The sequence below is a fragment of the Bradyrhizobium sp. genome (genome assembly GCF_027451485.1).
Taxonomy (GTDB): Bacteria; Pseudomonadota; Alphaproteobacteria; order Rhizobiales; family Xanthobacteraceae; genus Bradyrhizobium.
On sequence record NZ_DAIDJE010000214.1, the window covers coordinates 1 to 56258 of the forward strand.

Consider the following 56258-nt stretch of genomic DNA (forward strand, 5'->3'; position numbering starts at 1 on the left):
CAGGTGATCGACGATGCGGCGCGCCAGCGCGGCAGCCTCGTCAGGCAACCTGATGTTCTGCTGGAATACGACGAATTCATCACCGCCAAACCGAGCCACGAAATCCTCAGGCCGCAACATCGCGCGCAGCCGATCGGCAACCGCGCACAACAATTGGTCGCCGCAGGGATGACCCAGCGTATCATTGACCTGCTTGAACTGGTCGAGGTCGATAAACAGGAGCGCCGACGTCTGATCGGTGCCGTGCGGGACGGCAAGCAGATGCTCGATCTCGTCGCGGAAATTGACCCGGTTCGGAAGCCCGGTCAGTTCGTCATAGCGCGCCAGATGCGCGATCCTGGCTTCGGCGTCGCGCCGCTCAGTGACGTCCTCGAGCAGGACCACAGCCCCACCATCTGCCATCGGCTGGAACGCCCAGGACAGCGAGCGGCCCCGCGCGACATTCGGGTCGGTGGTGATGATGCCCTTAGCTTGCGGATTTTCGATTTCGGTAAGGATCATGTCAGCGTTCGCCTGCGAGATCGACCCCGCATCGACGCAGGCCGCAAGGATATCAGAACCCCTCGGGCGCATATGCGCCAGATCGGCCGGCAGCCCCATCATCTCGCCAAAGCAACGGTTCATGACCGCCAGCCGCCCGTCGTTTGTAAACATGCACAGGCCGTGAGGCATGTTGTTAAGGGCGGTATCGAATTGAGTGGCGAGCGCCGCCTCGCGTTCACGGGCCACGACTGCCTGCATGAATATCCTATGCAGGTTGGCCGAAAGCTGCATGATCGCCAGCAGAAATGCAGCGCTTACGACTGACATCGCGACGTAATAGGGTGTGCCGTGCAACGCCAGCGCGATCACCGCCGGACCGAACTGAAGCACAGCTTGCAGATGGAATATCGATGGCCGTCCGTAGGCCCGGCCGGCGCCGCCCGCCACGATGCCGGTGGCCACGGACAGGCAAATCATGTGGGCGACTGCGTCGTCACTGAAGAACAGTGTGACGAAGGTCCACGCTCCAATCGCGCCGGCTTGGACTAGCGCGCCTATCCGATAACGTGTTTGCAGATGCGCTGCGTCATCGGAAATTAACATCGCTTTGCGCGACTGGTATCGCTGCAGGTCAAAAGCCCGCACAGCACCGGAGACGATGAGAAGCACGACGCATGCCCAGATGCGATCGTCGCCGGTCTTCAGCGCCGTCATCGCCGCCCCGATGGCCACGAAGATTATGCCCGTAAGCAGCGGTCCCGGGGCCTCGAACAGCGAATCGATTGACGCCGCCCGAACCGACGGTGACATCTTTCGGCCTGTTTCCATGGGACGCTTGGTCAACAGCATCTCGCGCATGCTTCCTTTGCGCGGAAAGTCTTACCCCCAGCCGGTGAAGTCTTTCTGAGGGAATATCGTTACCGGGATGTTGTCGTTCGTCCCAATCGCCCGGAATCTGCCCGCCAAATCAGCCGGCTAACCAGGCAAGCTTTGCCCGCTATCATCCCCGCGGCTTCGGCACCCTCAGGAGAGCAGCGGCGACCACGCCGGATCAGAGGCGTAGCCGGGAGTCGGCTGGCGCTGTTCGAAGCGGCCGGAAATATCCACGGTGAACAGGTTCGGGCCGGGGCCCAGATCGCGGAAGAACATCACGACCCGCCCGTTCGGCGCAAAGGTCGGCCCTTCATTGTGGAAGCCGGAGGTCAGGATCCGTTCGCCCGATCCGTCGGGCTTGATGATGCCGATCGAGAATTGCCCGCCGCCCTGCTTGGTAAACGCGATGTAGTCGCCGCGCGGCGACCACACCGGGGTCGAATAGGTGCCTTCGCCAAAGGAGATGCGCTGGGCCTGGCCGCCGGCCGCCGGCATCACATAGATCTGCGGCTTTCCGCCGCGGTCGGATTCGAACGTGATGTAGGAGCCATCAGGTGAATAGGAGGGCGAAGTGTCGATCGCCGGCGTGTCGGTCAGGCGCGTGGTCGATTTCGAGCGCAGATCCATCACAAACAGGTTCGAATTGCCGCCCTGTTGCAGACTCATGATCACACGCTGGCCGTCCGGCGAGAAACGCGGCGAAAAGGTCATGCCCGGGAAATTACCCACGATTTCGCGCTGCCCGGTTTCGACGTTGAGCAGATAGACGCGCGGCTCGCCCTGGCCGAACTCCATATAGGTGATTTCCTGGGTCGACGGCGAGAAGCGCGGCGTTATCACCAGATCGCTGCCGCGGGTCAGGTAGCGGACGTTGGCGCCGTCCTGATCCATCAGCGCCAACCTTTTGACGCGCCGCTCCTTGGAGCCGGTCTCGTCGACGAACACCACGCGGCTGTCGAAATAACCCTTCTCGCCGGTCAGACGCTCATAGATCTGGTCGGAGATGATATGGGCGATCCGGCGCCAGTTTTCGGGCTGGGTGAAATATTGCTGGCCGGCCAGCGGCTGGCCGGTCGCGACGTCCCAGAGGCGGAATTCGGCCTTCAGCCGTCCGTCGCCCTGCCTCGTCATCCGGCCGGTGACCAGAGCCTGCGCGTTAATGCTCTTCCAGTTATTGAACTGCGGTACGGCGTCGATGTTGACGACCTTGTCGATGTAGGCCGCCTGGTCGATCGGCGCGAACAATCCGCTGCGCTTGAGGTTGTTGGTGATGACCTGCGTCACACCGACCCCAACGTCTCCATCGGACGGCGCGCCACCAACAAAATTCGGGATCGCTATCGGTACTGGCTGGAATTCGTTCGGGTCGATGCGCAGACGCTGCGCCAGAGTTGCTCGCGACCCCAATATCGCAACGGCCGATCCTGTCGCCATCATGAAGCGGCGCCGGGTAAAGGACTTCATTTCGTTCATCGCACTGCTTTCAAGTTCGGGTCTCAGAGCATGTCTTTCAGGCTGAAAGTCATGCCAATATATTTCCAGGTCTCGTACTGCTCCTTCGGCAGGAAGGAATAGGCCTGGCATTGGACAACCGCACGCGCGGCGTTCTCGGCCATGGCTTTACCAATCGATTCCGAAGGCCCACGCACGGCGACGATGGTAGGCTGGGAAGCTAACGTGCCATCAGGCCGCAAATAGATATCGATGTCGGCCTCGAATTTGTCGGCATTCAAGCCGTTATACGGAAAATTGAAGCAGCGCCGGACGGCTGCCGCGAATGCGCCGCGCCAGGTGGCAACGATGGCCTCGGCCTTGCCCTTTGACGTCCCGAGCGCGGCATTGGAGTTCAGTGTATCACCCGTGACCGCCTGGTGCGCTGGATCGCGCTTGTCGAGGAGAGCAGCGATTTTGGCCTCGTCGAACACGCGTTCTTTCGGCTTCTGCGGTTTCGGCGGCGTCGCAGCTTGCGGCTTCGGCGGCGGCTTCTTCTCCTCTTTCTTCAGTGCCTCTGCGATCGGGTCGGTCATGTCGGGCTTTTTTTCGACCTGCTTCGGCTCGGGCTTCGGTTCACTCTTCGCGACCGGCTTCGGCGGATCAGGCTTTTTCTCAACCGGCTTTTCCACGGGCTTCGGCTGCGGCGGCGGCGCCGTTTCGGTCACAACCGGCGTCTTGTCGATCTTCCCCATGATATCGTCCTGGGGAGGCTTCGCTTCCGCGACCTTCTCCACCAACGGCTTGGGATTTTCCTTCTTGCCGGACCGCATACCGGCCGTGACCTTGGCGAGCTGGTCGGCGGAGATCACGTCGACAGGAACCGTATCCTCTTCCGGCATCACAAAGGCCTTGGTGGAAAACGTAAACAGTCCCCAGCCCAGCACGAGGACGTGCAGGACAATCGAGGCCACCACCGTCTTGTCGACTTTGACCTTCAAAGTCAGGCTTTCCGTTTCAATCCCAAAGGCGCTTCGCGCAGAACCATCATTCTCAGGAGCCCTGCTCGGGAATGATGACAATATTGGCCTTGTATCCGGCCGCCCGTATCTCGCCGAGCAGTTTCATCATCTCCGCATAGCAGACGTCCTTGTCGCCGCGCAGGTAAACCACGCTTTCGGATTCCGACCGCGTCTCGCGGATCGCCTTGATTTTAGGCAACAGGTCCGCGGGCGCTATCTGCGTATCGCCAAGGTAAAGGTCGACGTTCGAGTTGCAGCCGCCGCTCGTGCGCTTGACCGACAGCGTCAACGGAGGCTGGTTGGAGGAAGCCGATTTTCCGCCTGCGGCGACGGGCAGGTCGATGTCGATGTTCGACGTCATCAGCGGTGCGGCGACCATGAAGATGATCAGCAGCACCAGCATCACGTCCACCATCGGCGTGACGTTGATCTCCGCCATCACGGCGTTCCGCCGGCCGCGGCGCCGGCCGCCACCGCCCGGCGAACTCGCGATGTTCATCGCCATGATTCGGTGCTCACATCTCGCATCTCATGGGCGGGGCCCTTACGCACGCTCGTCGATCTGACGCGACAGGATGGCCGAGAACTCGTCCGCAAAGCCCTCCAGGCGCTGAGCCTGCCGATTCACCTCGGAAGTGAACTTGTTATAGAAAATGGTCGCCGGGATGGCGGCGATAAGGCCTATTGCCGTAGCAAAAAGCGCTTCCGCGATGCCCGGCGCAACCACCGACAGCGAGGTGTTTTTCGAGGCGGCGATCGACTGGAAGCTCGACATGATGCCCCAGACGGTTCCGAACAGGCCGACGAACGGACTCGCGGAGCCGACGGTTGCCAACACGAGAAGCCTTCGTTCAAGCCGTTCGATTTCACGCGCGATCGAGACATTCATTACCTTTTCGATTCGCATCTGAAGGCCTGCAAAGGACCTTGCGTGGCTTTCAAAAGAGCGTTTCCACTCGCGCATCGCCGCAACGAAACAGGCCGCCATCGACTGCGTCGGCTTGGCGGCAAGCGTGCGGTAAAGCTCCTCGATCGATTGACCGGACCAGAACGCCTGCTCGAACCGATCCATGGCGCGGCGGGTGCGTGAATAAAGGATCACCTTGTCAATGGCGATCGCCCAGACCCATACCGAGCAGGACAATAAGCCTAACATCACGCCTTTCACGATCCAGTGAGCGTGCCAGAACAGGGTGATCAGCGAGACGTCAGCGGATGGCAGCGGCAAGGCGGTTTGGGCCACGTCGGCCGGGTTCATAAGCGATGTCCTCTCAACGCTGGTGGAGCGGATCTGACATTGGCTGCCCCGACAGCCGCGGACTCATACATAGCGAACGTCAAATCCAGAACTCCACCAGAAATCTTTCTTTATATGCCAGCGCTCCCTTGGTTCTGACATTCGTAAGCGAACCCGCCGCGACTGGATATGGATGTCAAAACAGAGCACCAGTATCTCAATTCCCCGGTGGCCATGCGCGCGTGAATGCAAATGACCTCCGATCCTGCGGCTCCGCAAACACCGCGAGCGCGCACTCAACACCGGCACGCGAAAAGCCGTGACATATCGCAAGGGAGGCCGTCCAAAGCCGGCGCTGGCTTCCCCTGTCAACGTGTCAAAACGAGGGCTTTCCACGCGTCTTTTCGTCTCCCACCAGACGCCATTCGTGGTTAACAGCCGGTTACCATAGCGGATTTCGGCCGGCGGAAATACCGGCCGACTGAGGGCTTAAAAAGCGCCCGTAAGCGACCATTTTGCGGCTGAAATGAAAAACCGCCCGTCAGCTTTCGCAAACGGGCGGCTCAGTCGCCATCAGGTCGCAAGGGGCGTTACGCCTTCAGGCGGGCTCCAGATGTCAGCTTTGCGGGTGCTCGTCGGACGGCGAGGCCGGCCGCGAACGATGCTGCGCCATGAAGAGATCGAACTCCTCCTTGTCCTTGGCGTGACGCAAACGGTCGAGGAATTCGCGGAATTCCTTCTGCTCGTCCTCAAGCCGACGCAGCGTCTCCATGCGGTATTCGTCAAAAGCGCGGTTTCCGCTGGACGATGGGCCGAATGGGAAGCCATGCCGCTCCATGCGGCTGCGCATCCGCTCCATTTTGTATTGCATCCGCTCCATCTTGTTCGCCCAGCGATCCTGATGACTCCAGCAACCCATTTTTCTGCTCCCGAGTGTGAAAAAGAGAAGGGCAAGACCGATCGGCCACCAGATCAGGAAGCCGAGAATCGTCACGGCGATCCAGCCGGGATGCCAGGGCGAATGCAGCATGCGGGGGTGGTGATACTCGTCGGTCGGGCCGCGCCAACGATTGACATCTGCGGTGTAGGCCATCTGCCTCTCCATCGGCTTATGCCGTTGTGAATGTAAATAACATTTACATACTTAGATCGTTCGAACCTGTTGTCAAGCGCGGCCGGGCGAGCCCTGTTCACATTATCTTGGCCGGCCCCAGGGGCCGCCCGGTGGCGGACCGGCCGGGTTCTTCTCCGCTTCCTGAGCCGCCGGCCGCCGGTCGGTCAAAAAGCCGAGGCCGCGCAAGTAGATCAGCACCTCGGCTTCCAGAAGCTCTTCCGCAGACATTGGCAGCTTGCGCCGGGCCCCATCACCCCTCGCAAACAACGAGGCGATACCGTGCGACATCGACCAGATGTGCAGCGCCATCATCAGCGCCGGCGGCCGTGGCGTGCCCGAAGGCGCGAGCGCGGCGAGCCGCTCCGCCGCTGCGCGAATGACGGCAAAGGCGCGCTCGGCCGCGGCCTGCAAGCCCGCATTGACGTCGGTGGCAAGCCCGGATTCGAACATCGCGGAATAAAACGACGGCTGCTCGCGCGCAAAGGCGAGATACGCCTTTCCGACCCGCTCGAACGCCGTGACGGTGTCGGGACGTCCATCGTCCCAGGCCTGCGAGAGCGCCGATTCAAATTGCTCGAAACCACGCTGCGCGATGCTCGACAGAAGTTCGTCGCGGTCTCGGAAATGCCGGTAAGGCGCCGCTGGGCTGACACCGGCAATGCGCGCAGCGTCGGCAAAGGTGAAACCCGCCGCGCCCTTCTTCGCAATCAGGTCGAGCGCCGCCTGCAAAAGCGCCTCCTTGAGATTGCCGTGATGATAACCGCGTTCGCTGCGGCCCTGATCTTTCCAGCTCATGTAAGAGATATTTACATGAGCCCGGCAGCGATTTGAAGCCCACGAGCGGCGCTCGCGGTCTCCAAGCCAAACGCGGCTAGCGCTTCGCGTCGCCCGATACTTCCCTGGTGCCCACTTTCCGAAGTTCGTGTTACGCCTCAGCACCCACTTTCACGACCTTCGGAAAGTCATGGGCACTAGCTAACTTATTGATTCTAATACCGCCTCATCGACCTGAAGTCCCTGATCAAATTCGCCGCTTGTGCAGGGACTTCAGATCGGCGGTACTAGCCGCCGGGGATCGGCAGCACCGGCATCACCTCGACAGATTCGCCGGGGAAGATCGAGAAATGCGGATGGTCCTCGAACATTTTCGCGGCCGCCTCATGCGAGGCCGCACGAACCACCGTGAAGGCGCCCATTGCATTGGCGACATCGGCAATCCCCTGCGAATCGATCTTCTTTGTCTTGCCGAGCGGCCCGCCCATCTGGACGAGAGAGGCCTGGTGCTTCTCGACCCAGGCCTTCCATGCCGTTATCCCGCGCATCTCTCTTGCTTTGCGGTCCGTCTCCGACAGAGCGTTCCAGTCGGCCCACTTCGGACTGTTCTTGCTACCAAGGAAGACGGCGAGATAGGTGTCATTCGTGCTCATCCGATTTCTCCTGTTTTCAGTTTGCTTGGAAGCTCCGATCAGCGCACGGGCAGGCCGTGCTGCATTTCGGCGAAACCCGCCGCCGCTTTCTGAACGTCGGGTGGAAAGTCCGTCACTTCAAAGACCTGACGAATTTCGATGGTTTCGTTGTTGGCAGCAGGACAGCGCTTGGCCCAGGCGATCGCCTCCTCCCGGGAGGTCACGTCGATCATCCAGTAGCCGCCGATCACTTCTTTCGACTCGGTGAAAGGGCCATCGGTAACGACAGGCTTGCCGTTCTCGAACGAGACGCGAACGCCCATGGAGGGCGGATGCAAACCGTCCAGCGTGATCAGGACACCGGCTTCCTTGAGCGCCTCGTTATATTTCATCATCGCCGCGACGGCTTCGGGTGAGGGTGTCGCGCCCGGCGCCGCGGTCTCATACCCCCGCGGGATCATCAGCATCATAAATCGCATGGTCGTCTCCGTTCCTATTCCGTCTCGACAGATCCCGGACAAACCGGCGCTCTCAAGCAAGACGATTGGCCTGCCGCAGTCCCGACAGCGCCCGGAGAATTATTTTTAAGTCCCGTCAGCCGGCCGAGAGTTCGCCGAGCGTGGTCCAGAAATCGGTGAATATGGCTGGAGGCTTCGGCGAATCCATGACCCGCTGGGTGAGCAGGATGCCGGTGAGTTGCGCCTGCGGATCGGAATACCAGGACGTTCCATAGCCGCCATCCCAGCCGAACCGGCCTTGCGAGGCATTCGGATCATCCAGCGCGGCGAAAACCGACAGCCCAAATCCCCATCCGCGGGCGTTGCCGAGGAACAATTGGGACTCGCGCTTTTCGTCGGCTTTGATGTGGTTCGTTGTCATCAAGGCTACCGATTCCCGCGATAACACGCGGGCACTGCCGAGAGCGCCGCCTTCCAGCATCATCTGGGCGAAGGCGTTGAAATCGTCCGCCGTGGAAACAAGACCCGCAGCGCCATTCTCGAAAACGGGCGGATTTGAGAACCGGCCCGTCACCGGGGGATCGAAAACCTTCAGCTGCCTTGCCGCATTGTCCTGCATATAGGCGGTCGCGAACCGGTGCTGCTTCTCCTTAGGGCAATAGAACGCGGTATCCTTCATTCCGAGCGGCGCAAAAATGCGCTCGTTCAAGAACTCGCCGAGTGTGATGCCGGCAACCCGCGGGATCAGAACGCTGAGGATTTCGCTGCCGCCGTTGTAGAGCCAGCTTTCGCCCGGCTGATACGCCAGCGGCAGGCGGCTGTAGCGCTTGATCAATTCGTCGGGCGGATAGGAAGGAAACACCGGCCCCGGCGCGAGACCTGCTTCCGCATAGGCCCGCTGGATCGGAAAACGATCGGGAAATACTGGAATGATGCCGTAGCCGCAGCGGAAGGTCAGCAAATCACGCAAGGTGATGGAACGGCGCGCCGGCACTGTTTGATGGACCAGCGAATCCAGCCTGAGCAGCACCTTGCGGCCGGCCAGTTCGGGCAGCCATCGGTCGACGGCATCATCAAGGGCGATCTTGCCATCCTCGACCATGACCATCGCAGCAGCGGCCGTGATCGGCTTGGTCATCGAGGTGATCCGGAAAATCGAATCGCGCTTGATCGGCGAGCCTTCGAAGGCGAGCCGGCCAATCGCGTCGGCATGAACTCGCCCCCGATGGCTCACCAGCATCACGAGGCCCGGCAGATCGCCGCGCTCGACATAGCCGGCCATCACACCGTGCAGGCGATCCAGACCCGCCTTCGAGAACCCGCCGTCAATCGTCATCTTTATCGCTTTCCTTGTTTTGAGCTCGCCTGCTTACACCGGAACCCAGCGCCGCACCACGTCGGTCGCGCCTTTCGGCAAGCCTTCGAAAATTGGCGAGGCCAGCACTGCATGAAGGTGCAGCGTTACGGCGCCACGATTGCGGAATCCATGCAGCCGATGAGCCGGCACAATCAGCGACTGACCGGCCGTGACGATCATGTTCTCCCGATCGATCCACATTTCGGCCTCGCCGGCCTGCACCGTCAGTACCTCCTCGACTGGATGCGAATGGGTGGGCGCCCCGCAGCCCGGCGCGACCCATTGCTCGAATACACAAAGTTGCGTCGCGCCATTCAGAGCCGAGATTAGCATCCGGGTTTTGACGCCTGGGCGCCACTCTTCGAGCGGACGGTCATTTGGGTCATGGATCTTCATGGCAGTCGTTCTCCGCTCTTGCTCGTCCGAAACAAAGCAGAGGCCATGCTTCCGTGCTAGAGAAAGACATGCTCGTCGACGACAAGATGGATAAGGTATGACTGCTTCTTCGCAAAAAGTGGCTCTCGTGACCGGCGCTGCCCGCGGCATCGGACTTGCCGTGGCCAAACGTTTCCTTGCCGACGGCTTTGGCGTGGCCTTGCTCGATATCGAGGGCGACCTGCTCGAAAAGAGCGTGTCGGCACTGGACCGGCCCGAGGCTACGCTCGCGTTGAGTTGCGACGTTTCAAACGCCAGTTCCGTCGCTTCGGCCTTTGCCAGGATCGAGCGCCGCTTCGGAAGGCTCGACGCACTCGTCAACAATGCCGGGGTCGCAGTGTTCGCGCCGCTGATGGAAACATCCGATGCGGACTGGAGCCGCGTGCTCGCGGTCAACCTGACCGGGCCATTCCTCTGCACCAAAGCGGCGGTGCCATTGATGCGCCATCATGGCGGCGGGGCCATCGTCAACATCACCTCGATTTCAGGGCTGCGCGCCTCGACCCTGCGCTCGGCCTACGGCACCAGCAAGGCGGGACTGGCGCACCTGACCAAGCAACTCGCCGTCGAATTGTCCGAGTTCGGCATCCGCGTCAACGGCGTGGCCCCGGGACCGGTCGACACCGCGATGGCGAAAGCGGTTCACAGCCCGGCAATTCGCGCCGACTACCACGACGCCATCCCACTCAACCGTTACGGTCTCGAGGAAGAACTGGCCGAGGCGGTGTTCTTCCTGTGCAGCGACAGGGCGAGCTACATCACCGGTCAGGTTCTCGCCGTGGACGGCGGCTTCGATGCAGCCGGCATCGGACTGCCTACACTGCGCGGGGCGAGGCGCAACGGATAGCGTCCCTCCGACGAAGGTGCGAGGGAACCTTGCCGCAGGGCTTGCGATTGCTTGCATGCCCAAGAAGAAGGAAGCTCCCGACATGCGTACATTTCTCTCTGGAATTTGTGCCATCGCCGCGGTGCTGTGCACGCTTGCCGCTCCGCCGGCCCGGGCCGAGATCCGAATCCTGGAAAGCCCTGGCGGGCAGGTCGGCCCCTTTCTCGACCTGTTCGAACGCGTGCGCGACTCCGGTGAACGCGTCGTCATCGACGGCCCCTGCCTTTCCGCCTGTACGCTGGTGCTCAGCATGGTGCCGGCGAACCGCATCTGCGTGACGCGGCGCGCCGTGCTCGGCTTCCACGCCGCGCGCTCGATGGACAAGCGCGGCCGGATGTATGCCGAGCCGGAAGCCTCCGCCCTGGTGCTCCAGGCCTATCCGGCCGGCGTGCGCAATTGGATCGTTCGCCGCGGCGGATTGACTTCGCATCTTCTGTTATTGCGAGGACGCGAACTGGCGTCCCTCTACCCGAGGTGTCGCTGATCAACCCGACGGCCGCGCCCGTCTACATGCCTTCGAGCGGCGAGTTGACCATCCAAGGGATGCCGAACTTGTCGATGCACATGCCGAAGCCCTTGGAGAAAAACGTCCTGCCAAACGGCATGTTGAGACTGCCACCTTCGGCGAGCGCATTGAACTTGCGCTCGGCTTCGGTGGGATCATTGATCGTGATCGAAATCGCGAACCCTTGCGGCTTGTGAAAATGCTCGGGCGATGAATCCGACGCCATCAGCACCTGGCCGTCGATGGACATGCGCGCATGCATGATGAGTTTTTCCCGGCCGGGCCCCGGCTTCATATCCGCCGGCCCCTCGTCAGCGCGCAGCATCATCTCGATTTTGCCGCCCAGCACCTCTTCGTAGAACCTGAAGGCGGCCTCGCAATTGTCGTTGAAAAATAGATAGGGATTGATCTGCATCGCTTCCTCCTGGCTGGTAAATTTCGCCTATTCTCGGCGAGCTTCTTCAGATTGGCGAGGCCGGCTTCGAAGTCCCTGCCAATCATCGCGTCGAAATTCATGAACACCTGCATGACCTTCGACATGAACTGCGACGGGACCCGCACCGAGGCCCGTGATTGCGGAGACCGCCAGCCTGAGGCCGCGCACGGGGTTCTGGCGCGATCGATAGCCGATCCGGCCCAGCACCTCCATGACGACCCGCCACGGTGCGAGCTTGATGATGCCATCAAGCAGCAAGATCATGATCTGGATGGTCTGAATGTTCATCTTGCGTCCCCTGGAGAACAGGCGCTCTATCCTGTTGACGAACGGGGAGACTGCGGACCGACAGACTTGCCAATTATTTTTTGTTGACGGGGCTCAGGCCCTGCGGCTGGCAGTCGCGCATCAGCCGGTCGAGATGCATGCGGATGTGAGCGGCTTCCGCCGAGGTGTTGGCGAGCGCAATGGCACGGTCGAAGGCGACCCGAGCCTCATTGTTGCAGCCAAGTTGCATCAGGAAAGCGCCGCGGACGCCGAAATAGTGAAAGTAGTTGGAGAGCCGATCGCCCAGCGGCTCGATCATCGCCAGCGCAGCCTCAGGTCCGCGGACCTTCGATACGGCGACGGCACGGTTGAGTGTAACCACAGGCGACGGCTGCATCACCTCCAGCGCGCCGTAGAGCAGATCGATCTGCGCCCAGTCGGTATCTTCAGGCCGAGCCGCGCGCGAATGCAGCGCCGCAATCGCCGCCTGCACCTGGTAAGGCCCCGAGCGGCGATGCCGCATCGCCTTCTCGATCAACGCGACACCTTCCGTGATCAAGTTCTGATTCCATAGCGCCCGATCCTGATCTTCGAGCAGCACCACTTCTCCGTTTGCATCGAAGCGCGCGGGGGCGCGCGCGTGTTGCAACAACAACAGCGCGACCAGCCCCATGATCTCTGGTTCGCTTTGAAACAGCCGAAGCAACAAGCGGGCCAGGCGGATTGCCTCCTCGCAAAGCGGCATTCTGATCCCGGAGGTCTCGCCGCTCGCCGAATAGCCTTCGTTGAAGATCAGGTAGATCATCGCCGCCACCGCCGCGAGGCGTTCGCTGCGCTCCACCGCGCCCGGCGCCTCGAAGGGAACGCCGGCCTTGGCGACACGCGCCTTGGCTCGGGTAATGCGCTGCTCCATCGCAGGTTCGGAAACCAGAAAGGCGCGGGCGATCTGCTTCACCGAAAGGCCTGAGACGATGCGAAGCGCCAGCGCAATCTGCTGCGTCGCCGGCAGATCTGGATGGCAACAGATGAACAGAAGCCGCAGGATGTCGTCGCGATAGTGTGAGCCATCGAGCCGGTCGGCAATCTCCTCCTCGGCGTCATCGAGATCGGAAATTGCCGCCTCATCAGACAACGCCTCCTGCTTGTTCGAGCGGCGTACGTCGTCGATCGCCGCGTTGCGGCCGACCATGATCAGCCAGGCGGCCGCATCGCGCGGCGGGCCTTGTTGCGGCCAGCTTTTCAAGGCGCGCAGGCAGGCATTCTGGAAGGCTTCTTCGGCCGTATCGAGGTTGCGGAAATAGCGCAGCAGGGCGCCGACGGCCTGGGGTCGTGCCGAGGTCAGGGCAGCATCGATCCAGGCGACGTCCGTCACTTGGCGCGCGCTCCCGGTTCGAACATGCCGACAGGGCGAATTTCATAGGCACCACCGGGATTGGCCGCGCCGAGTTCGCGAGCGACGTCGACGGCGGCGTCGAGGTTCTCGCAGTCGATGATATAGAAGCCAAGAAGCTGCTCCTTGGTCTCGGCATAGGGACCATCCAGCACGACCGGCGGGTCGTCCTTGCGCAGCGTCGTGGCGGCGGTGGTCGGCAGCAGCCGGGCCACAGGGCCGAGCCGGCCCTCCTTCTTAAGTTTGTCCTGGACCACCGCAAGCTTCGACATGACGGCTGCGTCCTGCTCCTTGCTCCAGGAGCCGACGAAATCCTCGTCGTGATAGCAAAGTATGGCATAGAGCATGGGTAAGGACTCCTTTGTACCCAAGGACGTAGGGAAGGGTGACGATCCGACATTGCTTACGGAAAAATATTTGTGCTGAAAACATGTCCCGGTAAGGTCGGGGCCGAGTTCCGGAGAAAGACTGAATGACGACAAAAAGGGGCACGCTGGCCCTGCTGATCCATGGCGGCACCGAAAACTGGTCGCCGGCGCGCTGGAAGCAAAGATTCGATGAGGTGTGCGCCGACCGTCCGGTCTGGCTCGCGGCAGAAGGCGGCGGCGATCCGGCCAGCGTTCATTATGCCGCGGTATGGAAGCCTGTGCCCGGCGAATTGGCGGGATTCCCGAACCTCAAGGTCATTTTCAATCTGGGCGCCGGGGTGGACGCGCTGATGGCCGACAAGACCTTGCCGAAAGTGCCGCTGGTGCGCGTCTCGGTCGGCGATCTCACACATCGCATGAGCGAATATGTCGCGCTGCATGTCCTGATGCACCACCGGCAGGAGCTTTATTTGCGTGAGAGCCAGCGCGCGAAGCGGTGGGCGCCGAGATATCAATGGCCGGCCGGCGCGATCACGGTCGGAATCATGGGGCTCGGCACGCTAGGTGCCGATGCAGCGGAGGTTTTGGTCCGTCTCGGCTTTCGCGTCGTCGGCTGGAGCAACAGCCCCAAACGGATCGATCGCGTCGAATGCTTTCACGGCAAGGAGCAGCTCGATGTCTTCCTGCGCCGCACGGACATTCTGGTTTCGCTGCTGCCGCTGACGCCCGACACACGCCACATCCTCAACCGCGAGCTTTTCTTAAAGCTGAACCGGTCCGGGCCGATGGGTGCGCCGGTCGTGATCAATGCCGGCCGCGGCGGCTTGCAGAATGAGGTCGATATCCTGTCCTGTCTCGACGACGGAACGCTGGGCGCGGTTTCGCTCGACGTCTATGCAACCGAGCCGTTGCCGCCGGACAATCCGTTCTGGACCCACCCGAAGGTCGTGCTGACGCCGCATAACGCCGCCGACACCGATCCCGACGAAATCTCGAAATATGTCGCGCGCCAGATCGCGCGTTTCGAGGCCGGCCAGTCGCTGGAAAATCTCGTCGACCCGGCGCGGGGATATTAGCCTGCTATGCCGGGGCAGCGATAGCTCACGGCATTCCGCCCCCGCACATCACGGCAATGGCGCCGTTCGCGATGGCCTCGAGCTCGTTGCGGGGTACCCTTGCGCGTGAGCGGATCGCGAGAGTGTGAATGGTCGCGGACGCCAGTTGCGCCAGCACGCCCGGATCGGCCGACGGTGGTAATTCGCCTTTCTCCTTGGCGCGGCGGAAGCAGGACTCGAAGGCCTTGTCCAGTTCGGCAAACCCGTCCAGCACCATCGCGCGGATCTCCGGATCGGCCACCGCCTCCGAAGCCGCCGTCATCACGGTGAAGCAGCCTTGCGGCGCCGAGACGTCAGCCACGTAGATGTCGAGCGCCGCCGCATAGATACGCTTCAGCCTTTCGCGGATCGGCATGTCGCCCCGGAAAATCTCGATCATCGCCGCACGGGCATCAGCGCGGTAGCGGGTATAGCTCTTGATATAGAGCTCGCGCTTGTCGCCGAACGCGCCATAGAGGCTCGGCCGGTTCATGCCGGTCGCCGCGCTGAGATCGTCGAGCGAGGTCGCGGCGAAACCACCCTTTCGAAACAGATCGAGCGCCTTGCCGAGCGCAACGTCCGGCTCGTAGGCGCGCGGCCGTCCGCGGCGCCTGGGCCCTTGCTGCTTGATTTCCGGCAAATTCTTACCTTTTTGTACCATTTCGCAAAAAACTATTGACGCCGCTTATATTATGCGAAACAGTATGAAAATCAATCTTGCTCGAATTGCCCAGCGCGCCAAACCGCGAGGAACCCATGGATATCTATTTCTCACCGCTCGCTTGTTCGCTTGCCACCCGCATTGCGCTCTACGAAGCAGGTAAGGAGGCGACCTATTTCGAGGTCGATCCGAAGACCAAGGTGGTGCAGAGCGACGGATCGGATTTTCGCACAATCAATCCGCTTGGACTGGTGCCGACGCTGCGTACAGACGATGGACAGGTGCTGACCGAGAACGCCGCCATCCTGCAATATGTCGCCGACTGCTTCCCCGAAACGCGCCTCGGCACACCGTCAGGCCTGGAGCGAAGCCGGCTGCATCAATGGCTCTGCTTCATCGGCACCGAACTGCACAAGGGACTGTTTGTGCCGCTACTCGACAAGAAGGCTCCGCCGGAAGCCAAAGCCTATACGCTCGAAAAGGGCCTTTCCCGGCTCGATTATCTTGAAAACTATCTCAACGGGCGCGAATTCCTGCTCGATCATTTTACAGTCGCCGACGCCTACCTCGTCACCGTCATCAACTGGACGATGGCGACACCGCCGATTGAACTGGCGAAGTGGCCGGCGGTGAAGGCCTACTATGAACGGCTGCGCAATCGCCCCAGCATCGCCAAAGCGATCGCCGAGGAGTTCGAGATGTACAAGGCTGAAATCGCAAGGCACAAGGCCGCGGCGTAAGGGCGCGCATCTCGCGGTCGAGCTGCGGCACCTCAAAACGGATCGTCGCCTAACCCCGGTACATCAGCCGGCCGCGGTCCCGGCGCCAGCCAATGAAAGCGGCGGTGTTCTTCGGCGATCGTGATGTCGTTGATGCTGGCCTCGCGTCTGCGCATCAGGCCGTGCTCATCGAACTCCCATTGCTCGTTGCCATAGGAGCGGTACCACTGCCCGCTCGCATCGTGCCACTCATATTGAAAACGCACCGCGATGCGGTTGTTGTCGAACGCCCAGAGATTCTTGATCAGGCGATAATCGAGCTCTTTTTCCCATTTGCGCTTGAGAAAGGCGACGATCGCCGCGCGGCCCTGGAAGGTTTCCGAACGATTGCGCCAGCGGCTGTCCTCGGTATAGGCGAGCGCGACGCGTTCGGGATCGCGTGAATTCCAGGCATCTTCCGCCATGCGCGCCTTCTGCGCGGCGGTTTCGCGGGTGAACGGCGGCAATGGCGGACGCGACATGATGGCCTCCCGGCTCTTTGATGCAGCAAGACTATCGCTTCGATCGAGACAGTTCGATGGCCGAGTCCCTATCGGGTAATTGCAGGAACCAATCGATAAACTTCCGTAACGCCTATTCCAGATCGGCCTTCATCAGGGCGCGGATCGATTTCGGAATCGGCTGCGCCCTGCCCTCGCTGATGAAGGCGACGCGTACCTCGGCGGCGACCAGCACGTCCGCCCCGCGCCGCACCTCCTGCCCCAGCGTGATCGAGGCGCCCTTCACCGCGACCGGCCAGGTCACGATGTCCAGGACGTCGTCCATCCGCGCCGGCTTGAAGAAATCGAGCTTCATCGAACGCACCACAAAGGCAAAGCCGGGCGTCTCGCTCTGCGCCTCCGCAAACAGCGCGTGCTGCTCGGCGCCCATCAACCGCAGGTGATTGGTGCGGCCGCGCTCCATGAAACGCAGATAATTGGCGTGATAGACGATGCCGGAAAAATCCGTGTCCTCGTAATAGACGCGGATTTGCATATGATGGCGGCCGTCTCGGATTTCGCCGTCGAGATGCGCCGTCATTCGTCCTCACCATCGTTGCCGAACAATCCGAACTGGGCCGGATCACGCGTCGGTTCCGTCAGGCCGAGATGGCGGAAGGCGTGCGACGTCAACAGCCGCCCGCGCGGTGTGCGCTGCAGGTAGCCGCATTGGATCAGATAGGGCTCGATGATGTCTTCGATGGCGTCACGCGGCTCCGACAGAGCCGCAGCCATCGTCTCGACGCCCACCGGGCCGCCGCCATAGTTCATCGCGATCGTCGTGAGGTAACGCCGGTCCATCGCATCAAGTCCAGCGGCATCGACCTCCAGCGCGCTCAGCGCGGTGTCAGCGATTTTGCGATCGATGGAATCCGCATCCGCCGCCGAGGCAAAATCCCGCACCCGCCGCAACAGCCGACCGGCGATGCGCGGCGTGCCGCGGGCGCGACGGGCAATTTCGTTGGCGCCGTCGACGGTCATGCCGATCTGGAGCACGCGGGCGCCGCGCGTGACGATCTTTTCCAGCTCGTCCTCAGTATAGAAATTCAGCCGCACCGGGATGCCGAAGCGGTCGCGCAAGGGATTGGTCAGAAGCCCTGCGCGGGTCGTCGCACCGACCAGCGTGAACTTGGCAAGCTCGATCTTCACCGATCGCGCGGCCGGCCCTTCCCCGATGATCAGATCGAGCTGAAAATCCTCCATCGCCGGATAGAGCACCTCTTCGACCGCCGGGCTTAGGCGATGGATTTCGTCGATGAAGAGCACATCGCGCTCTTCGAGATTGCTCAGAAGGGCGGCGAGATCGCCGGCCTTGGCGATCACGGGACCTGAGGTAGCGCGAAAACCGACGCCGAGTTCGCGCGCGACGATCTGGGCGAGCGTGGTCTTGCCGAGGCCGGGCGGCCCCACGAACAGCACGTGGTCGAGCGCCTCGCCGCGCTTTCGCGCCGCTTCGATGAAGATCGAGAGGTTCTTGCGCGCTTGCGCCTGGCCAACGAATTCCGACAGAAGTTGCGGACGCATCGCGGTGTCACCAACGTCGTCGGCGCGACGCTCCGGCGTGACGATGCGCGAGGGCGGGTTCATTCGTTGCCCCGTCGATACTTGTTCGGCAACAACTCCCCGATCGTCACCACCTTGGGCGTGCGGCCGTTGTCGGGCACGATAACGCGCGCCTTGGCATCGTAGTCGTGGATCAGTTCACGGCAGATGCCGCAAGGCGACACCACCGCGATCTTGCCGGGTTCGTCCGGCTTCGGATGGCGCACGGCAACGATGGTCTCGATGCCGTGGTCGCCGCTTTCGGTGATGGCGCGGCCGATCGCAATCGCTTCGGCGCAGACCGCGATGCGGCCGATATAGGCATCGATGTTCACGCCGGTCACGATACGGCCATCGCGGGTGCGCAATGCCGAGCCGACTTCCTGCCAGTCGTTGCGGTACCGAGTGCTGATCGCTTTGGTGGCGGCGTCGATCAGTTCCTTGTCCTTCTTGGTCAGCATGGTCGACGACATATTCCTTCGATGCGGCCTGCGAGGTTAGCCTATTTCGCCAATTCCTTCAGGCCGAGCCGGATGAGCTGTGCGGTCTCGGCCTTTTCACCGGCGCTGCGCGCGGCCGCGGCGATTGCAGCCGCAGCCTGGGGCTGCCCGTAACCGAGATTGACCAGCGCGGAAATCGCATCCGTCACCGGGCGCGGTGCCCGGGAATCATCGATAGCGCCGGAAAGGCTGACGACCGCGGGATCGACGTTGGCGAACGCGGGCGCCTTGTCCTTCAGTTCGGTGACGATGCGCTCGGCAACCTTGGGACCAACGCCCGGCGTGCGCGTCACCGCTGCTTTGTCGCGCAGCGCAATCGCATTGGCAAGGTCCGACGGCGAGAGCGTCCCGAGCACGGCAAGCGCGACCTTCGCGCCGACGCCCTGTACGGTCTGCAACAGCCGAAACCACTCGCGTTCGACATCGCTCTTGAAGCCGAACAGCCTGATCTGGTCCTCGCGCACATGCGTCTCGATCGAGAGCACGGCGGCCTCTCCTGCGGCCGGCAAGGCCTGCAAAGTGCGCGAAGAACAATGCACCTGATAGCCGACACCGCCCACATCGAGGATGACAAAATCCTCGCCGAAGGAATCAATCAGGCCCTTGAGCTTGCCGATCATAGGCCGGCCACCTTCAGCCGCAGCGCGGCGCTGCCGCGGTGATGTGCATGCGTGACCGCAACCGCGAGCGCATCGGCCGCGTCAGCCGACTTCGGCTCGGCCTTCGGAAGAAGTATCTTCAGCATCACCATGATCTGGTTCTTGTCGGCATGGCCGGCGCCGACCACGGTCTTCTTCACCTGATTGGGCGCGTATTCGGCGACGGATATTCCAAACATCGCGGGCGCCAGCATTGCCACGCCGCGAGCCTGACCGAGCTTGAGGGTGGCAACGCCATCCTTGTTGACGAAGGTCTGCTCAACCGCGGCCTCGAGGGGACGAAAATCGCCGAGCACGGCGGCCAGCCCGTCATGGATGGCAAGCAGTCGGCTCGACAGCGGCAAATCATTGGGCGGCTCGACCGAACCGCAACCGACGTAAACTAGACGGTTGCCTTCGACTTCGATCACGCCCCAGCCGGTGCGGCGCAGGCCCGGGTCGATGCCGAGGATACGAACGGGTGAGCGAATCGGCTGGGAGGACATGGGCATTTATACCCAAGATTAGCGCCCGGTACCGCCAGTCTGAAGTCCCTGGGTGGTACTGGCGTTATGCGCCCATCTTGGCGACGAGGGCGTCGGAAACCTCGAAATTGGCATATACATTCTGAACGTCGTCGTGGTCATTGAGGACGTCCATCAGCTTCAACAGCTTCTCACCGGTTTCGTCGTCGACCGCCACCGTATTCTGCGGCTTCCAGATCACGGCCGCCTTGCGCGCCTCGCCGAACTTTGCCTCCAGCGCCTTGGCGACATCCCGGAAAGTCTCCTGCGAGGCGTAGATTTCGTGACCATTTTCGCTGGAGACCACGTCGTCGGCGCCGGCCTCGATGGCCGCTTCCAGCATGGCATCGTCGGAGGCCACCTTGGCGTCGTATTCGATGACGCCGGTGCGATCGAACATGAACGAAACGGAGCCGGTTTCACCGAGATTGCCGCCCGATTTGGTGAAATAGGAACGGATGTCAGAGGCGGCCCGGTTGCGGTTGTCAGTCAGCACCTCGACGATCACGGCGACGCCACCCGGACCGTACCCCTCATAACGGATCTCGTCGTAGTTCTCGCTTTCGCCGCCAATCGCCTTCTTGATCGCGCGCTCGATATTGTCCTTCGGCATGTTTTCCTGCCGCGCGGCGATCACCGCAGCGCGCAGCCGCGGGTTCATCGCGGGATCTGGCGTTCCTAATTTGGCCGCGACCGTAATTTCCCGCGCCAGCTTTCCGAACAACTTCGACTTCTGGGCGTCCTGACGGCCCTTGCGGTGCATGATGTTCTTGAACTGGGAATGTCCGGCCATGCCTGATCTCTGGAAGTCGAAAAAACGGGTGATTGGGTGAAAGGCGCGGCCTTATAGGCCCAAACTGGCCCAAATCAAAGATTCCGCACCCTTTGTACGAAGGTAGGATGTCTCTGCCCGAAAAACAGGCAATTGTTAACCATGATTTCATGGGGCCGTGAGAAGGTGTTCGTCATCCTGCCCGTCAGCCCGAGAGACATATGGCGATTGGACTGTTCCGGAAAGCGGCCCCGCCAACGACCCCGGCCGTCCTTGCGTCTCCGGCCGATCCGGCTTCCGTGGCCGAGGCAGTTGACCACCCGGAAACCGACTCGATCCGGCAAATCCTCGAACTGCTTGAGATCGAGCTTGGCGGCATGATTCGCCAGCTTGAACGCGCAGCCGGTTCCGTCTCAGGCGGCGCGGAAGCGACCGAGGCCACCCTTGCCGCCGTCCGCCAGCGCACCGATGCGCTGAGCCTGCATTCGAGCGAAGCCGAGAACACCGCCGCCATTTTCTCGCAAGCCGCTGGCAAGTTCGCCGAATCGGCCAAAGGCATCGGATCGCAGGTGCGCGACGCCGGCAAGCTCGCCGACGAGGCAGCCGCGGCCGCCCATGAAGCCAGCGCCAACGTCGACCGCCTGAAGGAATCCTCCGCCGCGATCGGCAATGTCGTCAACCTGATCGCACACATCGCCAGACAAACGACGCTGCTCGCGCTCAACTCGACCATCGAGGCGGCCCGGGCCGGCTCGGCCGGACGTGGCTTTGCCGTCGTCGCCTCCGAGGTCAAGGCGCTGGCGGTCCAGACCCAGGAGGCGACCGAGGAGATCAAGAAGAAGATCGACGCGCTGCAACGGGACGCCGCCGGATCGGTCGAGGCGGTGCACAGGATTTCCCAGGCGATCCAGGAGATCCGCCCTGTGTTCGAGAACGTCAACGGCGCGGTGGCCGAGCAGAACCAGATCACGCGGGAGATGACAGAGAACGTCGCAACCGCATCGAACTTCATCGCCTCGGTCGGATCCAGCGCCGCCGAAATTGATCATGCAGCGAAGCAGGCCGAGGCGCATCGCGAGCATGTCGCCAGTGCCGGCAAGGCCGTCACCATCTTTGCCCAGAAGCTGAAATCCCGTTGCGCGGTGCTGCTCGGCCAGGACATGCGGGCCGATCGCCGCAGGAGCGAGCGGCTGCCCTGCAATCTCCGAATCGAGATCAACACCGCGGAAGGCCGTATCGCGGCGCAGGTCTACGAGATTTCGCTCGAGAACATTCTGATCGGCGGAGGCGACGCCGCGAAGGTGCCGCTCAACCGGATGCTCAGCGCTACGCTTCAGGACATCGGCCCCTGCGAGATCCGCATCGGCGATCGCTCGAGCGCGGGCGTGCAGGCAAGCTTCGTGAGCAACGATGCGGCCTTCGCCGAGAAAATCGAGGACAAGCTCTGGTCGATCCATGACGAGAACACCGAGTTCGTCACCCGCGCCATGGAGGCAGGCAGCCAGCTCTGCCTGATGTTCGAGCAGGCCGTCGCCAGCGGCGCGGTTTCGATGGATGCCCTGTTCGACACCGACTATGTCGAGATTCCCGGCACCAATCCGGTCCAGCACCGCACCCGTATTCTCGACTGGGCCGATCGGGCGCTCCCCCCTTTCCAGGAAGCGTTGCTGACAAAAGACCCGCGCATGGTTTTCTGCGTCGCGATCGACCGCAACGGCTACCTGCCGGTGCACAACAAGATCTACTCCCACCCGCAGCGCGCAGGCGACATCGCCTGGAACACGGCCAACAGCCGCAATCGCCGCATCTTCAACGATACGGCGGGCCTTGCGGCGGGCCGCAACCAGCGGACCTACTTGATCCAGAGCTACGCCCGCGACATGGGCGGCGGCAATACGGTGATGATGCGCGAGATCGACGTGCCGATCCGGGTCAAAGGCAAGCATTGGGGCGGATTCCGCACCGCTTATAGACTTTAAGGCGCGTTGCCGGATTTGAGGGACGTTGCCTAAGATGAACGAGAGCCGAATCGTTGGAGCTTGACGATGTCCGCCGCAAAGCCTGCCGTGTCTGAAGGTCTCCCCGAGCGATCGGAGAGCGAACGTCTGGTCGATCAGCTCAGCAACCGCATCGGCGGGCTCGGAGTTGAGCTTGCCGACGTCGCCAGCAACGTCCAGGAGGTCGCCAACCGGGTTTCGGCCCAATCCGAACTCTTCATGCATCTGCAAGAGACCGCCGAGACGATGGTCTCGGCCAACCACAACATTGCCGATGCCTCGCGAGCGGTACAGTCGGCCTCGTCCGACGCGGTTGGAGACATCAACCAGTCCAGGGGCGCGGTCGAGGCCGCGATCAGGCACATTGCCGCGCTGGTCGAATCGGTCGACCGGATTGAGACCCGGCTCAGCGCCGTTTCTTCTGCGCTGGCGCAGGTAGCGAAAGTCTCGACCTCGATCGAGGCGATCGCCAAGCAGACCAATCTCCTGGCGCTGAATGCGACCATCGAAGCCGCGCGCGCCGGCTCGGCCGGCCGGGGCTTTGCCGTAGTCGCGAGCGAGGTGAAGAGTCTCGCCGAAGCGACCCGCCAGGCGACCCATCAGATCGGCGACACCATGCGCGACCTCGACGGTCAGCTCGGGAATTTGATCGGCGAAAGCGGCGAGGCGTCGTCGCGGGCCAAGACCGCGAGCGAAGGCGCAACCCAGATTCAAAACATCATTACGCGCGTCCAGGACGGCTTCACGAAGGTCGGCCAGGAGATCGATGGCGTCGCCAGGGCAGCGACGTCCAATCTCGGTCACTGCGACACCGTGATCGAGGAACTGCGCAACCTTGCCAAGGGCGTCGATCTCTCCTCCAGCGATCTCAAACATGCCGATGAGCGCGTCACCAAGCTGCTCGACCTCTCCGAAAGCCTGATCGCCGCGATAGCCGACAGCGGCGTGGAGACATCCGATGCGCCGTTGATCCGCGTCGTCATGGAGACCGCCAAGCGGATCTCGGAAATCTTCGAAGCGGCTGTCGCTCGCGGCGAGATCACCCTCGATCAGCTGATGGACGAGAACTACCGCGAGATACCGGGCACCGACCCCAGGCAGTACATGACCAACTATGTCGAGTTCACCGATCGCGTGCTGCCCGCCGTTCAGGACCCGATCCAGAAATCCGATCCACGCATCGTGTTCTGTGTAGCCTGGGCGAAAGGCGGCTATCTGCCGACCCATAATCCGAACTATCGCCTGCCGCAGGGAAAAGACCCGGTCTGGAACAATGCGAACTGCCGCAACCGGCGCCTGTTCAACGACCGCGCCGTGAAAAAGGTCGCGGCCAACACCAAGCCGTTCCTGTTGCAGACCTACCGCCGCGACATGGGCGGCGGCAATTTCGTGCTGATGAAGGATGCATCCGCGCCGATCTTCGTCCGCGGCCGCCACTGGGGCGCCTTCCGCCTGGGATTCCGGCAAGGTTGACGCGCTCCTCGACGGCCAAATCGCGATCGCCCCTTTTACCCATTTTCCCAGAATACCGGCAGCGCCGGCGAAAGCCGTCCGCCCAAGCGAACGGCTGCGACTTGCACCGCAAGTCCGGTGGCGTCGTCGGTTTCAACTGCAATCCCGCTCAAGGTCGCAACTCCCGTCGCCGGCTCGAAACGCGCCGCCGGGATGCCGGAGGTGAAACGCCGGATCGGCTCGTCCTTCTGCATGCCGATGATCGAATCGTAATCGCCGGTCATGCCGGCATCAGTCATGTAAGCGGTGCCGCCCCGCAGGATCTGATGATCGGCGGTGGGGACATGGGTGTGGGTGCCGACGACGAGACTGGCACGGCCGTCGCAGAAATGGCCGACCGCCTGTTTCTCGCTCGACGCCTCACCATGGAAATCGACGACGACGGCGTCGGCCGCCTCCCGCAACGGGCAGGCCGCGAGTTCGCGGGCCAAGCTCGCGAAGGGATCGTCGAACGGCGTCATGAAGACGCGTCCGATCACATTGACGACGAGCGCGCGTGCTCCGCTCTTGGTCTCGATCAAGGCCGCACCGCGCCCGGGCGTGCCGGGCAGGAAATTCGCCGGGCGAATGAGCCGCGGCGCGCGCTCGATGAAAACCAGCGCCTCGCGCTGATCCCAGGAGTGGTTGCCGAGCGTGATCGCATCCGCACCGGCATCAAGCAGTTCCTGGTAGATCGCCTCGGTGATACCAAAGCCGCCGGCCGCATTCTCGCCGTTGATGACGACAAGATCGAGCGACCAGTTGCGGATCATCCCGGGAAGATGCTCGGACACGGCAGCGCGTCCGGATCGGCCGACCACATCGCCGACGAAGAGGATTCTCAATTAGGCACTCCGAAAATCGAACGTTTTCTTTTCCGTTAGCACATAATCGAGCGCGACGTCGTGCGCGAGTGCGGGAACAGCCTTTATTTCCTGGGCGGCAAAGGCCAACCCAATGGCCGTGACCGGCTTCAGCTTCCGCAAATGGGCCAGCGTGAAATCGTAGTGACCGGCGCCGTAGCCGATGCGGTGGCCGAGGCGATCGAACGCGGCGAGCGGCACCAGCATGATGTCGGGAATGAGCTCGGCCATGGCCGGCGACGGCTCCATGATGCCGAGCGGCCCCATGGTGAGGCGATCGCCGACCGCCCAGGCGCGGAACACCAGCGACCTGCCGCGAGAAAGCACTGCGGGCAGCGCGAGCCTTGCGCCGTGCGCCGCAAGCTTCTGCATCAACGGCACCGGATCGAGTTCGCTTCGGATCGGCGAGTAGCCGGACACGATAACACCCGGCGCAATCTCGAACGGCAGCCCGCGCGCGGCGAGCTTTTCGCCGGCAGCCGCGCGTAACGCCGCTTCCATCGCGTCACGCGCATCGAGCGCAGCCTTGCGCAAGTCAGCCTTCGACGGAAGCGCGGTCATGCGCGGTCCCCATTCCGATTAAACGCAATCACGCCGGCGGGATAAAGGAGGAAGCGCGAAGCCGCGGTCGCCGTTGGAGCGCTCGATCCCGGAGTTCCCTACGAAAGTAGGTGGGCACCATATGTCCGGGTCCACGGACCCGGCCAGGGACAGTTCCCTAAAGGATCGATAAGGCCCCGGGGATATATGGCTCCTGACGCGCGACGCAGCCTCGCAAGACGCAATGTAACAACGATGCAGCGAAATCACCAGCGGCGTGAGTACCTGCACCACGCCGCCTGATGATTTAATTGTCAAGTCGCCTCCTCCGGTCGATCCGGAGGCGCAGGGCAGCAATCCATTTCCACCGCTCGCGTTTATCGATCAATGGATTGCGGCATCGCTCTCCGCGCGCGCCGGAAAGATCGGCAATTTCCGATTCAAATTACCAAACAACCAAACCGGCGAGCGCCCGCCTTCCCGCGGCTTGCACCGCCCGGGTTGTGCCAAACTTCGCGCCCGGAAATACGGAGGGCGCAGGGAATGCCGGATGCTGGCCGCACCCGCGGCCTTGCGTGCAGATAAAAAATCACGCAAGCAAGTCACCACAGGTCAGCCAAACGGTCCGGCATTCCCTGCGCAATGGTTTTAACGGCTGCTCCGCGCTCTTCCTGGTGATCGGGCGTTCTTGCCACCATCGCCAGTGCGATGCGCAAGCATCGTCACCGAGTTGATATCAGCGTCGAGATATCAGAACCACGCGGCTTCGCCGTCCGCGGCGATGTCACCCGTCTTGTGACGTCGCCTCGTCCATCGCATCCCGCGCTCCACGTTCGTGACGATGCGCAACGCCCCTCCTGATCCGAGCGCGAGACGCCCCAAGAGCTAGCGGTGATTTGCCCGACGGCACAAGGGGAATTCCAGACAATTTGTTCGCTAGCTGTGCCGCAACAAGCCAAACATAAAATCGGGGCATGACGTCTGCAATGGGCCAGACGCTGCTTATGGGGCGCAGCGATCGTCAGACGTGCTTTTTACAGCACACTGATCCTCTGATTGCTTGCTTAACTGCGAGTCAACGAACAGCGTATCGAAAGTGGGCAATTCACGTAGGTGGAGGCGGGATGCCCACCCGGTCGTTTCGCGGACTACGCGATTGCGGGGGTGCGGCCTTTATCCGCGTGCCCCCTTGCGCGGGTCATGCCCAAGAGCTCCGCGACGAGCGGGTTCGAAAAACGCCGATGCTGGGTGATTGCGAAGAACTGCTCGCGGATGTCTTTCAGCCGGTGTCTTTCAACGAGTGCACCGGATTTCAGCTCGTCGACGACCACGACCGCCGGCACCAGCGTCAACCCGTGGCTCTCGCGCGCCATCAAGCGCAGCATTGCCATGTCGTCGACCTCGGCCACGATGCTGGGCCGTACACCGGAGCGTCCGAGCAGCGCATCGAATGCCGAGCGCACGGCGCTGCCCCGGCCGGGCAACACGAGGGGCGCGCTTGCCAAATCGGCAGGAAATCGGAAGCGCCCTTTCAGCTTGGGCGGGCGAGCGACGAGGCTGACGGGCTGCTCGGCGACGAGCGTGCTGTCGAACGCCGTCTCGGCGTCGGGAGGAGCTGGATGATTGGCGAGGACGAGATCGAGCTTGTGCGCGTCGAGCTGCTCGAGGAGATCCGGGACAACTCCCGACCGCAAGACGAGCTCGATACCAGTGCGACCGACGAGTGGTCGCAGGAAGCCAATCTGGAAATTGCGCGACAGGGTGGCTGCCGCGCCGATCCTCAGCATCTGGCGTCCAGGTTGCAGACCCGACAGTGCCTCGATCAGCTCGTGACCCGATCGGAACACCGTACTCGCGTAATCGAGCGCGATGCGTCCGGCCTCGGTAAGCATCAGGCTCTTGCTGCGGCGCTCAAACAGCTGCTGACCGAGCTGCTCCTCGAGCGCCTTGAGCTGCACGGAGACCGACGACGGCGAGACGTTGAGGCGCTCGGCAGCCCGGCTCATGCTGCCTTCGCTGGCGATGACCCAGAAATAGCGCAGGTGATGGTAGTTGAGGTGAGGCATGTGCTTTATTCTATTTTATATAACCATATGCTTCAATAATTGAATTATTATAACGATACGGACTCCGATAGATCGTGCGGGCCATTTACCGCCATCGGAGACGACGATGATCATTGCGCTCGCCGGCTTGACGCCGCTGGTCCTCTGCCTCGCTGCTGCATCGGCCAGCCTTCTCGATCAGAGCGCCCGCTCCTTTGCGAAACGATCGATCGCGGCAGCGACCGCGAGCTTCACGTTGGCCGTTCTTGTTGCCGCAGGCGTCGCACTCGGGGGCCCGGCCCGCTCCCCTCTCGCGGGGTACGGCGGGATCGGTATGTCGATTCATGTCGATGCGCTGGCTGCCGTCATGCTGGCGCTGGTGAGCTTCGTCGGCATCGCAGTCGTCCGCTACAGCCGCAACTATCTCGACGGTGACCCGGCGCACCTGCGATTCACACAACTGCTGCTACTGACGCTGGCGTCGGTCGAGACGCTGATCATTGCCGGCAACCTGACGCTGCTGATCCTCGCCTTCGTCGCGACGAGCCTCGCACTCAACAAGCTCCTGTTGTTCTATGGTGATCGACCGGCGGCGCAGCGCGCGGCGGCGAAGAAGTTCGTGACGAGCCGAGTCGGCGATCTCTGCCTCGTCATCGCGTCGTGCCTTCTCTATGCGCGGTTCGGCACGCTCGAGATCGCCGACGTCCTGTCGGCCGCCAAGGCAAACGGGGGCGCATATGCATCATGGTCTCTCACGACCGCCGCTCTGTTGATCGTGACGACGGCGATTCTCAAGTCGGCACAGTTGCCGCTGCACGGCTGGCTTCTGGAGGTGATGGAGACACCGACACCGGTATCCGCCCTCCTTCACGCCGGCATCATCAACGCTGGTGGCTTTCTGGTGCTACGGCTCGCCGACGTGATGCTGCTGGCAAGGCCCGCGCTCGAAGTCCTGGCCGTCATCGGCGGCGCCACGGCGCTGATCGCCTCCCTGGTCATGCTGACGCAAACCGCAGTCAAGGTGCAGCTCGCCTGGTCGACCATCGCCCAGATGGGCTTCATGCTGCTGCAGTGCGGGCTTGGGGCCTTCTCGTCGGCGCTGCTGCACATCCTGGCGCACTCGCTCTACAAGGCGCACGCGTTCCTGTCGTCTGGCAGCATCATGGATCTTGCCCGTGCGTCGTGGACGCCGAGCCCGGGTGGACAGCCGCATCCGGCGCGCCTCGTGCTGTCGATCGCAGCCGTGATCGGCCTGACACTCACGGTGGCTTGGTTGTTCGGCGTCACGCCGCGCACCCATCCCGCCCGGATCGCGCTCGGCTGCGTGCTCCTGATGGGCCTTGTCCATCTCGTCGCCAACGCCATCGACGAGCGTCCGAACGCCTTCGTCATCTCGCGCGCGGCGCTGCTCGCCTGCGGCGTTGCAGCTGTCTACTTCGCCCTTCAGGCGGTCATGGAAGCGATCCTGGCGAAGAGCGTGCCTGTCGGAAGCATGGTCGATGGAACGGTGGAGATCGCGATCGCCGTGCTGGTCGTCATCTCGTTCGGCGCCGTGACGGTGTTCCAGAACCAGATAATGCGCAAGGCAGATACGCGATTCTGGGTAGCGGCCTACGTGCATCTCAAGAACGGCCTTTATCTCAACACGCTCTCGAACCGCCTCGTGCTCGCCCTGTGGCCCAAGCCCGCGTCGCACGCCACGACCGTTCATGCCTGAGCTTCAGACGAGAGATCGCCGCATGTCCTCAACCGCCCTTGCCTATGACCTGACGACGAAAGAGCCTGGATTGCTCGATACGGACGCAAAACTCCGAGAAGAAATCGCGGCTGCCTGCAAACGCATCGCGCCACTATGGCCGCTCAAGCATTTCGTAGCCGTCAATCCTTTTCTCGGTTTTACCGGCCAGACGTTCGCCGAGACCTGCGCCACGTTCAATCGCGTCGCGCGCACGCACATGCTGATGCCGCGCGGGTTTTATGCGAGGGCGATCGCCGAGGGTTTCATCGACGATGAGGATCTGGCTGCCGCTCTGCGGCTCCAGCCGTTCGCTGGGGGCGACCTCGCAGCCCTGAAAGAGGCTGCAAGATCAGCGCCTGGAGGCAGGGAGAAGCCGCCGGCCGTGGTTGCGACGGTCGCCGAAACGCTCGATCGCTGCGCTGGAGGCGATCGTTACGTCTCCCTGGTTTCGTTCATGATCGAGGAGATATCGAACTTCTGTGCGGTCTATTTCGACGAAGGGCAGGCGAGCTGGCCGCTGCCTGTTCGCAACTTGGCCCCGTACGCGGCCTGGCGGGCGTTGGCCGTCCATGATCGCAACGCGGAAGCGATGGGCATCGCAGGGTTCAGGGCCTGCGTTCGTAATCTGCCGGCGGAGCCGGTCGCCGCCATTGCCGCCATTCTGAAAGGCCTCGGGATTCCGCCGCGTGCCTACGAAGACTATCTGTTCCGGGCACTCTTCGACATCAACGGATGGGCGGCCTACGCGCGCTACATCGGCTGGAATGCCGAGCTCGACGACCGGACCGACGACACCCTTGTCGAGCTCCTCGCCATTCGCCTCGCCTGGGGCTGGGCGCTTTTCAATGCCCGTCGCGACGATGAGTTTCGTTCAGCCTGGTCCAAGGCAATGGCCGACGCGGCGCACGAACCAGAGGATCATCGCATCGACCACACACGCGAGCTTGCGATCGATCTTGTGCTGCAGGAGGCCTACGATATCGCCTATCGCAGGCGGCTTATCACGCGGCTCAAGGGGCATGCAGACCGAACGGCACGCAAGCGGCTTCCGGTCCGTCCTCTGGTGCAGGCCGCCTTCTGCATCGACGTGCGCTCGGAAATCTTCCGGCGTGCGCTTGAGACCGCTTATCCCGAGGCCGAAACCATCGGCTTCGCCGGCTTCTTCGGTTTTCCGATCGAATACGTGCCGATCGGGCACACGCATGGCGGCGCACAGTGCCCGGTCCTGCTCAAGCCGAGCTTCGTCGTGTGCGAGGCGGTCAAAGCCGCCGAGGAGACGGAAGAGGCGGAAGTGCTGGGCCTGCGCCTGCTGCGCCGCCGCGCGGCGAAGGCCTGGAAGTCATTCAAGGTGTCGGCCGTCTCCTCGTTCGCGTATGTCGAGACGGCCGGGCTCAGCTACGCCCCGAAGATCGTAACCGACAGCCTGGGCGCTACGCGGCCGGTGCCTCAGCCGAGCGTCGATGGCCTCGATGAGGACGTGGCGCGACGCGTCGGGCCGCGTCTCGAGGCGCGCGTGATTGCCGGCCGGTCAACCGGTTTCTCTCCAGATCAGAAGCTTGCGATGGCGGAAGCCGTTCTCAAGGCCATGTCCATGACGGAGCCGTTCGCGCGGCTGGTCCTGCTTGCCGGCCATGGCAGCACGACCGTCAACAACCCGCATGCCTCAGGGCTTGATTGCGGCGCTTGCGGCGGACACACCGGCGAGGCCAATGCGCGGGTGGCGGCAGCCATCCTCAACGACAAGCACATCCGCAGCGGGCTCGCTGGAAAGGGCATTGTGATTCCGGAGGATTGCTGGTTTGTCGGCGCGCTTCACGACACGACCACCGACGAGGTCAAGATCTTCGACGAGGAGATGGTGCCGCCCGATCTTTCCTCCGATCTCGCGCGTCTGAAGGAACGATTGACGAGAGCGGCATCGCTCGCACGCTTGGAACGCAGCGCGCTGCTTGGGCTCCAGGAGAGCGTGGATAAAAACGCGGATGTGGTCGCCCGCAGCCGCGACTGGTCGCAGGTCCGTCCCGAGTGGGGGCTTGCCGGCAACGCCGCCTTCATCGCAGCGCCGCGTTCATTGACGCGGGGCCTCGATCTCGGGGGGCGCGCGTTCCTTCACAGCTACGACCACAACAAGGATGAGAGCAAATCTGTACTCGAGCTCATCATGACCGCGCCGATGGTGGTGGCGAGCTGGATCAACCTGCAATACTACGGGTCGACCGTGAACAATGCCGCGTTCGGCAGCGGCAACAAACTCCTGCACAACGTCGTCGGACAGCTCGGTGTGCTCGAAGGCAACGCCGGCGACCTGCGTGTGGGACTGCCCTGGCAGTCGGTGCACGATGGAACACGCTTCGTGCACGAGCCGATTCGGCTCAACGTGTTCATCGCCGCGCCCGAGGCCGCCATCGACGCGGTGCTCGCCAAGCATGCGAGTGTTCGGGACCTCGTGACTAACGGCTGGGTGTTCCTGCACGCGATCGACGACGACGGGCGCAGCATCCGCCGCTGCCTTGGCCCGGGAGCCTGGCAGGCTTGCTGACATGCGTTCATCACGCCTCGCCGCTCATCCCCATCGTGGCCTGTGGGCAGCGATCGCCACCATGCACGGCAAGGAGAACGCCATTGCCCCGGCGCTCTGCGGCTGGTTCGAGATGACGGTGACGAGCGCGCCGGGCATCGACACGGACACGCTCGGGACCTTCACGGGCGAGATCGCGCGAGCGGGCACGATGGTTGATGCCGCACGTGCCAAGGCGAAGCTTGCGATCGAACGCACGGGAGCACATCTCGGCGTTGGCAGTGAGGGTGCATTCGGGCCGCACCCATATATTCCGTTTCTGGCCTCCGGCCAGGAAGTGCTGGTGCTGCTTGACGCGAAAACAGGGCACGAGATCATCGTGCATCGTCGAACCCCGACGAACTTCGATCACGAGGTGCTCTCGCCGGCGGAGGATCCGGCGCCCTTCTTGAACAGGGTTGGGTTCCCGGGGCACGCGGTCGTTGTCCGCCCGGAAGACACCGCTGATACGTCGTTGGTGGTGGCCAAGGGCATCACTGACCTCCAAACACTCCGCCGCGCCATCCGCGAGATCGGTGCCCGCTCGGCTTCGGGCCGCGTAATGATCCAGACCGACATGCGCGCCCATCTCAATCCGACCCGCATGGCCGGGATTGCCCGGACCGCGAAATGGCTGGCTGTCAGAGCTGCGCGATGCTGCCCACACTGCGGTCGGCCCGGGTTCGGAGCGTTGGAAGTCGAGCGTGGTCTTCCCTGCGGCGATTGCGGTGCGCCGACAAGGCTCGTCCGCGCCGAAATCCACGGCTGCAAGGCCTGCGATCACAGGATACGCCGGTTCGAGCGTTCCAAGCGGAGTCGGGCCGAGGCCAGGTGGTGCGAACTGTGCAATCCCTAATGGTGGCTGCCGCGCGTTCCAACGAGCATGAGGAAACCATGACAGCAAAAGTCGATCGGGCAGCTATCACGCGGCAAAGATCATGGATGGGACGCAACGGCTTGCCAGGATGGCCGCGACAAGAAGCGCGCGATGGAAAAAAGGTGGGCCATTCAAGACGGCTCGCGGCTGACCGTCGCCCGTAGCGAGGTTTACTGCGCCCGACTTCTGTTCCGAAGCTCATCGACAAGCCTTGATAGTTGCGGCTGATCGGGGACAAGTTGCACGAGGCGCTCGGCGTACTCCAGAGCCAACGCGGAATTTCCCTGCTGGCGGGCGAAGGCAATTGCCGCCGAAAGCGAGTCGCGATCGTTCGGATGCCTGCGCAAGGTGTCCTGGATAACCGCAAGCGCCTCCTTGACACGGCCTGCGGAATTCAGGCCGACGGCATAGACGTAGGCGTACCGTGCCTGCCCCGGCTCGAGCTCCGCCGCACGACGCAACTCGGCGAGCGCCATATCCGATTTCCTCTCGCGTACGAGTGCGAGCCCAAGGGCATGATGGAGAGAGGCATCGCGCTCGGAGATGGTCATTGCAGCGCGAAGAACCCGTACGCTGTCCTCATCGCGGCCAAGCTGACGATAAAGGTCTGACAGATTGACGGCGGCTGCCGAGAATGACGGATCGAGCTGGATCGCGGCCCGATATTCCATCTCCGCCGCCGTGGTATCGCCCTGACGGGCGTAGAAGCTGCCCAGCGCGGTGCGTGCCTCGGGTCTGTCTGCATTCAATCGCTGGGCGGCGACGAATTCGGCGGCAGCACGCGCGAAAATCTCCGCATCAGCTCCAGACCGCCGCTCCTTCGGTACCGACGCCAGCAATTCGGCCGCCCGGATGCGTACGCCTGCAACCGGATCGGACAGGCGCGAAGCCGCAAGCGGCCACAGCTGTTCAGCGGGTAACGCTTCCAGCATGTCCAGCGCGCCAATCCTGACCATCGGATCAGGATCAGCGAATGCCCGCCGGGCAAGATCGGCATCTGGCGCCGCAAGCTCGACAAGGGCGCTCGCGCGTGCTGGCGCAGGAGCGTTCGAGGCCAAAGCAAGGGTCCTCAGCAACGATTCGGCATCCGTCTGTTCTGTCCATGCCTCGTGAAATGTGCCTGCGTAGGTTGTTTGGTAGCCAGACCTGCTCGGTCCGAACCAGGTTTCGATTTGCTTGGCCGCCCATTGGCTGGATTTGTCGCGGTGACAGTCGTTGCACGCGTTCGGCGCTCCAATCTGGACCGAGAGGTCGGGCCTGGGAACGCGGAAGGCATGGTCATGTCGCCGGTCGACCACCATGTAGGTCCGCGCCGGCATGTGGCAGGCTGGACATCCAAGCACGGGCGTCGCGTCGAGATGGTGACTGTGTGTGTCTGCCGCGTATCTCTCCGCGGTGTGGCACTGGAGACAGACGCCGTCGCCCGGCATCCGCAGCTTTGCACTATGCGGCTCATGGCAGTCGCTACAGGTCACGCCAGCCGCGAACATCCTGCCGAGCTTGAAAGGCAAATAGTTGTAGGTCTCCTCCTCGTCGCGAATCTGGCCATCCGCCTCGAAAAAGCGCCGATCAAGCAAACTTACCGCGTGCGTATCGGACAGCGGGCTTCCGGGCACCCAGCCTTCGGAAAGTTCGGCGCGGCGGCTGTGACACAGGCCGCAGGTCTCGACCTCCTTGCGGAGCGCTGCAGGAGCGGCGCTGCGTTTCGGGGGAAGCGCCGCCGGATCGGCCGGCCAGGATACACCCGCTCGTTCGTCAAAAGAGACGACCAACCCTTTGCCGTATACGTTGTCCTTTCCTCCGCCTTTGGCCCATTCGACATGACGCGAGCCCGCGCCATGGCAGGCCTCGCAGCCGACGCTGATCTCCGCAAAGCTGGTCGCGAAACGATCCTGCGCGGCGTTGTAATTCTTTTTCACGCCGGTCGAGTGGCACTCGGCGCACATGTGATTCCAGTTTTGATTGAGCTTCGTCCAATGCAGGGGATCATCGTGCGTGATGGCGCTGTTGGGATAAAGATGGAACCAGCGTTGGCCGCCTTGGTTCTTTGGTCGCGTGTCCCACGCAATTGACAGCGCCTGTATGCGGCCGTTCGGAAACTCGATCAGATATTGCTGAAGCGGCTCGATGCCGAACGTGTATTTCGCCTCGAACGTCGCCAACTTGCCGTCGGGCCCATCCGTTTCGACGAAGAACTTGCCGTCCTTGCGAAAGAACCGCGAGCGCGTTCCTGCATAGTCGAAAACTGCATCATTGAAATCGCCACGCACCGACGCATCCGTCGCATGATCCATGGCATGCGCATGCTGCGAGGCTTGCCAAAGCTTTGCTTCGGCCTGATGGCAGCCGGCGCAGGTGTTGCTGCCGACAAAGCCGGCTGCCTCCGTTCGCTTGGCGTTGCCTGGCGGCGGGGTGCGCGAGGTGAGCCAGGACAGTGCAGCCAAAATCAAAACAACCGCGACGCCGGATCCGAGCGCCAGAATTGCGCCCCTGCTCCGATCAAACCCTGCTTGCGCTGTCTGCGGCGGAGCGGATTGGGGAAGCGCCGCGGCCGCTCCAGCGACCCTTCGATTGCGTCTCTTTCCGGACCCCTTTGCCACCGCTTACGACCAAAAGCTTCTGCCCGTCGGTTGCTTACACACGGAGATCGTTGTCGTGCAGCGAAATTCTCGCCTCGCGGGCGAGATCAACCAGAGAGGCGCAAAATGTCAGCAACGCAGCCATGAACAACATCGCGACACCATATTCATGCGCCATGTGCAGGAGAGCGCTCACAAAGGCGACGATGATGATGAGTGCCGTGAGGATCGCGGCGACAACAGCCCATAACAATGATCTGTTCAAGATCTTGGCGCGAAGTCGGAGACGAGGCAAGTCGGCCTTGAGGAATGATCTCCTGACATCGTCCTCGGGAATGCCGTGGATGAACTGCGATCGATCGATGACGCGATTGATTCTGGAGATCAACACGGAGATGAACGCAGCCACCGCGCCAAGCAGGAATGCCGGCGCAGCGACATCGGAGATGATGCGGCCGAGTTGATCGACCGAGGGGGCGAGCGCCAGAAGATCGTTGACGGTCTGCATGGTCTCAACCATCGCCCCGCGGCTTGCGCGCCAATATCACCGAAGCTGTTTTATCTGTGCCGCCATATCGGGTGCGCGGGTAAACCGGTACATCGCATTGCTGCATTTGAGAACCCAAACCGAACGGTCAGGCCTGGAGCGCTTCGAATCTCTGGTCGCCTTTAGCGCTTTGTCACAGGCAAAGCCCTGCAGCCGGATCTGCGCTGCGAGCACCTCCTGGATGGCTTCGCCGTTCGATTGTTGAGCCTTGAGCCCAGAAATGGACCACGCAAGGATAAAACCTGAAAACAGGATGACAAACAGTTTACGCATCCAAATAACCCGTTTGCTTCTGCGGTGTTCACCGCGATGAGGGACCCCCAACACGGAACCGCGTCCGACGTTGAGGCACGTTACACTTCTTTTGGCGCCTGCTCACTTCACGCACGCACGCACAAAGCTGATCCGTTCGACAAGACCAAGCTTCTTGGCGATCGCCTCCTTGCGGCAGGTTTCGAGCTTGTCCATGTGCAGTTCGACCTTTTGCTTGAGACCGATGCCAATGCCGCTGGACACCTCCGGCGGAGCCGCCTCCGCCACGGCCTGTCCTGCATCGCCCGACGGTCCGTCACCGGCGGCCCGCGCCGTTTCCTGAAGACGTTTGATGTCTTCGGGGCTCAATTTCGGCCGATCGATATCCAGCGTGATCTTGTTGAGCTTGCCGGTGAAGGGAAACGGTGTGCTGTAGTCGTCGTCATTGACGGGCGTACCGGTGTCCGACCCGATATCGAGCGACTCGTCCCATTGCAGGATGAGCGGAAGCGTACGCTCCATTTTTTCGGTTGCGACAGCAGCGCCGTCGACCTTCAGCACCCCGGTCCCGCTGGCGCCAATGCCGCTGAAGTTGCCGAAGGCAATGGTCGCCGGTCCCAGGCCGTCGTACTTGAAGTCGAATTCAAGCTGATGCCTGCCTGGTGCAAGTTCCGGCCCTTCCCAGCGGACGCGTTTCAGATCAACCAGGTTCCAGGTGAAGACGGGCTTGCTCTTGACCAGATAGAAACCGTATCCGCCGAAGCGTCCGCCTTGCGTGATCAGCATGCCTTCAGCCCCGCCTGGCGGAATCTCGACATCCACCTTGAAAGTATAGGATGTGTTGAGAAGGTTCGGCGCATCGCCGTTCGGTGTGCCGGTCATCGGCCGGGTCCAGGTGAAGGATGTTCGGCCGGCGCTCAGGCTTGGCCGCGGCGTAATGATCCGGGTCGCCACCGACGAATCGAGCGGGAGGACCTGGTACTTTTCCGCTTCCTTCATGAACAGCGCCTGCATCTCCTTGAGCTTGTCCGGATACTTCGCTGCAACGTCCTCCGACTGGGTCCAGTCATTGCGGAGATCGTAAAGCTCCCACGGGTAGTCAGCCGGACGGGGCAGCTTGGCAATCGTCACCCATGGCGGCCGCAAGACCTTGGTGCTGGCGATCCAGCCATCGTGATAGATGGCGCGATCGGCGAACATCTCGAAATACTGCGTCGTGTGGGTGGAGGGCGCATCGGCGTTCTTCGCATCGAAGGTATACATCATGCTGACGCCTTCGATCGGGCTTTGCGGAATGCCATCGACGATTTTTGGCTGCTGGATGCGGGCGGCTTCCAGGATCGTCGGCACGATATCGATCACATGATGGAACTGGCTGCGGATCCCGCCCTTGTCCTTGATGACGGCAGGCCAGGAGATCGCCATCCCCTGCCGCGTGCCGCCGAAATGCGAGACGATCTGCTTCGTCCAGGAGAACGGGGTGTCGAACGCCCACGCCCAGCCGATCGACATGTGGTTGTAGGTTTGGTCTGTGCCCCACACGTCGTAGAAATATTTGAGCTGCTCTTCGACGCTCGGATTGGCCTGATTGAACATCGCCACTTCGTTCGGCGTTCCGTTCGGCTGGCCCTCGGCACTCGTCCCGTTGTCGCCCTCGATGTAGAAGATCAGCGTGTTGTCGAGTTTACCCATATCGTCTATCGCCTGGATCACGCGACCGATCTCGTTGTCGGCATAGGCCGCAAAGGCCGCAAAGACTTCGGCCTGACGAATGAAGAGCTTCTTCTCGTCATCGCTCAGCTTGTCCCAGCTCTTGATCAGATCGTCCGGCCAGGGCGTCAGCTTTGCATTCTGAGGAATGACGCCAAGCCGCTTCTGGTTGGCGAAAATCTGGTCGCGGAGCTTATTCCAGCCCTGATCGAACAGATGCATGTCGCTGATCTTCTTGACCCATTCAGGCGTCGGATGATGCGGCGCATGCGTCGCTCCGGGAGCGAACTTGATCATGAACGGCGTATCGGGAGACAGGGCGTTGATGCGGTTCATGTAATCGATGGCTTCATCCGCCATCGCCGTCATGAGGTTCCAGCCGGGCTTGCCCAGATAGGGATAGATTGGCGTGGTGTTGCGGACGAGGTTGCCGGGCTCCCACTGGTTGGTATCCCCGCCCATGAACCCGTAGAAGTATTCGAAGCCCATACCGGTCGGCCATTGATCGAATGGACCCGCCTGACTCTCCTGGTATTCAGGCGTGTTGTGATTCTTGCCAAACCACGCCGTATGATAGCCATTGTCGGTCAGAATGCGTCCGATCGTGGCCTTATCCTTGGTGATGATGCTGTCGTAGCCGGGATAACCGGTGGCTTGCTCGGCAACGACGCCATAGCCGACCGAGTGATGATTTCGCCCCGTGATCAATGCCGCACGCGTCGGCGAGCAGAGCGCGGTGGAGTGAAAGTTGGTGTAGCGCAGGCCGTTCTGCGCAATGCGGTCGAGTGCAGGCGTCGGAATCACCCCGCCAAACGTACTCGCGACGCCATAACCGGCATCGTCGATGATGATCAGCAGCACGTTTGGCGCGCCCTTCGGCGGCACAACGCGGGCGGGCCAGTAAGGCTTGGAATCCGTCGCGTCGTTTTCGATCTTGCCGCCGAACTTCTGGGGCGGCGGCGGTAGCTGATCGCCGGGAATGGTGATCGTCGCCGCAGGTGATCCGGGCGGCGCGACTGTGGTTTGTGCCAGCGCAAGTGGCGAAGCGAAGGCGGCGGAGCCCAAAAGCAATGCTGCAATACCCGTGCGAATATTCATGTCTCAATCCTCTTGCGAGGTGCGCAAAACGCGCGAGATGGGCATTTGGCACGAAGTTCGCCAAGCGAGGTGTTGATTCAAATCAATCGCTTCGCACTTCGGTATCGGAAGAGGGGTGAGGTCTGTTCTGAGGCGCGAAAGGCGCCGGCGTCGTAATCCAATCGCCGACGCTCGATCTGGGACGAAGTAATTGGATCTGCGCGGGCCGCAGCCTATCCTGTACGGTTAGGCGTTCAGATCTCAGGGAGCGAGGGTTGCAATCAAGGTGCGGGGCGGCCGGTGCAGCTGCGATTTCCCGCGCCAGAAATCACGACAAACGTAATGGTTGCCGGCGCGAACTTGAGCGAACCGGCGTTCGCCGGCACGCCGGCGAGTTGCGGCAATCGATCCACGTCATTTGCCGCCAATACCGCCCCGTTCAGGCGCACGGCAGTGTCCTGCAAGCTTGCGGCATCAAGCGTGAACCGCACGGAAGCAACCGACAGAACCAGTTGGTGCTCGTTCTGCGGGTCGTTATTGATGACGAGCAGCACCACGCCGCCGGGCACGTGCCGCTGGCAATGCGCATAGACGTGCAGGCCTCGCCGGATTCGCACCCCCGCATCAAGCACCACGGGTCCCATCCATTGCCGCCACAACAGCGCTGCCCAGTAGTCTGGCCTTGGCCTGAACGTGCCCTCTTCGAGAAGGCCGTAGTCGCTTCCGACCAGCGTGTTGTGCATCACGATCTGCACGCCGGCTTTGGCCAGCCGCCCGAGCTGGTCAAGGTATCTGAAGGTGTCGAGAAACGTCGAACTCCATCGATCCCCGCCGCAGGCGGCTTCCGCCGTCTCGGTCAGCCAGATCGGCTTGCCCGGCGCGGCACGATCGCGAAGCGCGCGATAGAACGCGAATGTCCGGCCAGTGCGGGAAAGCCAGCCTTCCGACAAGGCGGCATCGGCCGTCTGCCCGCCCGCGCAGCGCTCGGAGAGCGCGCCGTAATAATGATATGACACGGCATCGATACGGGGAGCAGCAGCAAGAAACAGGCGGGCGTCCTCGGACGAGCGGCCTATGGTTCCGGGCCCGAGGATCACCACGTTCGGCGCCGCCTGTTTCATGAAAGCATGAAACACCGAAAAATCCGCCGCGAAAGCATCCACGCCATAGCCCGCCGGCGCTCCGCCGATTGCGGGCAGATCCGGCTCGTTCATGAATTCGACCGCTGCAATGTGGCCGACGGCCTCGCGGGTTGCGGAAATCATCTCCCGCGCTTGATCAGGCTTCCACAGTCCCGTCGCATCGCGTGTGCCGGGACTGATGGCAAAGGACGTCACGATCGGCGCATCGATCGCGTTCGAAAAGTCGATCACATCTCGCCAGCGGCGGCTCGTCAGCACGCCCTTGTATCCCGCCGGCACATGCGACGGTGCGCCGTTTGGCCCCGCGAAGAATATCGAATTGGCAAAGGTGCCGCTGACGCGCAAATATGCTGGCGCCAGCGCCGAGGCGAATTTTCGCAGCAGCGGGTTTTCGAGATCGATCGGAGATCGCGTCGAAACCAGATCGGCTTTCGTGTCGGTTTTCTCGTCGGCGCTTCCGGACGCGGGGGACTGCGCCGTTCCGGCGCGCGAGGCCACGCTATCTGCGGCGTAGGGTTTCCAGAACGGTCCGCCGGTAACCTCGACCATTTCAACGTTGAAGGACTGAAAGCGCTCGTCGATCCTGCCGACCGCCGGCAGATCGGCCGGGACGATCGTTGCCTCGCCTGCTGCAGCGCAATGACAGTGCAAGGCGAACATCGCGACGCCGAGCGCCCGACAGTGCGGGCGGATCCGCAACAAGAAGCGACGCATCAGCCAATTCCCCGCTGCTCGCCCGGCGGCGCCGCTGCCCGTTCCTGTAGCGTACGACGCCCACCAGGAACTGGCAGTGCGTGGCCCGACGCGGCCGGTGGGACGGTTGCCGAACAAAACAGCCTGCCGGCCTTCACCCTCATGTGTTCTCGCACCGCGTCCTTAGTTGGACCATGATCTCATCCAAGGTTATGGTTTTCATTCTGCCACAAGAAAACATCCCCGGGGAGAAACGAAAACCATGAAGACCATCCTGACTGCCGCAACGCTGTGCTCGCTTCTGACCGCCTCGACCCTTGCCTTTGCCCAGAAGGCCGATGCGCCGCCGCCGCCGAGCAGCGCCGACAACATGGACAAGCTCCAGGACTTCAAGTCCACCGGCAAGATGAACAGCATTCCGACCATTCCGCAGGATCCGCAGAAGGCGGCCGACATCGAAAAGACGCTGTCCCATATCAAACTGCCGGCAGGCTTTCACATCAGCCTCTATGCACAGGTGCCCGACGCCCGCATGATTGCCGTCGGCCCGCAGGGCGTGGTGACCTTCGTCTCAACGCGCAAGAACAAGGTCTACGCACTGACAGACCGCAGCCGGTCCGGACACGCGACGGAGGTGAAGGAATTCGCGCCGACCGTCGAATTCAAGAACCCGAACGGCATCTGCTTCTCGAAGGACGGCTTCCTTTATGTGGTCGAGCAGAACCGCGTGTTGCAGTTCGCGGCCGCGGAATTCTTCTACGAGAGCCCCGACGTCGCGGTGAACCCGATCGTCAAGCAGGGAGAACTCATTCCGCCCTCGGAGGAGAGCTTCAATCACTCAGCCCGCGCCTGCGCGATCGGCCCGGACAACAAGCTCTACATGACGATTGGCCAGCCCTATAACGTCTACCCGCCCTCCAAGTACGACATGTACTACAAGGATGGTCTCGGCAGCATTACCCGGATGAACCAGGACGGCTCGGACCGCGAGATCTATGCGCACGGCCTGCGCAATTCGGTCGGCCTCGACTTCGCCAAGGACAAGAGCCTGTGGTTCACCGACAACCAGGTGGACGGCATGGGCGACGATATTCCGCCCGGAGAACTCAACCACGCCACCAAGGCCGGCGAGAACTTCGGCTTCCCCTGGTATGGCGGCGGCCACGTTCGTACCAACGAATACAAATCGCAGACCCCGCCCGCCGATGTCGTGTTTCCCGTGGTCGAAGAAACGGCGCACGCTGCCGACCTCGGCGTGCACATCTACACCGGCAAGATGTTCCCGAAGGAATATCAGGGCGCGATCTTCTCGGCGCAGCATGGCTCCTGGAACCGCACGGTGCCGGTCGGCGCGCGCGTGATGGTCACCAAGGTCAAGGAGGACGGCACGGCGCCCGAAGGCTCAAAACCCTTTGCCGAAGGTTGGCTGAACAGCAACGGCGAATATGACGGCCGCCCGGTCGCAGTGGCCGAATTGCGCGACGGTTCGCTGCTCGTCTCCGATGACTTTACCGGCGCGGTCTATCGGATCACCTACAGCAAGTGATTTGCTTCTTGCGAATGCCAAAAACCCTTCGCGCCCGGCGTGAAGGGTTTTTCTCCAGGAGACGATTCATGCTTCGCCTGCTCTGTCTGGGCTTGTTCTGTTTGATTTGCGTGCTCGGCCTGTCGGGCGGGGCAGCCCGGGCCGACGGCGACGTCAAGGCCGGCGCCCAGAAGATCAGGACGCTGCAATGCCAGACCTGTCACGGCCAGAACGGGATTGCCAAACTGCCTGGCGCGCCCAATCTGGCCGGGCAGCCGCAGGATTACATGATCGCGGCGATCGGCGCCTATAAGAGCGGCGAGCGCAAGAACGACATCATGAATACGATCGCGCAGCCGCTGAAGGATGCCGACATCGCCGACGTCACCGCCTACTACGCCTCGATCGCCGTTACAGTGAAGGTGCCGACACCTTAAGCCTCCCGTCCCTCTCGGCCAAGGAGACGCGCGCGTGACCACGAAGTTTTCAATCTGTGTGATCGCCGTCATTGTCCTTTCCGCGGGCCCCGCCTGGGCCGGGAAGGACGAAGTCGACTTCGTGACGCGGGCTTCGATCGGCAATCTCTTTGCGATCACGGAATCGCAACTCGCGATCGAGCACGCCAGTGACCCGAAACTGAAGGCTTTCGCCAGACAGCTCGTCGCTGCTCACGAGAAGGCAGCGGCCGAGCTGCAATCGGCTGCCGAGGGCTCGGGCGCCACGGTCTCATCCTCGCTCGATGCCGATCACCAGAGGCGCGTCGCGGAGTTACAAGGCAAGTCCGGCGCGGATTTCGACAAGTCCTATGCCGCCGATCAGGGCGAGAACCACTCCAACCTGCTCACCCTCTATGCCGACTACATGCTGCTCGGCGACAACCCGAAGCTGAAGCCGCTGGCGATCCGGATGATCCCCCTCACCGAACAGGAGCTCAAGGGCGCGCAGGCGCTCTCGGGTAACTGAGGGGCGAGGACGCGCGAGGGCCGCTGCAACAGCCACGCAATGAAAATGTTGCGCTGCGCAGTCGAGGCACGAAGAAATCCGCTTGTGTGGAAAACGCTGCCGGGATTGCCTGCCGCCGATTTTCCCTGCATTCTTGCATGGAATTTTCTCGAAGCGAGCCTCTCGCTCAAGCACGAGTTCCCGCCCATGCGCAGCATCCGCTGGCTTGCCATCGTTCCGTTTCTGGCTCTCCTCGTCGGCCCATTCTTCGTCAACAAGGCGGAGCCGATGGTTCTCGGCCTGCCGTTCCTGCTGGCCTGGATCGTGGCATGGATCCTGCTCACTTCTCTCATCATGGCCGTGATCTACGCGGCCGATCCGGTCAACCGGGAGCACGAACCATGAGCGCCGCCCTTCCCTTCATTGCCGGCGCAGCGCTGCTGGCGCTGGTGCTGGGTTTCCTGGCCCGCCGCGGCAAGGACATGAATCTCGAGCAGTGGACGGTCGGCGGGCGCGGCTTCGGCGCAATCTTCGTTTTTCTCCTGCTCGCCGGGGAGATCTACACCACCTTTACTTTCCTGGGCGGCAGCGGCTTCGCCTACGGCAAGGGCGCGCCGGCCTATTACATCCTCTGCTACGGCACGCTCGCTTACGTGCTGTCCTATTTCATGCTGCCGCCGATCTGGCGCTACGCCAAGGAGAACCGGCTCTACTCCCAGTCGGACTTCTTCGTCCGCAAATACGACAGTTCCACGCTCGGCGTCATCGTCGCGCTCGTCGACATCGTGGCGCTAATTCCCTATCTCGTGCTCCAGTTCAAGGGGCTCGGCATCATCGTCGAAATCGCCGCCTATGGCGCGATCTCCTCGACGCTTGCGATCTGGATCGGCGCCGCCATTGTCGCCGCTTACGTCATGGTATCGGGCGTGCACGGCTCGGCCTGGACCTCGGTCGCCAAGGACATCATGATTCTGGCCGTGGTGATCTTCCTCGGCCTTTACCTGCCCGCCCATTATTACGGCGGGCTCGAGCCGATGTTCGCCGCGATCGAGAAGGCCAGGCCCGGCTTCACCGTGTTCGCTCCGCACGGCCAGAGCCTGTGGTGGTTCTCATCGACCGTGCTGCTCACTGCGCTCGGCTTCTTCATGTGGCCGCACACTTTCGCCTCGATCTATACCGCCAAGAGCGCCAGGGTGATCCGCAAGAACGCGATCTTTCTGCCGCTCTATCAGCTGATCCTGCTGTTCGTGTTTTTTGTCGGCTTCGCCGCAACCTTGCAGGTGCCCGGCCTTTCCGGCTCCGACATCGACCTTGCGCTGTTCAAGCTGTCGGCGAAAACCTTCGATCCCTGGTTCGTCGGCGTGATCGGCGCGACCGGCGTGCTGACTGCGCTGGTACCGGGCTCGATGATTCTGATGACGGCAGCGACCTTGATCGCCAACAACCTTTATCGTGCCGTCAACCCGTCGGCCGATGACGGTCAGGTATCTCAGCTCGCAAAGGTCCTGGTTCCGGTCGTGGCGCTGGTCGCCGTCATCTTCACCCTGAAAGGCGGGACGACCATCGTGGCCCTCCTGCTGATGGGCTACAGCTTCGTGACCCAGCTGTTTCCCTCGCTCGTGCTCAGTCTCGCAGCGCGCAATTTCGCCACGCGCGAGGGCGCCGGCGCGGGCATTATCGCCGGCGTCGCGACCGTTGCCGTCATCAGCCTGACGGGCGCGAACTTCCACACGCTGTCATGGCTGCCGCCCGAGATCCAGGACCTCAACATCGGCATCGTCGCACTGGCAGTGAACGTCGTGGTGCTGATCGTGGTTAGCCTGGCGACACGGAGCGCCGCGGCTCCGGCCCGTGCGGCCACTGAAAAGGTCTGAGCCAACCGGCTGGCGGAGCCGCGATGGTTCGATCCGTGTCGAACAGCCCGCATTTAGCCCGCAAGCAGCTGGGCTGCCACGCTGGGTGAGGCCAGGAACTGGCTTTCAAATTCCGGCACCGGTAGCGGACGGGCAAAGAAATAACCCTGGCCTTCTTCGCAGCCCATGAGCGCGAGAAGATCCGCGGTGGCTCGGTTCTCGATACCTTCGGCAATGACCGACAGTCCGAGCTCCTTGCTGAGCGCGACCGTCGAGTTCACGATCGCCGCGTCGTCGGGGTCGGTGAGCAGGTCCAATACGAAGGAGCGGTCGATCTTCAGGCCGTCGAGCGGGAATTTCTTCAGATAGCTGAGGCTCGCATAACCGGTTCCGAAATCGTCGAATACGATTCTTACCCCGAGCTTCTGGATTCGCTGGAACGTCGCGAGCACCCGCCCTTCGTCCACGAGCAGGATATCTTCGGTGACCTCGAGTTCGAGCAGCGAAGGTGACAGGCCGGTCGCTGCGAGCACATCGGCGACCGATCGCGCGAGGTCGCCGGAATGCAGTTGTGACGGCGACAGGTTGACCCCGACGCGCAGCGGACGGCCCGAAACTTCCCAGGCGCGTGCCTGTCGGCAGGCCGTCTCCAGCACCCAGGTCGCGATGCGCTCCGAAATCGGCGACGTGTTGACGACCGGCATGAATACGCCCGGCGATATCAAGCCGCGCTCCGGATGTCGCCAGCGAATAAGGGCTTCGGCACCGATCAATTCAAGGCTGCCGAGGCCGACTTGCGGCTGATAGAACAGCTCGAACTCGCCGCGCTCCGCGGCGCGCACGAGCTCCGTCTCAAGCATCAGGCGGCTTTCGATCTCCTCGCGAATCGAGGCCTCGAACAACACGCAGCCGCCGCGCCGCGCGACCTTGGCGCGACGAAGCGCCAGATGCGCATTGGACAAGAGCTCGCTCGCAGAACTGCCGCTGGCGGGAAAAACGGCGGCGCCGGTCGAGAGGCTGACGCGATGCGAGCGGCTGCCCGCCATCACCGGATTGCCGAAGGCCGCCGCAATGCGCCTTGCCAGATCTTCGATGCCTTCCGACGGACCGAGGCCTGATGCGGCGATGGCGAATTCATCGCCGCTCAATCGGGCGACCACGCCTGCACTGCCGACCTCGCCCACCAGGCGATCGGATACCGCGCGCAAGATAAGGTCGCCATTGGAATGGCCGAGCAGGTCATTGATCTGCTGAAAGCCGTCGAGGCCTATGATCAGCAGCGCCACTTCGCTGGTGGACGCTTCGGTAGCTGCGATCATCGAAGCAAGCCTTGCTTCGAGCGTATAACGGTTGGGAAGGCCCGTCAGCGTGTCGTATTCGGCAAGGTAACGGATCTTCTCGGCCTCGCGCTTGCGCACCGAGACGTCGCGCAGGATCGCGCCGTATTGGATGCCGTCCGCACCCTGCCAGCGCGAAAAGCTGGCTTCGACGGGCAACACGTTGCCGTTGCGATGCCGGGCATCGAATTCGATCACCGTGCCGGCAGGCTGCGCGTGCGCCTGATGGATCGAGAACGGGGCCTCTGCATTTCCCGCGCAAAGCGTATCGAACGGCCGGCCGATCATCTCGTCGGGACTGTAACCGAAAATGGCCGTCGCGCCCGGATTCCAGACCGTGATCAGATAGTTCGAATCTGTGCAGACCAGACCGTCGCCGAGCGACATCGCGATGCGCTGAAAACGATTCTCGGCGACACGGCCGAGCAGATCGCGGATGTCGATCTCATCGAGGCCAATGGCGGCGATATAGACCGCGATGGCGACGTGCAACAATGCCGTGTCGATGACCAGGGGAAACCACATCTGGATGAGATAGGCCGACACTTCGATGGCAACCGCCGCCAGCACCAGCACGCCAACCCGCCGTGCGGCGGATACGCGCCGCCACAGCAACATCATGAAGAGCACGAGCGTACCAAGTGCCAACACGGTCGTGGTTGCCGAGGTCCAATGCAGGATACGGCCGTGAATCATCGATTCCGCGGCCAGCGCCTGCAACGCAGGTCCGGAAACGATGCCGCCGTTGGGAATGCTGAAGCGGTCGCCAAGCTCGAGCGCGGTGCCGCCGATGATGACCTTCTTGCCCTTGATCCGCTCCAGCGCCGCCTTGTTGCCTTTCAGAACGTCGACAAAGGAAACCCTCGGAATGGTTTCATGCTGGAGTGCGAAATCGATCAGGAATGGCGCGCGGTGCTCGTCATAATGTCCGGCGAGGACCGCGGCCATCGAGGGCAGGAATTCGCCGTCGAGCTTTTGACCGAAACTATACCGACGCACCAGCCCGTCCGGCTCGATTGCGACATTGACAACCGCCGACCAGGAATGCGCGCCGAACGCAGCCAGTGGACGGTTGAAGAAGGTCGAGCCTTGGGCCCCGGGCTGCTTGAACGAGGGAAGCACCACCGATCCCCCGGCATGCTCCAGGGCTTCGAGGAACATCCGGTCGGACTCGGGGTCCGAGGGCGTGCTGAAGTCGACATCGAATGCGATGTCGCTGGCGCCGGCAAGATCAAGCTGCCGCAGCAACTGGGCGTGCAGCCGGCGCGGCCACGGCCAGACACCGATTTGTTCGATCGAAGGGGCATCGATGGCGACGATCACGATCTCGCCGCCGGCTGGCTTCGACAGCCAGGCAAAGCGCAGGTCGGCGAGCACGTTGCGCAGGCCGTTGTGCCAGCCCAGAACCGCCGCGATGATCACGATGGCCGCGACCAGAAGATGTGGCCGGATATGTTTCAATTCCCCCGTCCCCCGGCGGGCGTTCGAGCCCGCCCTCGCTTTCTAGTGCTTCAGGTTTCCCCTACCGTTGCCGTTTCCGACCCCGCCGTTGCCATTGCCGTTTCCGACCCCGCCGTTCCCGTTCCCGAGGCCGAATGCGTTGCCGTTTCCATTGGCGCCATTGCCGTTGCCATTGCCTCCGATGCTTCCGGCGTTGGCGGCGGCGGCCACCGCAGCTGCCACCGAGGAGGCGCCGTTAGCTGCGACAGAGGAGGCGCCGCTCGACGCCGGGCTGGCTCCGACCGCTGCGGCTGAGACCGCATTCGCGCCGCTGGTCGAGGATGCGTTCCAGACCGTATTGCTCTGGGTGTTTCGGTTCGCGGTGCTGATCGACGCCGAGGAGCCGCGCGCGAGGCCATGCGTCACCTTGTGAAAGTCGACCTTCACTTCGCCGAGCGCCGATGAAATCCTCACGCCGGTCTGCCCAGCGGTCGCATGGATCGCCCCTCGGTTAGCGGCGCTGCGCGGGGAGGCGAGCCCTCCTCTCGGCACCGGAATGCGATTGATCGATGAAGCACGCGGTTTGCCTCGCTCGATCGGATTGAACGGGCCTGAGCCGCTGAGCACCAGACCAGGCTTGCCATGCTCAAACGCGGTCGCCTTCTGACCCGGCATCACCTGGGCGATCTGGCCCGACTTGAAGTCGGTAACTTCCACCTGCCCGCGCAAGACATCGACGCTGGTGCTGGCGGCATTCACGGCGACGCGAAAATGCGTGCCCTTGACCACGGCGGCGAGATAGGGGGTCTCGACCTCGAAATGCTTGACGTTGCGCTTCTCCACCTCGAGCAGGATCGAGCCGGCCTGCTGGGTGATCGTCGTCGAAAGTCCGTCCTTCGCCGCAGCGGGCAGACCTATGACCGAATTCGGCGCGATCAGGATGCTTTCTTCGCCGCGCACCAGGAGCACACGGCCATTCCGCCCGGTGCGGATGGTATCGCCGGGCTTGAGTTGCTCGTCGGCCTTGAGTGACGCCTGCTGAACGTCGCCGCTTGAGATCCAGACCTCGCCCGAGGATTTGCGGACTGACCATATGCCGCCTTCGGCAGCGAACGCGTGAGATCCCGTCAAAAGTGCAAGTCCAGCCATCAACCCGGCCAGATAGTTGCGCGCCCGTTTCATAGCTTTGCCCTCAGCCTTCGATCGCCCGAGGCTAAGCCGAAAAACTCAATATTGAGTGTGCAGGCCGGCCGGTTTTGGCGGCGCCCGTTAACGATTCATTGACCATGAAATCTTATGAATTTTCATGCATCTAAGAGCAGTGCGGTGGAACCCGCAAACCAACGAAGGGGATGTCGTCAACGGGCCGGCCCACCGCCAGGCGGGACTCGCTGCGCTAGGGCTTGCAACCTTCTTCGTGCTCATGGCTTCGTTCCCTGCGCAGGCACAGCAGGCCGCGCCGCCGGCATACGATCCAAGGCAATTTGACCAGCGCTTCAATGGTTCACAGTCCGGATGGACCCCCTCCACGCGACCGCCCCGCCTGCGGATGCCAGCCCTGGCACAGCCGGCGACGCCGCCGGCAGATACAAGACCGTTGTTCGTGCTTCGCCACGTCTCGATCGCCGGCGCCACGGCGATTCCACCCGACCACCTGGCGAGCGTCTACCAACCTTACGTCGGCAAGAAGGTCTCGCAGGCCGACCTCGCCGCGATCGCGGCGGGCATCGGCGATATCTACCGCGCCGCAGGATTCAACCTGAGCCGGGCGATCATTCCCCCGCAGGACATCAAAAACGGATCAATCCGCGTTCAGGTGATCGAAGGCAGTATCACCGCTCTCGATGTCAGGGGCGAGGGCGCCGAGGAGTTCGGCGTGCGGCAGATGCTCGCGCCGGTGCTTGCCGAACACCCCTCGCGGCTCGGGACGCTGGAACGGAAACTACTCCTGATCAACAACCGTCCGGGCGTGCGCATCGCGGACACCACGCTTGAGGAGATCGGCACCGCCAGCGGTCATTTCCGCCTGACCGTTTTCGTCAAGACCTGGCATGTCTTTGCTTCGCTCGGCGTTGACAACCTTGGCGCCGCCGCCGTCGGCCCATGGGAAAGCTACGCGACGGCGGCATACAATTCCCTGCTCAGGCCCGGAGATACACTGGCGGTCAATCTTTCGACCACCCCCAACGACCCGCGTGAGCTCGGCTTCGGCCGATTGTCCTATGACACCCCGATCGGCGATGACGGCGTGCGCGTCGGCGTCTCCGGCATGTACAGCGACGTGTGGCCCGGCGACTACCGCCGCGCCCTCGGCGACAACACGACGATGGAAGGCTTCGAGCTTCGCGCCAGCGTGGTGCCGATACAGTCGCAGCGCTCGACGCTGACGATCACGAGCGCCTTCGACCTCAGCAACGTCTCCGAAAGCGACCTGTTCGGGACAATCTATGAAGATCGCATCCGCACCTTCGGTCTGACGGGAGACTACCGCCTCCAGGACAATTTCGGCGGCAGCAACTTTCTGACCCTGACGTGGCGGCAGGGTCTCAACGTGCTCGGCGCCTCACAAGCCGACGACGACTTCGTGTCGCACATCGGTGCTTCCCCGAGCTTCTCGGCGCTCGACGTCTGGTTCACCCGCTATCAGTCCTTGACGGATGCGTGGTCGCTCAAGATTGCGGCTGCCGCCCAGGCCGCATCCGGGCCGTTATACCTGTCGCAACAATTCTATCTTGGCGGCGCGGCGTTCGGCCGAGCATATGCCGCCGCCGAAACCAGCGGGGATAACGGCATGGCCGGCACGCTGGAGCTCCGTTTCGACCAGAAACTAAATTCCCAGTTTTTGACAGGCTATCAGCTCTACAGCTTCGTCGACAGCGGCGTCGCGTGGAACGCCGGCTACAACTATACCGACGGCATCTCGCTCACCTCGGTCGGCGGCGGCGTTCGCTTTTTCCTCGCCAACAATACGCAAGCCGATCTCGCGATCGCGGTCCCGTTGACCTACCGCTCCCCTGATAATCCCGGCCGCGACGTGCGCGTGCTGTTCTCGCTCACCAGCGCGCTCGAACTGTGCCCGTCGAGGGCGTCGAACCACTGCATGTAAATAAATTTCGGCGGCTCCGGCCGATCAGCCGATCGCAACCCCGCCACCGATCGTGCGGTTGAGAACTTGCGTGGTTTTCTCGATCCGGTCGGCGGCGGCGTTCAGCGCGTTGGCGACCGCGATCTGCGTTGCCCTGGCGCGATCGGCCGCAACCTCCCGGACGTCCGCAAGCGCGACCAGTTCCTGTTCGAGGCTGTGGATGCGATTGTCCGCATCCTGCAACTCGTCACAGACGGTCAGCGCCGCCATCACGGTGAGCCTTGCGTCGCCGATCTCGCCGAACTTGCCGCGCAGGCTCTGGATGCGAGACTCGAGGCTCTCGGCGAGCCGAAGCAGCCGCGTCTCCTGCCCCGCCTCGCAGGCCATGCGATATTGCCGCCCGTTGATGGTGACGTTGACATGGCTCATGGCATCTCTCCGGCTTCGAGCACCTCGCGGATCGCGCCGATCGCGGCATCGAGCCGTTCGGCAATCTCGCGATTGGAGCGCTCGAGCCGCTTGGTCTTGACCAGCGATCCGTCGAGTTCGTCGGCGAGACGGGCGCGATCGGCGCCGAGCGCCTGGATCCGGGCCGCAAGTTCGTCTTCGTCGCGATCAGCGTCACGCCGGCGCTCGACCGCCCGCTCAAGCCCATCCAGCGCCGCCATCAGACGCCGCGTGGCGGCCTCGATATCGGCGAACGACTGTTCGCTGTGGTGCGAACCGTTGGCGGTTTGGTCGTCCATGGATCGCTCAGCATACCCCCGGGGGCGCCGGGACGCCTCTTGCAAAATCAAGCGGTTGGAAATCAAGCATTTGGGGGAAGAAACTTACGTAACGAACAAGGCCAGCGCAACGCCGGTTCGGAACTATGCACCGCAAAGCAGGTTTTACCGTCGCAAATCGTGCCACTTCCTTTGACTTTGACAGGTGAGGTGCTATCCAGCCCTCGACTTCCGGTTCCACGCTGAGGTTTTTGGCCTCGGCGGCCCACCCAAGCACCTCATTATCTGGCGGAATTTCATCATGACGCAGGTCGATCACGTCCGTATGGCCAATGCGATCCGGGGCCTGGCGATGGACGCGGTCGAAAAAGCCAAGTCGGGCCATCCCGGCTTGCCGATGGGTGCCGCCGACATCGCCACCGTGCTGTTCACGCAATTCCTGAAATACGATGCCGCCAATCCGGCCTGGCCCGATCGCGACCGTTTCGTGCTCTCTGCCGGGCACGGGTCGATGCTGCTCTACGCGCTGCTTTATCTCACCGGCAACAAGGACATGACGCTGGACGAGATCAAGCGTTTTCGCCAGGTCGATTCGCTCACGCCCGGTCACCCGGAGAATTTCCGCACCCACGGCGTGGAGACCACCACCGGTCCGCTCGGCCAGGGCATCGCGACCTCGGTCGGCATGGCGCTCGCGGAAAAGATGCTCGCGGCCGAGTTTGGCAAGAAGATCGTCGACCATCACACCTACGTGCTCGCCTCCGACGGCGACCTGATGGAAGGCGTGTCACAGGAGGCGATCGGGCTCGCCGGCCACTGGCGGCTCAACAAGCTGATCGTGCTCTACGACGACAACGGCATCTCGATCGACGGGCCCACTTCCATCTCCGACTCCGTCGATCAGGTGAAGCGCTTCAAGTCCGCCGGCTGGGCCGCCGAATTGATCGACGGCCACGACCAGTCGGCCATCGCGGCCGCCATCGCCCGCGCGCAAAAGTCCAACAAGCCGTCGCTGATCGCCTGCAAGACCACCATCGGCTACGGCGCGCCGAACAAAGCCGGCACGGCCAAAGCCCATGGCGAGGCACTCGGCGCCGACGAACTGAAGGGCGCGAAGGAAAAGCTCGGCATTTCGCTCGAGCCGTTCTCGGTTCCTGACGACGTGCTGAAAGCCTGGCGCGAAGCGGGCAGCCGCGGCGCGGCCGCGCGGAGCGAATGGGAGGCGCGCTTTGGTGAATTGGGGCCGCGCAAGCGCGCCGAGTTCGAGCGCCGGCTGCGGCATGAGCGGCCGGCCTCGCTCGCAAAAGCCTTGCGCGATCACAAGAAGAAGCTGCTCGAGAGCCCGCTCAACATCGCCACGCGCAAGTCATCCGAAGCTGCGATCGATGCCATCGCCGCCGCCATGCCGATGGAATTTGTCGGCGGCTCGGCCGACCTCACCGGCTCCAACAACAACAAGCCGAAAGACGCGGTGGCCTTCTCCGCCAAGACGCCGAAAGGCCGCTTCATTCATTACGGCATCCGAGAGCACGGCATGGCGGCTGCCATGAACGGCATCTTCCTGCATGGCGGCTTTGCGCCCAATGGTGCGACCTTCCTCGTCTTCACCGACTATGCGCGCCCGGCCATGCGCCTCGCTGCGCTGATGGGCGCGGGCGTGGTCTATGTGATGACCCACGATTCGATCGGGCTTGGGGAAGACGGCCCGACGCACCAGCCGATCGAGCATCTCTCCAGCCTGCGCGCGATGCCCAACATGCGCGTGTTCCGGCCCTGCGACGCGATCGAGGTCGCCGAGTGCTGGGAGCTGGCGCTCAATCGCACCGACGGCCCGACCGTGCTCGCGCTCACACGCCAGAACGTGCCGCAACTTCGCAACAACGCGCCTTCGGACAATCCGTGCAGCCATGGCGGCTATGAACTGGTCCCCTCGCAAGGGGATGCGAAGGTGTCGCTCTTTGCCTCGGGCTCCGAAGTCGAGATCGCCGTTGCGGCCCAGAAGGAACTCGCCGGGCGCGGCATTGCGACGCGGGTGGTCTCGGTCCCCTCGCTCGAATTGCTGCTGTCCCAGCCGGAGGATCGGCAGAAGGCGATTGTCGGCAACGCGCCGGTGAAGGTAGCGATCGAGGCCGCGGTCCGCTGGGGCTGGGATGCCGTGATCGGGCACGACGGCGTTTTTATCGGCATGCACGGCTTCGGCGAGAGCGGCCCGGCCAAGGAGCTTTACAAGCACTTCGGAATTACCGCCGAGGCGACGGTTAACGCAGTCCTGAAGCGGGTCTAACGCCCGTTTCCGAAGTCCGTACGATATCGCGGCCCGCGGGTTACGAACTTCGGAAACAATAGGGCGCTAGCCAGATTAAGATTTGGGAGAACCCTTTTCGATTTTGAAACGCCTGTGAGAATTCGCGGCAATCATGCAGGAATTTCAAATCGGCGGTACTCCTGATGAGGTTGAGCTGGGCCCCGAAAAGGTCTACCTAACCTGTCATCTTTTCCGTTCCTCGCCCGGCCGAACCGGGCGAACTGCCGTCAACCTCCTTGCGGGACCCGCCCGTGAGGACGGCAAGGGCTATTAGAGGAGAAACACACCATGGCAATCCGGGTCGCTATCAACGGGTTTGGCCGCATCGGCCGCAACGTGCTACGTGCCATCGCCGAGTCCGGCCGCAAGGATATCGAGGTGGTCGGCATCAACGATCTCGGCCCGGTCGAGACCAACGCCCATCTGTTGCGCTACGACTCCGTCCACGGTCGCTTTCCCGGCACGGTGACGGTAGAGGGTGACTCGATCAGTCTCGGCGACGGCAAGATCAAGGTTTCGGCGGAACGCGACCCTTCGAAACTGCCCTGGAAGGCGCTCGGCGTCGACATCGCTCTGGAATGCACCGGCATTTTCACCGCCAGGGAGAAGGCGTCTGCGCACCTCGCCGCGGGCGCCAAGCGCGTGCTGGTCTCCGCGCCCGCCGAGAACGCCGATGCAACGGTCGTCTACGGCGTCAACCATGACAAGCTGACCAAGGACCATCTCGTCGTCTCCAACGGCTCCTGCACGACGAACTGCCTCGCGCCGGTCGCCAAGGTGCTCAACGACACCGTGGGCATCGAAACCGGCTTCATGACCACGATCCACGCCTATACCGGCGACCAGCCGACCCTCGACACCTTGCACAAGGATCTCTATCGCGGCCGCGCGGCGGCGATGTCGATGATCCCGACCTCGACCGGCGCGGCGAAAGCGATCGGCCTCGTGCTGCCGGAACTGAACGGCAAGCTCGATGGCGTCGCGATCCGCGTGCCGACGCCGAACGTCTCGGTGGTCGACTTGAAGATCGTGGCCTCCCGCAAGACGACGAAGGAAGAGATTAACGAGGCGATGAAGCGGGCCGCCGAGCAGCAGCTCAAGGGCATCCTCGGCTACACTACCCACCCGAACGTCTCGATCGACTTCAACCACGATCCGCATTCCTCGACCTTCCACATGGACCAGACCAAGGTGCAGAACGGCACGCTGGTGCGCGTGATGTCCTGGTATGACAACGAGTGGGGCTTCTCCAACCGCATGGCCGACACCGCCGTCGCGATGGGCAAGCTGCTTTAATAAGTCTCATGTCCCGGATGCGATGCCGCGCGCTCGCGGTGCATCGCTGATCCGGGACCCAAGTATCGGGACCACTCCAGTATAGGCCCCGGTTCTGCACGGCGGCACCTTGCGCCGCTAGTACCACCGATCTGAGTCCCTGCACGGCAAGCGGCGAGCCCGATCAGGGACTTCAGATCGATAGCGCGGTACTCAATCAATAAGTCTGCCAGGGCCCATGGCTTTCCGAAGTTCGCGAAGGTGGGCGCTGCGATGGAGCACGAACTTCGGAAGTGGGCACTCGGTGTACCCGGGACAAGGAAGCGCCTATGACAAAACCATTCCGCACCCTCGACGACGTCGATGTGAAGGGCAAACGTGTGCTGCTCCGCGTCGACCTCAACGTTCCCATGGAGCAGGGCCGCGTTACCGACGCTACCCGCCTCGAACGCGTGGCCCCGACCATCAGCGAAATCGCCAGCAAGGGCGGCAAGGTCATCCTGCTCGCGCATTTCGGCCGGCCCAAGGGACGCGACCCCAAGGAATCGCTGAAGCCCGTGGCCACGGCACTGTCGCATGTGATCGACAAGCCGGTCGCGTTTGCCGAGGACTGCATCGGCGAGACGGCCGCGAAAGCTGTCGCGGCCATGAAGGACGGCGACATCCTCTGTCTGGAAAACACCCGCTTCCATAAAGAGGAAGAAAAGAACGACGGCAGCTTCGTCGCGGAACTGGCCAAACTCGGCGACATCTGGGTGAACGACGCCTTCTCCGCCGCCCACCGCGCCCATGCCTCGACCGAAGGCCTCGGTCACAAGCTCCCCGCCTACGCCGGGCGCACCATGCAGGCCGAACTCGATGCGTTAAGCAAGGCGCTGGAAGCGCCGACGCGGCCGGTGATCGCGATCATCGGCGGCGCGAAAGTATCGACCAAGATCGACCTGTTGGAAAACCTTGTCAGCAAGGTCGATGCGCTCGTCATCGGCGGCGGCATGGCCAACACCTT

The 56258-nt window shown here is 62.5% G+C and carries 53 protein-coding genes, 1 other RNA gene and 1 pseudogene (1 of these 55 running past the window's edge); 19 read left to right on the plus strand and 36 right to left on the minus strand.

Annotated elements, in window-relative coordinates:
- From NEZ08_RS25140 to NEZ08_RS25190, 11 genes are all read right to left on the minus strand, one after another.
- Positions 1 to 1293 (minus strand): sensor domain-containing diguanylate cyclase (locus NEZ08_RS25140; protein WP_298113351.1); only part of this gene is annotated, 1293 nt, incomplete at its 3' end.
- Between the two features lie 213 nt (positions 1294 to 1506).
- Complete coding sequence (gene tolB, locus NEZ08_RS25145; RefSeq protein WP_298113353.1) at positions 1507 to 2829, minus strand: Tol-Pal system beta propeller repeat protein TolB; 1323 nt, start codon at positions 2827 to 2829, stop codon at positions 1507 to 1509.
- Between the two features lie 23 nt (positions 2830 to 2852).
- Complete coding sequence (locus tag NEZ08_RS25150; RefSeq protein WP_298113355.1) at positions 2853 to 3788, minus strand: protein TolA; 936 nt, start codon at positions 3786 to 3788, stop codon at positions 2853 to 2855.
- A 52-nt stretch (positions 3789 to 3840) separates the two neighbouring features.
- Positions 3841 to 4314, minus strand: coding sequence for a biopolymer transporter ExbD (locus NEZ08_RS25155; RefSeq protein ID WP_298113357.1), 474 nt, complete (start codon positions 4312 to 4314; stop codon positions 3841 to 3843).
- Positions 4315 to 4353: 39 nt separating this feature from the next.
- Positions 4354 to 5067, minus strand: a complete 714-nt coding sequence (tolQ, locus tag NEZ08_RS25160; RefSeq protein ID WP_298113358.1) for a protein TolQ — start codon at positions 5065 to 5067, stop codon at positions 4354 to 4356.
- Positions 5068 to 5662: 595 nt separating this feature from the next.
- Entirely contained in the window at positions 5663 to 6139 is a 477-nt protein-coding gene (locus tag NEZ08_RS25165; RefSeq protein ID WP_298113360.1) for a DUF2852 domain-containing protein, read from the minus strand.
- 102 nt (positions 6140 to 6241) lie between these two features.
- Positions 6242 to 6955 (minus strand): TetR/AcrR family transcriptional regulator, encoded by a 714-nt coding sequence (locus NEZ08_RS25170; protein WP_298113362.1) that lies wholly within the window; start codon positions 6953 to 6955, stop codon positions 6242 to 6244.
- Positions 6956 to 7221: 266 nt separating this feature from the next.
- Entirely contained in the window at positions 7222 to 7587 is a 366-nt protein-coding gene (locus NEZ08_RS25175) for a hypothetical protein (RefSeq protein WP_298113363.1), read from the minus strand.
- A 38-nt stretch (positions 7588 to 7625) separates the two neighbouring features.
- Complete coding sequence (locus tag NEZ08_RS25180; protein WP_298113366.1) at positions 7626 to 8045, minus strand: YciI family protein; 420 nt, start codon at positions 8043 to 8045, stop codon at positions 7626 to 7628.
- 115 nt (positions 8046 to 8160) lie between these two features.
- Positions 8161 to 9360, minus strand: coding sequence for a serine hydrolase (locus tag NEZ08_RS25185; RefSeq protein ID WP_298113369.1), 1200 nt, complete (start codon positions 9358 to 9360; stop codon positions 8161 to 8163).
- Positions 9361 to 9393: 33 nt separating this feature from the next.
- Positions 9394 to 9777, minus strand: a complete 384-nt coding sequence (locus NEZ08_RS25190) for a cupin domain-containing protein (protein ID WP_298113372.1) — start codon at positions 9775 to 9777, stop codon at positions 9394 to 9396.
- 97 nt (positions 9778 to 9874) lie between these two features.
- Here NEZ08_RS25190 and NEZ08_RS25195 point away from each other — a divergent pair, with 97 nt between their 5' ends.
- A complete protein-coding gene (locus NEZ08_RS25195; protein WP_298113377.1) occupies positions 9875 to 10663 on the plus strand; it encodes an SDR family NAD(P)-dependent oxidoreductase in 789 nt (262 codons plus the stop codon).
- Positions 10664 to 10745: 82 nt separating this feature from the next.
- Positions 10746 to 11186, plus strand: coding sequence for a hypothetical protein (locus NEZ08_RS25200; protein ID WP_298113380.1), 441 nt, complete (start codon positions 10746 to 10748; stop codon positions 11184 to 11186).
- A 22-nt stretch (positions 11187 to 11208) separates the two neighbouring features.
- Here the strand turns inward: NEZ08_RS25200 and NEZ08_RS25205 are convergent, their stop codons facing one another.
- From NEZ08_RS25205 to NEZ08_RS25220, 4 genes and pseudogenes are all read right to left on the minus strand, one after another.
- A complete protein-coding gene (locus tag NEZ08_RS25205) occupies positions 11209 to 11622 on the minus strand; it encodes a VOC family protein (protein ID WP_298113383.1) in 414 nt (137 codons plus the stop codon).
- A 32-nt stretch (positions 11623 to 11654) separates the two neighbouring features.
- Positions 11655 to 11759, minus strand: a pseudogene (locus NEZ08_RS25210) (polyketide cyclase); the annotation flags it as partial.
- Between the two features lie 245 nt (positions 11760 to 12004).
- Entirely contained in the window at positions 12005 to 13282 is a 1278-nt protein-coding gene (locus NEZ08_RS25215; RefSeq protein WP_298113386.1) for an RNA polymerase sigma factor, read from the minus strand.
- Complete coding sequence (locus NEZ08_RS25220) at positions 13279 to 13647, minus strand: YciI family protein (RefSeq protein WP_298113389.1); 369 nt, start codon at positions 13645 to 13647, stop codon at positions 13279 to 13281. The genes NEZ08_RS25215 and NEZ08_RS25220 overlap by 4 nt, the downstream gene beginning before the upstream one ends.
- 125 nt (positions 13648 to 13772) lie before the next feature.
- Between NEZ08_RS25220 and NEZ08_RS25225 the strand changes: the two genes are divergently transcribed.
- On the plus strand, positions 13773 to 14744 hold the full coding sequence (locus NEZ08_RS25225; protein WP_298113394.1) for a glyoxylate/hydroxypyruvate reductase A: 972 nt from the start codon (positions 13773 to 13775) through the stop codon (positions 14742 to 14744).
- 25 nt (positions 14745 to 14769) lie between these two features.
- On the opposite strand, the gene NEZ08_RS25230 is transcribed toward NEZ08_RS25225, so the two are convergent.
- Positions 14770 to 15423 (minus strand): TetR/AcrR family transcriptional regulator, encoded by a 654-nt coding sequence (locus tag NEZ08_RS25230; protein ID WP_298113397.1) that lies wholly within the window; start codon positions 15421 to 15423, stop codon positions 14770 to 14772.
- A 95-nt stretch (positions 15424 to 15518) separates the two neighbouring features.
- On the opposite strand from NEZ08_RS25230, the gene NEZ08_RS25235 reads away from it, so the two are divergent.
- A complete protein-coding gene (locus NEZ08_RS25235) occupies positions 15519 to 16163 on the plus strand; it encodes a glutathione binding-like protein (protein ID WP_298113400.1) in 645 nt (214 codons plus the stop codon).
- Between the two features lie 32 nt (positions 16164 to 16195).
- On the opposite strand, the gene NEZ08_RS25240 is transcribed toward NEZ08_RS25235, so the two are convergent.
- The 7 genes from NEZ08_RS25240 to NEZ08_RS25270 all read right to left on the minus strand — a co-directional run bounded on the left by NEZ08_RS25240 (position 16196) and on the right by NEZ08_RS25270 (position 20678).
- A complete protein-coding gene (locus NEZ08_RS25240; protein WP_298113403.1) occupies positions 16196 to 16663 on the minus strand; it encodes a nuclear transport factor 2 family protein in 468 nt (155 codons plus the stop codon).
- Positions 16664 to 16775: 112 nt separating this feature from the next.
- The gene (ybgC, locus tag NEZ08_RS25245; protein ID WP_298113406.1) at positions 16776 to 17222 is read right to left on the minus strand and encodes a tol-pal system-associated acyl-CoA thioesterase; all 447 of its coding nucleotides are present in this window, start codon (positions 17220 to 17222) and stop codon (positions 16776 to 16778) included.
- Entirely contained in the window at positions 17219 to 18268 is a 1050-nt protein-coding gene (gene ruvB, locus NEZ08_RS25250) for a Holliday junction branch migration DNA helicase RuvB (RefSeq protein WP_298113409.1), read from the minus strand. The genes ybgC and ruvB overlap by 4 nt, the downstream gene beginning before the upstream one ends.
- Positions 18265 to 18684: a cytidine deaminase gene (locus NEZ08_RS25255; RefSeq protein ID WP_298113608.1), complete on the minus strand. Its 420-nt coding sequence runs from the start codon at positions 18682 to 18684 to the stop codon at positions 18265 to 18267. The genes ruvB and NEZ08_RS25255 overlap by 4 nt, the downstream gene beginning before the upstream one ends.
- 41 nt (positions 18685 to 18725) lie before the next feature.
- Entirely contained in the window at positions 18726 to 19343 is a 618-nt protein-coding gene (gene ruvA, locus NEZ08_RS25260; protein ID WP_298113413.1) for a Holliday junction branch migration protein RuvA, read from the minus strand.
- Positions 19340 to 19867, minus strand: a complete 528-nt coding sequence (gene ruvC, locus NEZ08_RS25265; protein ID WP_298113415.1) for a crossover junction endodeoxyribonuclease RuvC — start codon at positions 19865 to 19867, stop codon at positions 19340 to 19342. Before ruvC ends, ruvA begins: the two co-directional genes overlap by 4 nt.
- A gap of 64 nt (positions 19868 to 19931) precedes the next feature.
- Positions 19932 to 20678 (minus strand): YebC/PmpR family DNA-binding transcriptional regulator, encoded by a 747-nt coding sequence (locus tag NEZ08_RS25270; protein WP_298113417.1) that lies wholly within the window; start codon positions 20676 to 20678, stop codon positions 19932 to 19934.
- Positions 20679 to 20878: 200 nt separating this feature from the next.
- On the opposite strand from NEZ08_RS25270, the gene NEZ08_RS25275 reads away from it, so the two are divergent.
- Positions 20879 to 22636, plus strand: coding sequence for a methyl-accepting chemotaxis protein (locus NEZ08_RS25275; protein ID WP_298113420.1), 1758 nt, complete (start codon positions 20879 to 20881; stop codon positions 22634 to 22636).
- A 66-nt stretch (positions 22637 to 22702) separates the two neighbouring features.
- A complete protein-coding gene (locus tag NEZ08_RS25280) occupies positions 22703 to 24127 on the plus strand; it encodes a methyl-accepting chemotaxis protein (protein ID WP_298113422.1) in 1425 nt (474 codons plus the stop codon).
- A 35-nt stretch (positions 24128 to 24162) separates the two neighbouring features.
- Here the strand turns inward: NEZ08_RS25280 and NEZ08_RS25285 are convergent, their stop codons facing one another.
- The 3 genes from NEZ08_RS25285 to ssrS form a co-directional block, all read right to left on the minus strand.
- Positions 24163 to 24990 (minus strand): TIGR00282 family metallophosphoesterase, encoded by an 828-nt coding sequence (locus NEZ08_RS25285; protein WP_298113425.1) that lies wholly within the window; start codon positions 24988 to 24990, stop codon positions 24163 to 24165.
- Positions 24991 to 25569, minus strand: a complete 579-nt coding sequence (locus NEZ08_RS25290) for a 5-formyltetrahydrofolate cyclo-ligase (RefSeq protein WP_298113427.1) — start codon at positions 25567 to 25569, stop codon at positions 24991 to 24993. It lies immediately after the preceding gene.
- Between the two features lie 54 nt (positions 25570 to 25623).
- Positions 25624 to 25784, minus strand: a non-coding RNA gene (gene ssrS, locus NEZ08_RS25295) — 6S RNA.
- A 41-nt stretch (positions 25785 to 25825) separates the two neighbouring features.
- On the opposite strand from ssrS, the gene NEZ08_RS25300 reads away from it, so the two are divergent.
- Positions 25826 to 26200, plus strand: a complete 375-nt coding sequence (locus tag NEZ08_RS25300) for a hypothetical protein (RefSeq protein WP_298113430.1) — start codon at positions 25826 to 25828, stop codon at positions 26198 to 26200.
- Positions 26201 to 26696: 496 nt separating this feature from the next.
- Here the strand turns inward: NEZ08_RS25300 and NEZ08_RS25305 are convergent, their stop codons facing one another.
- Positions 26697 to 27614, minus strand: coding sequence for a LysR substrate-binding domain-containing protein (locus NEZ08_RS25305; RefSeq protein ID WP_298113432.1), 918 nt, complete (start codon positions 27612 to 27614; stop codon positions 26697 to 26699).
- Between the two features lie 106 nt (positions 27615 to 27720).
- Here NEZ08_RS25305 and NEZ08_RS25310 point away from each other — a divergent pair, with 106 nt between their 5' ends.
- From NEZ08_RS25310 to NEZ08_RS25320, 3 genes are read left to right on the plus strand one after another with little or no spacing between them, the layout of a single operon-like run.
- Positions 27721 to 29310 carry an NADH-quinone oxidoreductase subunit L gene (locus NEZ08_RS25310; protein ID WP_298113435.1) on the plus strand — a complete coding sequence of 530 codons (1590 nt, stop codon included), beginning with the start codon at positions 27721 to 27723 and terminating at the stop codon, positions 29308 to 29310.
- Between the two features lie 22 nt (positions 29311 to 29332).
- Positions 29333 to 31870, plus strand: coding sequence for a YbcC family protein (locus NEZ08_RS25315; protein ID WP_298113437.1), 2538 nt, complete (start codon positions 29333 to 29335; stop codon positions 31868 to 31870).
- Between the two features lies 1 nt (position 31871).
- Positions 31872 to 32744 carry a DUF6671 family protein gene (locus NEZ08_RS25320; protein ID WP_298113439.1) on the plus strand — a complete coding sequence of 291 codons (873 nt, stop codon included), beginning with the start codon at positions 31872 to 31874 and terminating at the stop codon, positions 32742 to 32744.
- A 191-nt stretch (positions 32745 to 32935) separates the two neighbouring features.
- Here NEZ08_RS25320 and NEZ08_RS25325 read toward each other — a convergent pair whose 3' ends face one another.
- From NEZ08_RS25325 to NEZ08_RS25345, 5 genes are all read right to left on the minus strand, one after another.
- Positions 32936 to 35209 (minus strand): multiheme c-type cytochrome, encoded by a 2274-nt coding sequence (locus NEZ08_RS25325; RefSeq protein WP_367278461.1) that lies wholly within the window; start codon positions 35207 to 35209, stop codon positions 32936 to 32938.
- 190 nt (positions 35210 to 35399) lie between these two features.
- On the minus strand, positions 35400 to 35852 hold the full coding sequence (locus NEZ08_RS25330; RefSeq protein WP_298113444.1) for a DUF2721 domain-containing protein: 453 nt from the start codon (positions 35850 to 35852) through the stop codon (positions 35400 to 35402).
- 36 nt (positions 35853 to 35888) lie between these two features.
- Positions 35889 to 36164 (minus strand): hypothetical protein, encoded by a 276-nt coding sequence (locus tag NEZ08_RS25335; RefSeq protein WP_298113447.1) that lies wholly within the window; start codon positions 36162 to 36164, stop codon positions 35889 to 35891.
- Between the two features lie 102 nt (positions 36165 to 36266).
- Positions 36267 to 38951 (minus strand): arylsulfatase, encoded by a 2685-nt coding sequence (locus NEZ08_RS25340; RefSeq protein WP_298113449.1) that lies wholly within the window; start codon positions 38949 to 38951, stop codon positions 36267 to 36269.
- A 260-nt stretch (positions 38952 to 39211) separates the two neighbouring features.
- The gene (locus NEZ08_RS25345) at positions 39212 to 40786 is read right to left on the minus strand and encodes a hypothetical protein (protein ID WP_298113452.1); all 1575 of its coding nucleotides are present in this window, start codon (positions 40784 to 40786) and stop codon (positions 39212 to 39214) included.
- 241 nt (positions 40787 to 41027) lie between these two features.
- Here NEZ08_RS25345 and NEZ08_RS25350 point away from each other — a divergent pair, with 241 nt between their 5' ends.
- The 5 genes from NEZ08_RS25350 to NEZ08_RS25370 all read left to right on the plus strand — a co-directional run bounded on the left by NEZ08_RS25350 (position 41028) and on the right by NEZ08_RS25370 (position 45106).
- Complete coding sequence (locus NEZ08_RS25350; RefSeq protein ID WP_298113455.1) at positions 41028 to 42311, plus strand: PQQ-dependent sugar dehydrogenase; 1284 nt, start codon at positions 41028 to 41030, stop codon at positions 42309 to 42311.
- A gap of 68 nt (positions 42312 to 42379) precedes the next feature.
- Positions 42380 to 42727 (plus strand): cytochrome c, encoded by a 348-nt coding sequence (locus NEZ08_RS25355; RefSeq protein WP_298113457.1) that lies wholly within the window; start codon positions 42380 to 42382, stop codon positions 42725 to 42727.
- A gap of 34 nt (positions 42728 to 42761) precedes the next feature.
- Positions 42762 to 43253 carry a DUF4142 domain-containing protein gene (locus NEZ08_RS25360; protein WP_298113460.1) on the plus strand — a complete coding sequence of 164 codons (492 nt, stop codon included), beginning with the start codon at positions 42762 to 42764 and terminating at the stop codon, positions 43251 to 43253.
- Between the two features lie 84 nt (positions 43254 to 43337).
- Positions 43338 to 43637, plus strand: a complete 300-nt coding sequence (locus NEZ08_RS25365) for a DUF3311 domain-containing protein (RefSeq protein ID WP_298113463.1) — start codon at positions 43338 to 43340, stop codon at positions 43635 to 43637.
- Positions 43634 to 45106: a sodium:solute symporter gene (locus NEZ08_RS25370; protein ID WP_298113466.1), complete on the plus strand. Its 1473-nt coding sequence runs from the start codon at positions 43634 to 43636 to the stop codon at positions 45104 to 45106. The genes NEZ08_RS25365 and NEZ08_RS25370 overlap by 4 nt, the downstream gene beginning before the upstream one ends.
- Before the next feature lie 53 nt (positions 45107 to 45159).
- Here the strand turns inward: NEZ08_RS25370 and NEZ08_RS25375 are convergent, their stop codons facing one another.
- Positions 45160 to 47883 (minus strand): EAL domain-containing protein, encoded by a 2724-nt coding sequence (locus NEZ08_RS25375; RefSeq protein ID WP_298113467.1) that lies wholly within the window; start codon positions 47881 to 47883, stop codon positions 45160 to 45162.
- A 42-nt stretch (positions 47884 to 47925) separates the two neighbouring features.
- Positions 47926 to 49044: a FecR family protein gene (locus NEZ08_RS25380; protein WP_298113469.1), complete on the minus strand. Its 1119-nt coding sequence runs from the start codon at positions 49042 to 49044 to the stop codon at positions 47926 to 47928.
- A gap of 241 nt (positions 49045 to 49285) precedes the next feature.
- Here NEZ08_RS25380 and NEZ08_RS25385 point away from each other — a divergent pair, with 241 nt between their 5' ends.
- Positions 49286 to 50968: a ShlB/FhaC/HecB family hemolysin secretion/activation protein gene (locus tag NEZ08_RS25385; RefSeq protein WP_298113611.1), complete on the plus strand. Its 1683-nt coding sequence runs from the start codon at positions 49286 to 49288 to the stop codon at positions 50966 to 50968.
- A 24-nt stretch (positions 50969 to 50992) separates the two neighbouring features.
- On the opposite strand, the gene NEZ08_RS25390 is transcribed toward NEZ08_RS25385, so the two are convergent.
- A complete protein-coding gene (locus NEZ08_RS25390) occupies positions 50993 to 51376 on the minus strand; it encodes a cell division protein ZapA (protein ID WP_298113472.1) in 384 nt (127 codons plus the stop codon).
- Positions 51373 to 51693, minus strand: a complete 321-nt coding sequence (locus tag NEZ08_RS25395) for a DUF4164 domain-containing protein (protein ID WP_298113475.1) — start codon at positions 51691 to 51693, stop codon at positions 51373 to 51375. Before NEZ08_RS25395 ends, NEZ08_RS25390 begins: the two co-directional genes overlap by 4 nt.
- Positions 51694 to 51973: 280 nt before the next feature.
- Here NEZ08_RS25395 and tkt point away from each other — a divergent pair, with 280 nt between their 5' ends.
- The 3 genes from tkt to pgk all read left to right on the plus strand — a co-directional run.
- Positions 51974 to 53956 carry a transketolase gene (gene tkt / locus NEZ08_RS25400; protein ID WP_298113478.1) on the plus strand — a complete coding sequence of 661 codons (1983 nt, stop codon included), beginning with the start codon at positions 51974 to 51976 and terminating at the stop codon, positions 53954 to 53956.
- A gap of 309 nt (positions 53957 to 54265) precedes the next feature.
- On the plus strand, positions 54266 to 55273 hold the full coding sequence (gene gap, locus NEZ08_RS25405) for a type I glyceraldehyde-3-phosphate dehydrogenase (RefSeq protein WP_298113482.1): 1008 nt from the start codon (positions 54266 to 54268) through the stop codon (positions 55271 to 55273).
- A 308-nt stretch (positions 55274 to 55581) separates the two neighbouring features.
- Positions 55582 to 56258, plus strand: the 5' portion of a protein-coding gene (gene pgk, locus NEZ08_RS25410; protein ID WP_298113485.1) for a phosphoglycerate kinase. It continues 520 nt past the right edge of the window; 677 of the gene's 1197 nt are visible here — the first part of the coding sequence; the start codon lies at positions 55582 to 55584; its stop codon lies off the right edge, out of view.

What these genes read in the sequence shown, in the direction of transcription:
- tolB (WP_298113353.1), bottom strand. Translation starts at nt 2,829, where the DNA reads ATGAACGAAATGAAGTCCTTTACCCGGCGCCGCTTCATGATGGCGACA.
- NEZ08_RS25155 (WP_298113357.1), bottom strand. Translation starts at nt 4,314, where the DNA reads ATGGCGATGAACATCGCGAGTTCGCCGGGCGGTGGCGGCCGGCGCCGC.
- tolQ (WP_298113358.1), bottom strand. Translation starts at nt 5,067, where the DNA reads ATGAACCCGGCCGACGTGGCCCAAACCGCCTTGCCGCTGCCATCCGCT.
- NEZ08_RS25165 (WP_298113360.1), bottom strand. Translation starts at nt 6,139, where the DNA reads ATGGCCTACACCGCAGATGTCAATCGTTGGCGCGGCCCGACCGACGAG.
- NEZ08_RS25170 (WP_298113362.1), bottom strand. Translation starts at nt 6,955, where the DNA reads ATGAGCTGGAAAGATCAGGGCCGCAGCGAACGCGGTTATCATCACGGC.
- NEZ08_RS25175 (WP_298113363.1), bottom strand. Translation starts at nt 7,587, where the DNA reads ATGAGCACGAATGACACCTATCTCGCCGTCTTCCTTGGTAGCAAGAAC.
- NEZ08_RS25180 (WP_298113366.1), bottom strand. Translation starts at nt 8,045, where the DNA reads ATGCGATTTATGATGCTGATGATCCCGCGGGGGTATGAGACCGCGGCG.
- NEZ08_RS25185 (WP_298113369.1), bottom strand. Translation starts at nt 9,360, where the DNA reads ATGACGATTGACGGCGGGTTCTCGAAGGCGGGTCTGGATCGCCTGCAC.
- NEZ08_RS25190 (WP_298113372.1), bottom strand. Translation starts at nt 9,777, where the DNA reads ATGAAGATCCATGACCCAAATGACCGTCCGCTCGAAGAGTGGCGCCCA.
- NEZ08_RS25195 (WP_298113377.1), top strand. Translation starts at nt 9,875, where the DNA reads ATGACTGCTTCTTCGCAAAAAGTGGCTCTCGTGACCGGCGCTGCCCGC.
- NEZ08_RS25200 (WP_298113380.1), top strand. Translation starts at nt 10,746, where the DNA reads ATGCGTACATTTCTCTCTGGAATTTGTGCCATCGCCGCGGTGCTGTGC.
- NEZ08_RS25205 (WP_298113383.1), bottom strand. Translation starts at nt 11,622, where the DNA reads ATGCAGATCAATCCCTATCTATTTTTCAACGACAATTGCGAGGCCGCC.
- NEZ08_RS25220 (WP_298113389.1), bottom strand. Translation starts at nt 13,647, where the DNA reads ATGCTCTATGCCATACTTTGCTATCACGACGAGGATTTCGTCGGCTCC.
- NEZ08_RS25225 (WP_298113394.1), top strand. Translation starts at nt 13,773, where the DNA reads ATGACGACAAAAAGGGGCACGCTGGCCCTGCTGATCCATGGCGGCACC.
- NEZ08_RS25230 (WP_298113397.1), bottom strand. Translation starts at nt 15,423, where the DNA reads ATGGTACAAAAAGGTAAGAATTTGCCGGAAATCAAGCAGCAAGGGCCC.
- NEZ08_RS25235 (WP_298113400.1), top strand. Translation starts at nt 15,519, where the DNA reads ATGGATATCTATTTCTCACCGCTCGCTTGTTCGCTTGCCACCCGCATT.
- NEZ08_RS25240 (WP_298113403.1), bottom strand. Translation starts at nt 16,663, where the DNA reads ATGTCGCGTCCGCCATTGCCGCCGTTCACCCGCGAAACCGCCGCGCAG.
- ybgC (WP_298113406.1), bottom strand. Translation starts at nt 17,222, where the DNA reads ATGACGGCGCATCTCGACGGCGAAATCCGAGACGGCCGCCATCATATG.
- ruvB (WP_298113409.1), bottom strand. Translation starts at nt 18,268, where the DNA reads ATGAACCCGCCCTCGCGCATCGTCACGCCGGAGCGTCGCGCCGACGAC.
- NEZ08_RS25255 (WP_298113608.1), bottom strand. Translation starts at nt 18,684, where the DNA reads ATGCTGACCAAGAAGGACAAGGAACTGATCGACGCCGCCACCAAAGCG.
- ruvA (WP_298113413.1), bottom strand. Translation starts at nt 19,343, where the DNA reads ATGATCGGCAAGCTCAAGGGCCTGATTGATTCCTTCGGCGAGGATTTT.
- ruvC (WP_298113415.1), bottom strand. Translation starts at nt 19,867, where the DNA reads ATGTCCTCCCAGCCGATTCGCTCACCCGTTCGTATCCTCGGCATCGAC.
- NEZ08_RS25270 (WP_298113417.1), bottom strand. Translation starts at nt 20,678, where the DNA reads ATGGCCGGACATTCCCAGTTCAAGAACATCATGCACCGCAAGGGCCGT.
- NEZ08_RS25275 (WP_298113420.1), top strand. Translation starts at nt 20,879, where the DNA reads ATGGCGATTGGACTGTTCCGGAAAGCGGCCCCGCCAACGACCCCGGCC.
- NEZ08_RS25280 (WP_298113422.1), top strand. Translation starts at nt 22,703, where the DNA reads ATGTCCGCCGCAAAGCCTGCCGTGTCTGAAGGTCTCCCCGAGCGATCG.
- NEZ08_RS25290 (WP_298113427.1), bottom strand. Translation starts at nt 25,569, where the DNA reads ATGACCGCGCTTCCGTCGAAGGCTGACTTGCGCAAGGCTGCGCTCGAT.
- NEZ08_RS25305 (WP_298113432.1), bottom strand. Translation starts at nt 27,614, where the DNA reads ATGCCTCACCTCAACTACCATCACCTGCGCTATTTCTGGGTCATCGCC.
- NEZ08_RS25310 (WP_298113435.1), top strand. Translation starts at nt 27,721, where the DNA reads ATGATCATTGCGCTCGCCGGCTTGACGCCGCTGGTCCTCTGCCTCGCT.
- NEZ08_RS25315 (WP_298113437.1), top strand. Translation starts at nt 29,333, where the DNA reads ATGTCCTCAACCGCCCTTGCCTATGACCTGACGACGAAAGAGCCTGGA.
- NEZ08_RS25320 (WP_298113439.1), top strand. Translation starts at nt 31,872, where the DNA reads ATGCGTTCATCACGCCTCGCCGCTCATCCCCATCGTGGCCTGTGGGCA.
- NEZ08_RS25330 (WP_298113444.1), bottom strand. Translation starts at nt 35,852, where the DNA reads ATGCAGACCGTCAACGATCTTCTGGCGCTCGCCCCCTCGGTCGATCAA.
- NEZ08_RS25335 (WP_298113447.1), bottom strand. Translation starts at nt 36,164, where the DNA reads ATGCGTAAACTGTTTGTCATCCTGTTTTCAGGTTTTATCCTTGCGTGG.
- NEZ08_RS25340 (WP_298113449.1), bottom strand. Translation starts at nt 38,951, where the DNA reads ATGAATATTCGCACGGGTATTGCAGCATTGCTTTTGGGCTCCGCCGCC.
- NEZ08_RS25345 (WP_298113452.1), bottom strand. Translation starts at nt 40,786, where the DNA reads ATGCGTCGCTTCTTGTTGCGGATCCGCCCGCACTGTCGGGCGCTCGGC.
- NEZ08_RS25350 (WP_298113455.1), top strand. Translation starts at nt 41,028, where the DNA reads ATGAAGACCATCCTGACTGCCGCAACGCTGTGCTCGCTTCTGACCGCC.
- NEZ08_RS25355 (WP_298113457.1), top strand. Translation starts at nt 42,380, where the DNA reads ATGCTTCGCCTGCTCTGTCTGGGCTTGTTCTGTTTGATTTGCGTGCTC.
- NEZ08_RS25370 (WP_298113466.1), top strand. Translation starts at nt 43,634, where the DNA reads ATGAGCGCCGCCCTTCCCTTCATTGCCGGCGCAGCGCTGCTGGCGCTG.
- NEZ08_RS25380 (WP_298113469.1), bottom strand. Translation starts at nt 49,044, where the DNA reads ATGAAACGGGCGCGCAACTATCTGGCCGGGTTGATGGCTGGACTTGCA.
- NEZ08_RS25385 (WP_298113611.1), top strand. Translation starts at nt 49,286, where the DNA reads ATGGCTTCGTTCCCTGCGCAGGCACAGCAGGCCGCGCCGCCGGCATAC.
- NEZ08_RS25390 (WP_298113472.1), bottom strand. Translation starts at nt 51,376, where the DNA reads ATGAGCCATGTCAACGTCACCATCAACGGGCGGCAATATCGCATGGCC.
- NEZ08_RS25395 (WP_298113475.1), bottom strand. Translation starts at nt 51,693, where the DNA reads ATGGACGACCAAACCGCCAACGGTTCGCACCACAGCGAACAGTCGTTC.
- tkt (WP_298113478.1), top strand. Translation starts at nt 51,974, where the DNA reads ATGACGCAGGTCGATCACGTCCGTATGGCCAATGCGATCCGGGGCCTG.
- gap (WP_298113482.1), top strand. Translation starts at nt 54,266, where the DNA reads ATGGCAATCCGGGTCGCTATCAACGGGTTTGGCCGCATCGGCCGCAAC.